The organism is Mesorhizobium sp. AD1-1, from assembly GCF_020164655.1.
GTDB lineage: Bacteria > Pseudomonadota > Alphaproteobacteria > Rhizobiales > Rhizobiaceae > Mesorhizobium > Mesorhizobium ciceri.
On the sequence record NZ_JAIUGP010000004.1, the window covers coordinates 227,638 to 285,039 of the forward strand.

A 57,402-nucleotide genomic window follows, 5' to 3' on the forward strand; every position below is an offset into this window, starting at 1 on the left:
GCGGCTGATCGCCGGCGCCTTCGTCTTTTCGGCTGGCCTGGGGCTGGTCGCCACCAACTGCGTCAATGCCTTCTCCTATGGCTACGACAAGCTCCGCTTCATTAAGCCTGTCTTCATTGGTGACACGATCTATTCGATCCGTTCCAACCTCGACAAGAAGCCCCGCTACAGGGAGATGGGACTGATCCGCGCCAGCTACGAGGTGTTCAAGGGTGAAGGCGAGCTCGTTTTGTATTGCGAGCATCTGCAGACGGTGAAGTACCGCAACCCGGCCGACTTCGTCGGCAAGACGGAGAAATAGCATGCCGGCAGCAGCCGAATTGCCGCTCGCCGGTCTCGTCGTCGTCGACATGAGCCAGTTCCTGTCCGGGCCCTATTGCTCACTCAGGCTGCTCGATCTCGGCGCCCGCGTCATCAAGATCGAGCGTCCGGATGGCGGCGACCTGTCGCGCCGGCTCTATCTCAGCGACACCGAGATCGGCGGCGATTCCACCATCTTCCATGCCATCAACCGGGCCAAGGAAAGTCTTGCCATCGACCTCAAGAACGAGGCCGATCTCGAGGCGTTGCGCGGCCTTCTGGCCAAGGCCGATGTGCTGATCCAGAATTTCCGGCCGGGCGTCATCGAGCGGCTCGGCTTGGACTATGAGGCGGTCCGCAAGATCAATCCGCGGCTGGTCTATGCCTCGATCAGCGGCTATGGCGAAGACGGACCATGGGTCAAGAGACCCGGCCAAGACCTGCTGGCGCAGGCGCGCTCCGGCGTGATGTGGCTGAACGGCGATGAGGACCAAGGGCCGGTGCCGTTCGGTCTTGCCATCGGCGACATGCTGGCCGGTGCCGCCTGCGCGCAAGGCATTCTGGCCGCACTCGTGCGGCGCGGCATCACCGGCAAGGGCAGCCATATCGAAACCAGTCTCCTGGAAGCGCTGGTCGATTTCCAGTTCGAGGTGCTGACGACGCATCTCAATGACGGCCGCCGGCTGCCCAGGCGCTCCAGCTTCCGCAGCGCGCATGCCTATCTGTCGGCGCCTTACGGTGTTTACCCGGCCAAGGACGGATACCTCGCCATCGCCATGACGCCGATCCCCAAGCTGGCCGATCTCCTGTCGCTCAGCGAACTCGCACCCTATCGCGACAAGCCTGCGTCGTGGTTCACCGCGCGCGACGACATCAAGGCGATCATTGCACAGCGGATCGCCACCAAGACGATCGACGAGTGGCTTGATATCCTCGAGCCGGCCGACATCTGGTGCGCCAAAGTGCTGACCTGGCCGGAGATGCTGGCGAGCGAAGGGTTCCATTCCCTCGGCATGCTGCAGACTGTGACGCGCGAGGACGATGTCTCGATCCTCACCACCAGTTCGCCGCTCCGGGTCGATGGCATAAGAGCCAAGGCCGATCGGGCGGCGCCCCGCATCGGCGAGCACAGTGCCGCCATCCGCGCGGAGTTCGGCCTGTGAGTTCGCCCAAGCTCAAAGGCATGACCTGGAGCCATCCGCGTGGCTATGATCCGATGGTCGCCTGCTCGGCGCTGTGGCAGCAGAAGACCGGTATTGCCATCGAATGGGACAAGCGCTCGCTGCAGGACTTCGAATCCTTCCCGGTCGAAGAACTGGCGCGCGCCTATGACCTCATCGTCATCGACCATCCGCATGTCGGCCAGATCACGGCCGAAGGCTGCCTGGAGCCGCTGGATGTCGCCGGACGCGAGGCGGAACGCACGGCCCTTGCCTCAGGCAGCATCGGCCAGTCCTATCCGAGCTACAACTGGCAAGGACGGCAATGGGCTTTCCCGATCGATGCGGCAACCCAGGTCCAGGCATGGCGTCCGGATGCGCTCGCGGCGCCGCCGGCGCGCTGGAGCGAGGTGCTCAATCTCGCCCGGCAAGGCCGCGTGCTGCTGCCGCTGCGGCCGCCTCACGTGTTGATGGTGTTCTACACGCTTGCCGGCAATCTCGGGCATGCCTGCACGACCGATCCGTCCCACGATCTGATCGATGTGGAGATCGGTAGCCAAGTCTTCGAGGCAATGCGCGAGATCGCAGCGCTGGTCGATCCCGCGTGTTTCGAGATGGACCCGATTGCCGTCTCCGAACGTATGGCGGAGGCCGGTTCCAAGTTCGTCTGCGCGCCACTGATCTATGGTTACGTTTCCTATGCGACGGCTGGCTTTCGGGCGAACCGGCTGGCCTTTGCCGATGTTCCGGTCATCGGTTCCGGCGGCCCGGTCGGTTCGGCGCTTGGCGGCACCGGCATAGCCGTATCAGCCTTTTCCAAAGCCAGGGATGCCGCGATCGACTTCGCCTATTGGGTCGCGAGCGGCGATGTCCAGCGTGGCGCCTATGCCGCCGCCGGCGGCCAGCCCGGCCATGCAGCGGCCTGGGAGGACCAGGCTGTCAATGAAGCGACCGGCGACTTCTATCGGGATACGCGCGCGACGCTGGAGGGTGCATGGGTGCGGCCGCGCCACGACGGCTACATGACTTTCCAGCAAGCAGCATCCGAACGCATCCTTTCCGGCATGACCTCCCGGCATCAAGCCCGACAGGTTGTTGCCGATCTCAATCGCCTGTTTCGGGAGAGTTCCCCGGTGCAGGTGTCCGGCGCTGCCGGTGGAGGAGCCTGAACCAAACCGAACGGAGGAGAACGAGATGACAGGAATGATCCGCGGCCTGCTGGCCGCAACCGCGCTTGCCTCGCTTGCAACGACCGCCTTTGCGCAGGATGTGCAAGGCGTCATCGGCGGGCTGCCAACCGAACTCAAGGCGCAATATGACGGCGCGCCGCAGAAGGTGCTGCCTTCGGCCTGGGACAATTTCACAGCGCCGCCGAAACCGTGGAAATGGTGCCACTCGGAATCCTACCAGGGCAATCCGTGGCGGGTCACGGTGACCAAGGAATTGAAGCGTCTCGTCGACGGGCTGATCGCCGACGGAACGGTGTCCAGCTTCGAGGTGTCTGATTCCAACAACGACGCCAGCCAGCAGATCAACCAGATCCGCGCCTTCATCGACAAGAAGTGCTCGATCATCACCTCGATTCCGGGCTCGGCGACGGCACTCGATGATGCGATCGACGCTGCCGCCAAAGCCGGCATTCCGTTCATCACCGCTGCCGGTTCGGTGACCAGCCCGAACGCCATCAATGTCGATTCCAACTATGCGCGCTGGGGCTACGACATGATGGCGGCGATCGGCAAGGCGCAGCCGGACGGCGCCAGCATCCTTCTGGTCGAAGGCATCGCCGGACACCCGATCGTGGTGCAGGAGCGCCAGGGCGCGGACAAGGCGCTGACTGAAAATCCGAAGCTGAAGATCTCGCGCAATGTCAATGGCAACTGGACAGCCAACGTCACCAAGACCGTGGTGCTGCAGGCGATCGCCACCAACCCGGCGCCGATCGATGCAGTGTGGACGACAGGCAGCGAAAGCCGCGTCGTCGCCGAAGCCTTCGCAGAAGCCGGCCGGCCCGCACCATTGATCACCGGCTCGATCACCGGCGATGCGCTGGGCTACTGGAAGGCCAACCCCGACAAGTACCGCTTCGAAGGCCATGCGGTGCTGCCGCACTGGACCGCGCAGACGCTGTTCCGCGTCGGCGAGCGCATGCTCGACGGGCAGAAGCCGAAGCTGAACACGCTGCTGATCCCGATCCCGCCTGTCCACACCGCCGATCTCGGTGCCTGGTACAAGGACTGCATGACGACGGACGCCGTGTCTATCTTCCCGATCCCGCCGAAAGATCCGATGCCGGAGGAATGGCTCGACGCCTATTTCTCGAACCCGGCGCCAACCAAGGGCTGGGACTATTCGAAGGTGCCCGATGCCTGTGCAAAGTGACGCCTGCTAATCTCTCAACAGGCCGGCTCCTTTCGGGGAGCCGGCCTGCCAGCATCGAAATGCGACATGCTTGAAGTCAAAACCATATCCAAACGCTATGGCGAGACGATCGCGCTCGCGGACGCATCGATCGCGTTTCGGGCGGGAACCATCCACACCATCCTGGGCGAGAACGGTTCGGGCAAGAGCACGATGGTCAAGCTGTTGTCCGGCATCGTCCAGCCGGACAGCGGCGCGATCCTCCTGCACGGCAAGCCGTTCTCGGGCGCCAACCCCTCGGCCTTCCAGGCGCAAGGCTTCGCCACGGTGTTCCAGGAGGTGCTGATCGCGCCGGATCGCAGCGTGACCGACAACATCCTGCTCGGCCTCGACGGGCTGGTCCGGCGCGCTGTGCCCCGCAACGAGCGCCGTGACCGGGCGAAAGCTGCGCTTAAGCGCTTCGCGGTCACCGACGTCCCTCTCGACATGCCAGCCGGCCTGCTGCCGCTCGCCGCGCAGCAATTGGTCGTCCTTGCTCGCGCGATCGTGCGCAACCCAAAGATCCTGATCCTCGACGAGGTCACCGCCGCGCTCGACTTCGCCGATCGCGAATCCGTTTTTTCGTTGATGCGTGCGCTTGCCGGCGAGGGCTGCCTGATCCTGTTCATCACCCACCGCATGGACGAGGTGATGTCGCTTTCGGATCGCATCTCGATCCTGCGGGGCGGCAGCGTGGTGCGCACCGAAGAGCGCGGCGCTTCGACGCCGGCTGAGCTTCTCAAGACAATGGCGCCACGTACCGCCGCGGAGCTTGCGCATGGCTGATCGCACCGCTCTCGATTTTGGTGGTCTTGCCGTTCGCGAACTCGTCATCGCGCCCGGCGCCAGCCCGATCACGCAGGCAATCGCTCCGGGTGAGATCGTCGGGCTTGCCGGCCTCGATGGTCATGGCCAGGAGCTGTTTCTCAAGATGCTTGCTGGCCTGGAACCGCCGCATGGCGGCTCGATCGAACTCGGTGCATCGGATGCGTCCCGTAAGATCACCGGGTTTCGCAAGGCTGTCGCCAGCGGCATCGCCTATTTGCCGCGCGACCGACGCGCCAACGGCATTTTCCCGACGCAGTCGGTGCTCGACAATTTCGCCGTTTCGACTCTGTCACGCGACACACGGCTCGGCCTGATCAGCCCGGCGGCGCGCAAGGCGCGCTACGACATCTACCGCGAAAAACTGTCAATCGCCGCACCCCGGCCCGATGCGCCGATCACCACTTTGTCGGGCGGCAACCAGCAGAAGGTGCTGCTGGCGCGGGCCTTGGCGCTGGAGCCCGCGATCCTGCTCCTCAACGATCCGACGCGTGGCGTCGACGTGGCGACGCGGCATGTTCTCTACGACGTGTTTCGCGGGCTGGCGGCCGACGGCATGGGGCTCGCCATCCTGTCCAGCGAAATCGAGGAGATTCTTCTCCTGTGCCAGCGCGTGCTGGTGTTCCGTGAGAATGAGGTCGCGGCCGAGATCGCCGGCAACGCGCTCACCACCGACGGCGTGATATCAGCCATGTTCGGACGTGCGGCATGAGCCCTGTTGCGCGCCTCCTGTCCCTTGGACGAAATTTCGGCTTCGCCGTCGTGCTGCTGGTCGTGCTGCTTGCGGTCAATCTCATCCTCAGCCCGGGACGGTTCCAGCCGGGTTCCTGGGGGGCGCTGGTCGGATTGGCGGCGCCCTTGATCGGTGCTGCCATCGCCTCCACGCCTGTCATCCTCGCCGGGCGTGGCGGAATCGACATCTCGGTCGGGCCATTGATGGGCTTTGTCAACGCTTTGACGATCCAGGTGCTGTTCCTCGGCACCGGCATCTCGTCGCCCTTGGTGCTCGTTCCGGCGGCGTTGCTCGTCGGCGCGCTGGTGGGCGCGGCGAACGGCTTCCTGGCGACAATCGTGCGCATTCAGCCGATCGTCGCCACGCTCGGCACCTATCTGATCCTGACCGGCGTGACGCTGACAATCCTGCCGGCGCCGATCGGCCCAGCGCCGGCCTGGCTCAAGGCGCTGTCCGGTTCGCTGTCGATGCTGCCGCTGGCGGCGATGCTCGTCGCCTGGTGGCTGGTTCGGCGCACGCCATACTACGACCAGCTTATGGCGGTCGGCAGCGACGACCGCGCCGCCTACACCGCCGGTATCGATGTCACGCGCGTGCGCTTCATCGCCTATGTCATGACCGGCATCCTCGGCGGATGCGCCGGGCTGATGCTGACCGCGCTGATCGGCTCCGCCGACCCCAACATAGGGCCGACCTACACGCTGATCGCCATCGCTGCCATAGCGCTCGGCGGCGTCAGCCTGGCCGGCGGCCGTGGTGGCGTGGCGGGTGCCGCCATCGGCGCCATCGACATCTTCTTGCTGCAGAGCGTGCTGACGACGTTCAACGTCTCGACCTTCGTGCTGCAGATCGCCTACGGCGCGATCCTGGTGCTGGCGGTGATGCTGACAGCGCTGCAGGAACGTCTTGCCATGGGGAGACGCTGACATGGTTTTGCGCCAAAACCTCTTCGCGACAACCAACGCCCGTGTCGTCGGCGCCTTCTGCGTCGCCGCCCTTCTGCACCTTGCCGGCACAATTCTCATTCCCGGCTACTCGGCGCCGTTTGCGATACGGGCCATGCTGGTGCTCGCCTCGCTGCTCGCCGTGGCCTCGATTGGCCAGACGCTGGTCGTCGTCATGGGCGGCATTGACCTTTCGATCCCCTTCGTCATCGGCTTTGCCAATGTTGTGGCGGCGCAGCTTTATGGCGATGGCTGGAACTTTTTTCTCGTCTGCGGCCTGGTCGGCGCGCTGGCGCTCGTCATCGGCGGGCTGAACGGGCTGATCTCGCGCAGCCTCGACATCCAGCCGCTCATCGTCACGCTCGGAATCGGCATGGTCGTGCAAGGGCTGGTGCTGCTGTGGACAGCCGGCTTCCCGTCAGGCTCCGCGCCACAAGCGGTTTCCAGCTTCGTCTCGATCGGCGGATCGGCCGGCCCGCTGCCGGTGCCGTGGCTGGTGCCAAGCCTGGTCGTGCTGGCGGCGCTGGTCGTGCTGGTGCTGGAGCGGACGCCCTATGGCCGCCGGCTCTATGCGTTGGGCAGCAATCCGGGAGCGGCGCCGCTGGCGCTGATCGATCCGGTTCGCATGTGGGTCATCACCTATGCAGCAAGCGCCTTCTTCGCCGCTGTCGCGGGCGTGCTGCTGCTCGGCTTCACCGGCTCGGCCTATGGCGATGTCGGCCAGCCCTATCTGTTCCAGACCATCGCAGCGGTCGTTGTCGGCGGCGCAGCACTGGTCGGCGGTCGGGGCAGCTATCTCGGCACGATCGCCGGCGTGCTGGTGCTGACCGAGATCAACACGCTGCTCATCGGCCTCGGCTTCCAGCCCGCGGCGGTGCAGGCCGCGCTCGGCTTCGTCATCGTGCTGCTGGTTTCGCTCTATGGCCGCGAACGGCACGTCTCGGCAACCATCTGAAAGGACTTGTCAGTCGAGCCGCCACAGCTTGCGGGCATTGCCGGACAACAGCCTGTCGCGCTCGTCAATGCTGCAGCCTGACAGCAATGCATGGCTCGCCGCCACCCAGGTCGACAGGCCGCCGCCTAGCGTGCAGACCGGCCAGTCGCTGCCCCAGACGACGCGGTCCCAGCCGAATGAATTGATGGTGTGCTCGACGTACGGCCGCAACGTCTCGACCGTCCAGCTGCCGGCATCGGCATAGGCGACGACACCGGAAATCTTGGCCATGACATTCGGGCGCCGGGCGATCTCGCTCATATGCTCGCGCCATGGATGTTCCCTGTTGCCCTTGATGTCGGGCACGCCGCAATGGTCGAGCACGAACGTCACATCGGGTGCCAGGTCGGCAAGCACGATAGCCTTGGGAATCTGGTGCGGCAGCACGACGAGATCGAAGGTCAGGCCGGTGCCGCCAAGCCGCTTGATGCTGTCGCGGAACACCGCACCTTCCGAGAGCTCGTCGGGCGCGACATGAAGGACGCGGCGAAAGCCCCTTACGAACGGGTTTGCCCGCTGCCGTTCGAGATAGGCCGCGAAGTCTCCTTCCTCAGGACGGCAGGACGCGATCACCCCGGCCAGCATGCTGCCGGGCTGCCGTGACAGTCCTTCCACACGAGCCGTCTCGGCTTCGATGTCGGCCGGATCGACATCGACCTCCATATGCAGCACGCGCTCGACGCCGACACGCTGCGCCTCCGTCGCGTAGTCTTCATAAGAGAAATCGCGGTTGAGCGCCGGCACGCCGGCGAGCCAAGGATAGCGCAGGGCCGAGCGATCGATGAGGTGAAGATGGGTGTCGATGATCATGGCGAGGCTCCTCCCTCTGGTTTTTCAAATCATCTCACGAGAGAATTCTTCATTCAAATAAGAATTCACACCGATGAGCCGACTGCTGATCCAGCAAGGTGCGACAGCTTTTCACACGTTGCCAGCAACAGTTCGATTGTCCTGGTGATATCGGGTGCGGAAGGCGCGTTGACCACCGTGATGTAGGGAATCGACAGCGCGGCGATCGCCTTGCCGTCGGAACTGCGCACCGGGGCCGACAGGTTGAAGACGCCGGCTGTCTGCATCGAAGCCATCATCTCGTAGCCACGGTCGCGGATCTGGTCGAGACGGGTGAAGAACTCGCTCGATTGCGCCGTCTTGTCGGTGCTGCGGACGTGTTCGGAAATCATCATCTGGCGCTCTTCCGGTGAGCGGAAGGCGAGCAGCACATGTCCCGAGCCGGTATCGAATAGACTGATATGGGAGCCGACCCGGATCGATATGCCCCAGTAGTTCGGTGCTTCCTGCTGACCGATGACGACGGCAGAACCACGATCAAAAACAACGAGTTGGTTGGCCTGCTGCGATGTCTCGGCAAGCTCACGCATCAGCGGCGTCGCATAGGAGACCAGCCGCCGTACCGGCGCGTGCAGCTGTGCCAGGCCGAACAGCTTGAGCGTCAGCGAATAGCGGTCGCCGTCGAGGCGCGTGACGTAGCCACGCCGCACCAGCCGGTCCAGCATGCGATAGAATTCGTTGGGACTGCGGTCGAGTTTCTTGGCGATTTCGGCCTGGGTCAGGCCCCCGTCGACGCCCGCCAGCAGTTCAAGGATATCGAGCCCCTTGTCGAGCGCCGGCGCGCGATAGCGCTCGTCTTCGCTGTCGTCCATGGGCTCATCCTCCAGTGAATTTCACCCTTCATATACGCAGGAACGTGCGCAGCGGAAACAAATTTCGCCTTGACGTCTCCATGAATGTTTTGTTTGTATATGAATGTAGCACTTCTTGTCATCAGACGAGTTGCGGTCGCCGGCCAAGGCGCACCCAGGGAGGATACCAATGAACAGACTGCTTTCCGGCGTCTCCGCCGGTGCATTGTTGCTTGCATTTGGTGCAGGCGCAGCCCTTGCCGGCGACCTGCCCGGCAAGTTCGAAGGCGTGACCGTCGACGTGAAGCTGATCGGCGGCCAGCAATATGAAAAGCTCTACGAACGGATCCCGGAATGGGAGAAGGCGACCGGCGCCAAGGTCAACATCCTGACCAAGAAGAACGGCTTCGATATCGACAAGGAGCTCAAGTCCGACATCGCCTCGGGCAGCACCAACTGGTGCGTCGGCTGGAACCATTCCTCCTTCGCGCCGCAATATACCGGCCTCTACACCGACCTCAGCAAGTTGCTGCCGAAGGAAGAGATCGACGCCTTCGTGCCGTCGACGATCAAGGCGGCAACCATCGACGGCAAGCTGGAGATGCTGCCGCGTGCGCAGTTCGACGTTTCGGCGCTCTACTACCAGAAGAGCCTGTACGAGAACGCCGACAACAAGACCAAGTTCAAGGCGAAATACGGCTATGACCTGGTGCCGCCGGACACCTGGAAGGAAGTCACCGACCAGGCCGAGTTCTTCGCCAACCCGCCCAATTTCTACGGCACCCAGTTCGCCGGTAAGGAAGAGGCGATCAACGGCCGCTTCTACGAGATGGTCGTCGCCGAGGGCGGCGAATATCTCGATAAGGACGGCAAGCCGGTCTTCAACTCCGAGGCCGGCATCCGGGCGCTCGACTGGTTCGTCAACCTCTACAAGGCCAAGGCTGTGCCGGCCGGCACCACCAACTATCTCTGGGACGATCTCGGCCAGGGCTTTGCGTCCGGCACTGTCGCCATCAACCTGGATTGGCCGGGCTGGGCCGGCTTCTTCAACGATCCGAAGTCGTCGAAGGTCGCCGGCAATGTCGGCGTCAAAGTCGCGCCGAAGGGTTCGTCCGGCAAGCGCACCGGCTGGTCCGGCTTCCATGGCTTCTCGGTGACCGAGAACTGCCCGAACAAGGAGGCCGCGGCTTCCCTGGTTTGGTGGCTGACCAACGAGGACAGCCAGAAGCTCGAGGCCGCCGCCGGTCCGCTGCCGACCCGCACCGCGGTCTGGGACTGGGACCTGAAGCAGGCCGAAAACGATCCTTACAAGAAGGAGGTTCTTACCGCTTTCCAGGAAGAGGCCAAGCACGCCTTCGCCGTGCCGCAGACGCCTGAATGGATCGAGATCTCGAACGCCGTCTATCCCGAGCTGCAGGCGGCGATCCTCGGCGACAAGACCTCGAAACAGGCACTGGATGAAGCCGCCGCCAAGGCGACACAAATCCTCCAGGACGCCGGCAAGCTCTAGCAACGGCTCCCAGGGCTGCCTCCCCATCAGCAATGGGGGAGGCGATCGCGTTGCGCGGGATGCCAGCGGTTTACGCTAACCCTTCGCGCCCAGCCAACGCACCGCCGTCCAAATACAAACACTCAAGGATTCTGATGAAGGGCTTCAAGCCATCCGCGCCATTCCTGCTGCTGCTTCCGGCCATGATCGTGCTGGCGGCGGTGGTGGTGGTGCCGCTGCTTCTGTCGCTCTATTCGAGCTTCACCCCGTTCCGCCTGACGCGGCCCGAAACGTTCTACGTCTTCATCGGCATCCGGAACTATCTTTCGATCCTGTCCAACACCGACTTCTGGTGGGCCTTCGGTCGCACGGTTCTGCTGCTGACCATCGCGCTCAATCTCGAAATGCTGCTCGGGCTCGGCCTCGCCATGCTCGTCGAGAAGGCGACGCGCGGCCAGCGCATTCTGCGCACGCTGATGATGTTTCCGATGATGTTCTCGCCGATCCTGGTCGGCTTCCAATTCAAGTTCATGTTCAACGACAATATCGGCCTGGTGAACAATGCGCTGCAGTCGCTCGGCATCACGCGAGACGCCATACCGTGGCTGATCGAGGGCCATCTCGCCTTCATCGCCATCTCGATCGCCGAGATCTGGTCGTCGACGGCGATCTTCGCCATCCTGATCCTCGCCGGCCTGCTCGCCATGCCCAAGGAGCCGATCGAGGCGGCGCGGGTCGACGGCTGCACGCCGTGGCAGACATTCCGCTATGTGACGTGGCCATTCGTCATGCCCTTCGCCTACATCGCCATGACCATCCGTTCGCTCGACGTGGCGCGCGCCTATGACATCGTCAAGATCATGACCGATGGCGGACCGGCGGGCCGCACCGAACTGCTATGGACCTTGGTGGCCCGCACCGCCTACAGCGACGGGCGCATGGGCATGGCCAACGCCATGGCCTATTTTTCGATCCTGCTGTCGATCGCCTTCACCGTCTACTTCTTCAACAAGCTCGCCGCGGCGCGCACGCAGATCGGTGCGGAGTGGTGAAGATGGACGAGAATTCTTCCGCCCGCCTGAAGCGCCGGCTGCTCGGCATCGTCTATCGCATCGGCCTGTTCCTGGCGATGCTGACCATCTGCCTGCCGGGCCTGTGGATCGTGCTGTCGTCGCTGCGGCCGACGGTCGAGATCATGGCAAAGCCACCGGTGTGGATCCCACAGGAGATTTCGTTCGACGCCTATGTCGCGATGTTCTCAGGCATCGGCAAGGGCGGCATCCCGGTGATTGAATATTTCCGCAACTCGCTGATCATCTCGGTGACCTCGACGGTGATTGCGGTGGCCATCGGCATGGCAGGCGGCTATGCGTTCGCCCGCTATCGTTTTCGCGGTAAATCGAGCGTCTTCCTCGGCCTGATGCTGACGCGCACCGTGCCGGGCATCGCGCTCTCGCTGCCGCTGTTCTTCCTCTATGTGCGGCTCGGCATCATCGACACCCATTTCGGGCTGATCCTCGCCTATGTCGCGCTCAACGTGCCGTTCACCATCTGGCTGATCGACGGCTTCTTCCGGCAGGTGCCCAAGGACCTCGCGGAAGCGGCGCAGATCGACGGCTGCACGCGCTGGCAGGCGTTCTGGCAGGTCGAGTTTCCGCTCGCCGGACCGGGCATTGCGTCGGCCGCGATCTTCGCCTTCCTGACCTGCTGGAACGAGTTCGCGCTGGCCTCGCAGCTGACCCGCTCGGTGAGCGCCAAGACGCTGCCGGTCGGCCTGCTCGACTACACGGCCGAGTTCACCATCGATTGGCGCGGCATGTGCGCGCTGGCCGTGGTGATGATCATCCCGGCGCTCACCCTCACCTACATAGTCCAGAAACACCTTGTCGGCGGCCTGACCTCCGGCGCGGTGAAAGGTTGATCCCATGGCAACCGTTACCCTCACCAAGCTGACCAAGCGCTACGGCACTATTGGGATCGTGCACGGCATCGATCTCGACATTGCCGACCGCGAGTTCATTGCGCTGGTCGGCCCGTCCGGCTGCGGCAAGTCGACGACGCTGCGCATGATCGCCGGGCTGGAGGAAATCAGCGCCGGCTCGATCGAGATCGGCGGACGCATCGTCAACGATTTGCCGCCACGCTCGCGCAACATCTCGATGGTGTTCCAATCCTACGCGCTCTATCCGCACATGACGGTGCGCGAGAATCTCGGCTTCTCCCTGAAGATCGCCGGCGCCGCCAAAGAAGACATGGACCGCCGCGTCGCCGAGGCCTCGGCCATCCTCGGCCTCGACACGCTGCTCGATCGACGCCCGTCGCAACTGTCCGGCGGCCAACGCCAGCGCGTCGCAATGGGTCGCGCCATCGTGCGCGACCCCGATGTGTTTCTGTTCGACGAACCGCTTTCCAATCTCGACGCCAAATTGCGCACGCAGATGCGCACCGAGATCAAGAAGCTGCATGCCAAGGTGCAGTCGACAGTGATCTACGTCACCCACGACCAGGTCGAGGCGATGACGCTTGCCGATCGCATCGTCATCATGCGCGACGGTCATATCGAACAGGTCGGCACGCCCGACGAGGTGTTCCGGCGGCCGGCGACGCGCTTCGTCGCCGGCTTCATCGGCTCACCGCCGATGAATCTGCACGAGGCGACGATCGATGACGGCCAGATGGTTTTCGCCAGCGGCGAGAAGCTGCCGCTGCCCGGCCAGTTCAAGGCCAATGTCGCGACCGGCGACAAGGTCGTGTTCGGGCTGCGGCCGGACGACATCTACCCGACCGGCCATGGCATCAGTTCCGGTGGCGCGGCCGATGTCCACCAGATCGAGCTGCCGATCACGGTCACCGAACCGCTCGGCAACGAGACGCTGGTGTTCGTTGAATTCAACGGCACGGACTGGGTGTCGCGCATGCTGAACCCGAGGCCACTGCGGCCGGGCGAGCGGGTCGCCATGAGCCTCGACATGTCGCAGGCGCATCTGTTTGCCACTGAGACCGGAAAGACATTGCGGAGCTGATCGGCATGGCCAGAATCGAGAAAGTCGACCTTTGCATGGTGGACCTTGTGCCCAAGGTCAAGCGCACCGACGCGATCCAGAGCTTCGTCAGTCAGGAAACGCCGATCGTCACGATCACCGATTCCGACGGTGCGGTCGGCACCGGTTACAGCTACACGATCGGCACCGGCGGTTCGTCGGTGATGCGGCTGCTCTCGGACCATCTGGTGCCGCGCCTGATCGGCCGCGATCCCGACATGATCGAGGCGATCTGGCACGATCTCGAATTCGCCACCCATGCCACGACCATCGGTGCCATCACCGCCATCGCGATCGCCGCCATCGATACAGCACTCTGGGATCTGCGGGCCAAGAAGCAAAACCTGCCTTTGTGGAAACTGGCCGGCGGCGCCAAGGATCGTTGTCCGCTTTACACCACCGAAGGCGGTTGGCTGCACATCGAGACGCAGGCGCTGGTCGACGATGCGCTGGCCGCCAAGGCGAAGGGATTTCGCGGCTCGAAAGTCAAGATCGGCAGGCCGCACGGGTCGGAGGATCTTGCCCGCCTGTCGGCGGTGCGCAAGGCGGTCGGCGACGGCTACGAGATCATGACCGACGCCAATCAGGGGTTTTCGGTCGACGAGGCGATCCGGCGCGCTGCGAGGCTGCGTGAGCTCGACCTCGCCTGGATCGAGGAACCGCTGCCGGCCGACGACATCGATGGGCATGTGCGATTGTCGAACTCGACGCCGACGCCGATCGCCATCGGCGAGTCGCTCTACTCGATCCGCCATTTCCGCGAATACATGCAGAAAGGCGGCTGTTCGATCGTGCAGGTCGATGTCGGCCGCATCGGCGGCATCACGCCCTGGCTCAAGATCGCGCACGCGGCAGAGGCCTTCGACATTCCGGTCTGCCCGCATTTCCTGATGGAACTGCATGTCAGCCTGACCTGCGCTGTTCAGAACGGTCGATATGTCGAGTACATTCCGCAGCTCGACCAGTTGACCGGCAAGCGCATGCGCATCGAAGATGGCCAGGCGCTGGCGCCCGACGAAGCGGGCATCGGCATCGATTGGGACTGGGACGCGGTCAAGGCCATGAGCATCGCCGAATTCACCACGGCGATCACGAAATAGGAGACTGATATGCAGCGGATGGGGATGATTCTCGGACTGAAGCCGGAAAAGGTCGATGAGTATGTTCGGCTCCATGCCGCCGTCTGGCCCGGCGTGCTGACCATGATCTCGGCCTGCAACATCAAGAACTATTCGATCTACCTGAAGCGGCCGGAGAACCTGCTGTTTTCCTATTTTGAATACCACGGCACCGACTATGCCGCCGACATGGCCAAGATGGCGGCCGACCCGAAGACGCAGGAATGGTGGGCCGTCTGCATGCCCTGCCAGGAGCCGCTGGCGACCCGCAAGGAGGGCGAGTGGTGGGCCGAGATGGATGAGGTCTTCCATCATGACTGAAGGCGGCTTCGACCCTGCCTTGCTCGTTCAATCCTGGCCAAAACCCTCAAGACCCCGGCCGATCGTCACCTTCGGCGCGGGATCGATCGTCGGCGACGCGCATTTCCCAGCCTACCGGAAGGCCGGCTTTCCGGTTGCCGGGCTTTATGATCCTGATCATGTCAGGGCTGAAAAGCTGGCCAGCCAATGGGGCGTGACGGCCTTTGGCTCGGTCGAAGAAGCGACTGCTGTCGAGGGCGCGATCTTCGACCTTGCCACCCCGCCGTCGCATCATGCCGATGTGCTGAAGTCCTTGCCTGACGGCGCGGTGGCGCTGATCCAGAAGCCGATGGGCAGCAATCTTGCCGAGGCGACCGCGATCCTCGAAATCTGCCGCGCCAGGAGGCTGCACGCGGCGGTGAACTTCCAATTGCGTTTCGCGCCAATGATGCTGGCGCTGAAGGATGCCATCGGCAAGGGCTGGCTCGGCGAGATCGTCGACTTCGACGCCTGGCTGGCGCTGGCGACACCATGGGAGCTTTGGGAATTCCTGCTCAAGGCGCCGCGCGTCGAGATCGCCATGCATTCGATCCACTATCTCGACCTGATCCGGCAGTTGCTCGGCGACCCCAGAGGCGTGCACGCCAAGACACTCGGCCATCCCAACCATAAGGTGGCGCAGACGCGCACCAGCGCCATTCTCGACTATGGCGACACCGTGCGTTGCGCGCTGTCGATCAACCACGACCACAAATTCGGTCGCCGGCATCAGGCCTGCGAGTTCCGCATCTGCGGCACAGAGGGTGCCGCCTATCTCAAGCTGGGTCTCAACCTCGATTATCCCACAGGCGAACCGGATGTATTGGAGATCTATCCGAAGGGCGGAACGGGCTGGATCGCCGTGCCCTTGGCCGGCGAGTGGTTTCCCGATGCCTTCGTCGGCCGCATGGCCAATGTCCAGCGCTTTGCGACCGGAGAAGATGATACGCTGATAAGCCCCGTCGAAGATGCCTGGAGCACGATGGCGCTGGTCGAGGCGGCGTATCAGTCGAGCGCGGCACCGGCAACGCCGATTGCGGAAAGACCCTGATGGAACAGATCCAGTATTTCGAGGATTACGAGATTGGCGCGTCGCGCCTAACAAGCGGCCGCACCATCACCGAGACCGACTTCATCGTCCATGCCGGCCACACCGGCGATTTCTTTCCGCACCACATGGACGCCGAGTACATGAAGACGACGCCATTCGGCCAGCGCATCGCGCATGGCACGCTGGTGTTCTCGGTCGGCATCGGGCTGACCGCGAGCGTCGTTAACCCTGTCGCCTTTTCCTACGGCTACGACCGGCTGCGCTTCATCAAGCCGGTGTTCATCGGCGACACAATCCGCACGCGCACCACCATCGCGGTCAAGGAAGACGATCCCAAGCGGCCGGGTTCAGGACGGGTGATCGAGCGGTGCGAGGTGATCAACCAGCGCGGCGACGTGGTGCTGGCGGCAGACCACATCTACATCGTCGAACGCAGGCCGGCGCAGGGCTGAGACTCGGGAAAGTCCTACGAGCCGGTAGCGCGCTTGGTAATGCGCTCCAGCCCGAGCAAGAGAACCAGCGTCGCCACGACCAGGATCATTGTCAGTGCCGCGCCGGCAAAGATGTCGCCGCGATCGGTAAGGCTGAAGATCGAGACCGGCAGCGTCACCCAACCCGGCGGGTAGACCATGACGGTGGCGCCGAGTTCCCCCATCGACAGCGCGAAACTGAGACCGAAGGCGGCGACCAGATAGGGTGCGAGCAAGGGCAGTGTGACGTGCCAAAGCCGGTAGGCCGGGCGAGCGCCGAGGCTCGATGCCACCTGCTCGAAGTCGGGCGAAAGCCGCGCCAGTCCAGCCGAGACATTGCCGAAGGTGAAAGCCGAGATCAGCACGAAATGCGCGATCATGACGATCGCGATCGTGCCGTTGAGCAGCAGCGGCGGATGGCTGAAGGCAACCAGCAGGCCAAGGCCGACAGACACCGAAGGGACCGCGCTTGGGATGAAGAACAAAAGGCCGAGCAGCCGCCGCAAGGCATGGCCCTGGAGGCGCAGCGACAGGGCCGCCCAGGTGCCGCTGACCAGCGCCAGCGCGCTGGCCAGGAAGCCGGTGACCAGGCTCGCCTTGACCGCTCTGCCGGCGGCACCGGAAATGACATCGGTGTAGTGCTCCGTCGTCAGGCCGTTGGGCAGCACGCCGTTCCACTGGTCGGCGAGGCTGGACAGGAGGATGACCGCGAGCGGCGCCAGGAACAGCACGCCGAAGATCAGTGCGAAGAGCACCCACAGGACAAGACGACCGGAGCGTGACCAGACCAGCATGGGCTAGGCTCCCAACCGGCCGGCGGCGAAACGGTAGAGGCCGAACAGGCCGAGCGACAGCGCGATGTTGACGACGGCGATGATACAGGCGACCTGATAGGCCGATTCCTGGATCGCCTTGCCATAGATCAGCAGCGGCAGGGTGATGACGCCCTTGGCGCCGATGAACAGCACGATACCGAATTCGTTGACAGTCAACAGCAGGCACAGGCTGCCGCCGGCGATGAGTGCCGGGATTGCCGCCGGCAGGATCACCTGGCGAACGATGCGAAACGGCCGCGCGCCGAGCACGCTCGCCGCTTCGATCTGGCCACGGTCGACCAGCGAAAAGGCGGCGAGCAGCGGCCGCAGGATGAAGGGTGTGTAGACAGTGACCTCGGCCAGGATCACACCCCACGCGGAATAGAGGAAATCGACGGGCGGCAGCGGCAGCGAAAAGGTCTCCATCAGCCCGGCATTGAGCATGCCGGCGGAGCCGTAGAGGAAGGTGAAGGCAAGCGTCACCAGGAATGTCGGCAGCGCGATGAAGGTATCGATCAGCCGGGCGATGAAGCCGCTGCCGGGGAACGGCACGAAGGCCAGAATCAGCGCCAGCACGAGGCCGACGACCAGGCATCCGGCTGTCGCCGCGACCGAGATCGATACCGTGTTGATCAGCGCGTTGAGGAAGAAGCGCGAATGCAGCACGCGGATGACTTCGGCGACATTGGCGACGCCACTGTCGTCGAGGAAGGCCTGGCGGGCAATCAGTGCCAACGGATAGAAGAACAGCAGCGCCAGCAGGGCCGCCGGTGGCACTATCCAGAGCTTGCCGGGTTCCCTCCGAAACGCCGGCGCGCGAAGTGTGACGGCCTCAGACACCGGCGTCTTCCGGGAGAAGCGAGGTGTCGGCGGGCGCGAAGAACAGCGGCACCTTGGCGCCGGGTTCGGGCAAGGCGATCGGCAGCCTGGTCGCCGAGACACGCACCGGCGTGCCGTCGACGTCGAGCACGAGATGGGTCAGTTCGCCCTGCCAGTGCACTTCCTGGAGCGTGCCCACGATGCGGTTGGTATGGTCGCTGTCGGCGGTCAGGCTGAGATGCTGCGGCCTGATACAGAGCAGGCTCTTGTCGCCGGCCTTCTCGTTGCGGCCGGCGCCGGTCAGCAGCGCGTCACCATGCCTTGCCGTGGCAAATCCCTTCGACCCGACGGCCTCGGCAACCGTTACCGGAAGAAGATTGGCGCGGCCGAGGAACTCGGCCGTAAAACGGTTTGGCGGGCGGCGGTAGAGTTCGGTCGTCGGTCCATGCGAACAGACCCTGCCGTCGCGCATGATGGCGATCTTGTCGGCAAGCGTCAGTGCCTCGGTCTGGTCGTGGGTGACATAGAGGATCGTGAGGCCGGGCAGGCTGCGGTGCAGCCGCGCAATCTCCTCGACCATGTTGCGGCGGATCTGGGCGTCGAGCGCCGAGAGCGGCTCGTCGAGCAGGAGCACGCGCGGCCGCACGGCCAAGGCACGCGCAATCGCCACGCGCTGCTGCTGGCCGCCCGAAAGCTCGCGCGGATAGCGCCGGGCATAGGCCGACATGCCGACAGTGCCCAGCGCATCCTTGATCCGCTCACCGATCAGCGCCTTGTCGGCGCCCTGTGCTCTGAGGCCGAAGGCAACGTTGTCCTCGACCCGCATATGCGGAAACAGCGCGTAGTTCTGCACCACCATGCCAAGGCCGCGCTCGTAGGGCGGCAGATCGGTCACATCGGTGGCGCCGATGCGGATCCGCCCGCTGGCGGGTCGCACGAAGCCCGCCACGGCGCGCAAGGCCGTCGTCTTGCCGGATCCGGATGGGCCGATCATCGCCAGGATCTCGCCAGGTGCGATATCCAGGGTCAGCGGATGCAGGACGACATGCGCGCCATAGGCAACGCTGACCTTGTCGAAATGGACATTGGAGCCGGCGCCGCGAACCTTCGCGGCGTCGATGTCCATGACACTGGTACCAGTAAAGGCTGCGGCCGACATGGCGTGGTCCTCCGGGTTTCCCTTGCGGATCAACTTCCGGTCGCTTCGTTCCAGCGCTTGACATAATCGGGCAGCTTGCTCAGCGCGTCGTCCCAGTTCGGCGACCAGATGGTCACGCCTTTCATCGCCTCCTGCGCCTTGGCGAAGTTGGCGTCATCCGGCTTGACGTCCTTGCGAGCCGGCATGCCGAGCGCAACGGAACTGATGCTCGACTGGGCTTCCTTGGAGAGCAGGAAGTCGATCAGTTTCTTGCCGTTGTCTGCGTTGGGTGCGCCGGTGACCAGGCCGATTTCATAGGGCAGCGCGAAGGTGGAGCGCACACCGTCAGGTCCAGCCGGCCAGAACACCTTGATATTGGGATTGTCGGCCATCTGCGACATGTTCATCTGCAGATCGCCATTGGCGACATGCAGCTCACCCTTGTTGACCAGCGCGGTCAGCTTGCCGGTCGAAGCGGAGGGGCCGACATTGTTGTCCTGCAGCTTCTTCATGAACTCGAAGCCGGCATCCTCGCTGCCGAAGGCGTGGATGATCTGCAGCATGACGGCGGTGCCGTCACCGGCCTGGCCGGGGGTAGAATACTGGATCTTGCCCTTGAACTTCGGGTCAAGCAGGTCGTTGTAGGCCTTTGGCGCTTCAGGCAGGACGGCACTGTTGTAGATGAAGTTCATATAGTTGTTGACCAGCGGCCGGTACTTGTCTGTGCCGCCATCGATCTGGTCGGCGGCTTCCGGCTTGTAGTCCTGCAGCAGGCCGTCAGCCGCGGCCCGCTGCACGAAGGGCGGCAAGGTCACCAGCACGTCGGCCTGCGGATTCGACTTTTCCTTGGCGACACGCTCGACGACGCCGCCGGAACCTGCCTCGATATACTGCACGGTGATGCCGGTGGCCTTGGTGAAGGCGGCGAATTCGGTCTCGAACCAGCTGCCATTGCCGTCATGCAGGCCGTCGGCGGAATAGATGGTGACGACGCCGTCGGCGAGTGCCGGCCCGACAAGAGCCGACGACGCCAACAGCGACGCGGCGAAGGCCATAGCTATGGTTGCCTTTTGCGATTTCATGCTCAGTTCCCCTGTGATTGATGGCACATTCTGCGATGCACTGTGACGATCTCGCCTGTAGGCCGGAGCCTTATGCGGCACCGTTCGATCTCGTCGTTGTGCCGACTTTGGGGACTGACGATCGATAAGTAAAATCTATTTATTTTATGAGAGGCAAATTTTACCTGATAGTTGTCATGGAACTGTCGCAACGCTGGCCTGGCTTCGATTCCGGCCTCGCGGAAGGCCCGCGATTGGCGGCAGAGATGGTGATGGTCAGCCGAATGAAACCCCAGATGTCTGCGCCCGCAGCCGCGGGTCGAACGAACGAACGGTAACCGGCCGGCCTTCGAGAATTTCGAAGCAGCGCGCGAGCGTGTCGTCTTCGAGCCGGCGCATGGCCCCCTGCGTGAAGAAGGTGAGATGCGGAAACAGGATGACGTTGTCGCGGCCGAACAGCGCGCTCATCGGATGGCCCGATTTGGCCAGCGGCTCGACCGAATAGACGTCGAGCCCGGCGCCGCCGATGCGCCCCGAGATGATCGCCTCGACAAGGGCGGCCTCGTCGATCAGCGCGCCGCGCGAGACGTTGACGATGATAGCGGAAGGCTTCAGGCAAGCGAGCTCGGCTTCACCAATCAAGCCGCGCGTCCTGTCGTTCAGCACGCAGTGGAGGGAAACGAAATCGCAGGCGCGCAGCATGACGTGGAGGTCATCGACCTTCTCGATGCCGGCGGCATGCATCGTTGCCGCATCGATACCCGGATCAAAGCCAAGCACCCGCGCGCGAAACCCCTGCCCGGCCATGCGCGCCATGCTGCGGCCGATCTTGCCGCAGCCGACGAGCCCAAGCGTGGCGCCGGACATGTCGCGCCCCAGCCAGCGTTGCTCGGGCCAGATCCAACCATCACGTGACACCGCCGCGGTGATGGAGGGCAGCCGCTTGGCCAGCGCGATCATCAGCGCGAAGGCGCCTTCGGCGACGGTTTCCTCAGCATAATCCGGCACGTTGACAACGGGAATGCCACGCCGCATCGCGGCGGGGATGTCGATGGCATCGACGCCGACGCCATATTTGACGATGCCGTTCAATCTGGGAGCCGCCTCGATCACCCGTGCGGTGATCGGCGTGTAGCACATCAGCAAAAGATCGGCGTCCGCAACGGCCTGCATGAGATCAGCTTCGGGGATGCCGTCCGGCAGCGTCACCAGTTCGACCCCCCTCGCCCGCAAGCCGGCGTCGATGCCGGGACATTCGAGTTCGCGGTCGGTGCGCACGGCCTTCACGGTCAGGCCGCCAGCACCGTGCGCTCGACGATGTCGAGCGCGCCGTCGAGGTCGGTTTTCGAAATGACCAGCGGCGGCGACAGCGTCAACACGTTGCCTTGGCTGATCTTGAAGCTCAGCCCCTGTTCAAGGCAAGCATAGAAGACGCGCTCGGCGAGATCGCGTGCCGGCTGGCGCGTATCGCGATCCTCGACGAGCTCGACGCCGACCATCAGTCCCCTGCCCCTGACGTCGCCGACATGGGGCGAGCGCGCCATCAGGTGCTGCATGCGCCCTAGCATGTGCCGACCGAGTTCGGCCGCGCGCTCGACCAGCCCTTCCTCCAGGATGATGTCGATCGTCGTCAATGCGGCGCGGGTCGTCACCGGGTTCTTCTCGTGGGTGTAGTGGCCGATCGCGAAGCCACCGGTGACGTCGAGATCGCGGCGCGCGATGATGGCGGCGATCGGCAGGACGCCGCCGCCGAGCGACTTGCCGAGGACGACGATGTCAGGCGTCACATCATCATGCTCGTGCGCGAAGAATTTGCCGGTCTTGCCAAGGCCGGTCGGGATCTCGTCGAAGATCAAGAGCGTGCCGTGCCGGTCGCAGGCCTCGCGCACCCGCTTCCAGAAGCCTGGCGGCGGCGGGTTTGGCGTCGCCCGCATCGGCTCGGCGACGACCGCCGCCACGTCCTGCTCGCGGCCAAGGACGTAGGCAATCATGTTGGCGCAGGCGAGGCCCGAAGCTTCCAGGGAATCGTGGCCATAGGGGCAGCGATAGCCGTCCCAAGGCGCGACGTGCTCGGTGCCGGTCATCATCGGGCCTGATATGTGCGAGCGGAAGGTCGCCTCGCCACCAACGCTTGCTGCGCCGAAGCCGGCGCCATGGAACGCATCCCAGAACGACACCGTCTTGAAGCGGCCGGTCGCGGCGCGGGCGATCTTCAGCGCGACCTCGATGGCGTCCGAGCCGCCGGTGGTGAACAGCACTTTGCCGAGATTGCCGGGCGCCAATGCCGCCAGCTTCTCGGCCAGTTCGACGGCGGGCTCACAGGTGAAGCGGCGCGGCGCAAAGCAGAGCTCATCGAGCTGCTTCTTGATGGCGGCCACAAGCCTCGGGTGGCCATAGCCGAGGTGATGGACGCTGTTGCCGTGGAAATCCATGAAGCGGCGACCGGCAGTGTCCTCGATCCAGATGCCTTGCGCCTTGGCGATCGTCGACAAACAGGGGCTGGACAGGCTCTGGTGCATGAAGGCGGCCGCGTCGCGATCGAGCAGGCCGCGGATCCGCGGATCGCCCTGCCCGGCATCCCAGCGACCGCGAGCCGCTGTGGTGTTGGAATCGCCTTCGGTGTGCACAAGTTCAGATATCGCGGCCATCATGGTCTCCGAAATGCGAATGAGGGAGCGGCGAACGCTCCCTCGATTGTTCTATCCGTCAATGCCGTCCGGTCAGGACCAGGGCAGCGAAAATGTCTTCACATTGGTGTAGCTCTTCATCGCTTCGATGACGCCTTCCTTGTAGCCATTGCCCGAATCCTTGATGCCGCCGAAGGGCGACATCTCGATGCGATAGCCCGGCACTTCCCAGATGTTGACGGTGCCGACCTGAAGGCCGGCGATGTATTTCTGCATGCGGGGAAAAGAGTTGGTGCAGACGCCCGACGACAGGCCGAAGGCGGTCGAGTTGGAGAGCGCAATCAACGCCTCGTCATCGTCCGGCGCACGCACGATCGGGATGATCGGCCCGAAGGTTTCTTCCATGACCAGCTCGGATGTATGCGGCACGCGATCGACGACGATTGGCGGCAGCAACGCGCCCTGGCGGCCCGGATTGTAGAGGATTTCGGCGCCTTGCTCGGCAGCCATGTGGACGCGGGCTTCGAAGAGCGCCGCCGCCTTCTCGTGCACGACGGTGCCAAGGTCGGTCGCGCGGTCCATCGGATCGCCGAAGCGGATCTTCTTCGCCCGCTCCAGCACCAGTGGCACGAAGCGGTCGGCGACGCTTTCCTGGACCAGGATGCGCTTGACCGCGGTGCAGCGCTGGCCGGAGTTTTTTGTCGCTCCGGCCACTGCTAGGTCCGCCGCCTTTGCCAGATCCTCGTCCGACAAATCGTTGAGGATGATCAGCGGGTCGTTGCCGCCGAGCTCCAGCACCTGGCGCTTGTAGCCGGCGGTGCGGGCGATCATCTTGCCGACCGGCACGCCGCCGGTGAAGGTGATCAGGTCGATGTTGTCGTTGGTGATCATCTCGTTGCCGATATCGGCCGGCCAGCCGGTCACCACCGACAGCATTTCAGGCGGCAAACCGGCTTCATAGAGAATGTCGGCCAAGAGAAGCGCCGTCATCGGCGTTAGTTCGGTCGGCTTGACCACCACGCAATTGTTGGTGGCGATCGCCGGCGCCACCTTGTGCGAGACCATGTTGAGCGGATGATTGAACGGCGTGATCGCCGAGATCGCCTTCAACGGCTCGCGGGTGGTGAAGATCTTGCGCGCCTTGCCGTGCGGGGTGAGGTCGCAGGAGAAGATCTGGCCGTCATCCTGGATGCACATCTGCGCCGACAGCGTGAACACGTCATAGGCGCGGCCGACCTCATAGAGCGAGTCCGTCTTGGAGATGCCGAGCTCGAGCGTGATGAGATCGGAGATTTCTTCACGGCGCGAGGCCAATGCCTCGGCGGTGCGGAACAGGATCTGCTGACGCTCGTAGCGGGTCAGCCTCGATTTGTAGCCGGCGGCGATCTCGAACGCCTGGCGGGCGTGATCGGCGCGGCCGGCCGGAACGGTGCCGATGACGGTGTCGTTCCAGGGGTAGCGCACCTCGACGACGCCGTCGGCATCGACTCGTCTGCCGGCGATGCGCATCGGCTCGTGGCGAACTTTGATGGCGGGGTCGAGCTTGGTCATGGGTTCTGCTCCAGCAGATTCTTGTTGCGCGGAGGATTCGGCCCCCACTCCGGCCCTTCGGGCCACCTCTCCCCCGATCGACGGGGGAGAGGAAATCAGGCGAGGTCAGTGCCTCAACGTTTCCAGGCTAAGCCGCGGCTAACCCTGGCGTCTTTCCTCTCCCCCGTCCATCGGTGGAGAGGTGCCGAGCGAAGCTCGGCGGAGTGGGGGTCGACAATCACGCTCGACTCAAGCCAGCGCCGCCGCCATGGTGGCGTAGTAGAAGGCGTCGAAGTTTCTCAACACAGGTTCGTTCGGCAATTCTGGCAGCACACGATTGACGATGAACGGCACCTCCTGCTCGGTCAGCCCGCCATGCGACCGTAGCGGTTCGTTCAGAGCCGCCAGGTCATGGCGATGTTCTGAGGTGCCGATCGTCTTGTTCTCGGTCGAGATCAGCACGATGTCGCCGATGCGGTCAGCCGGAAGCTCGAAGCGCTCGCAGGCGGTCGGGCTGTCGACGACCAGCATGATGCCGTCGATCTTGGCCAGCCGCGCCATGATGCCGGCCTGGTCTGTGCCATCAGGCAGATAGGCGGTGGCAAACGAGCCGAGCGCGCCGTGATGCACGACATAGGGGTCGGTGATCGGCAGGATGACGCGGGCGGCGTCCTTGCCCAGCCAGTCGTCGAGAATATCCTGGACATAGACCACGTCGGGCGAGCCGTCGGCCTTGTGCTTCGGTTTCATGCCATGGTCGGCGGTGACGACGATGGCAGCACCCAGCGCATCGAGGTCGGTCAGGTACTTGTCGAACATTTCGTAGAAGGCATTGGCCTGCGGCACGCCGGGCGCATATTTGTGCTGCACATAGTCGGTGGTCGTCAGATACATGATGTCGGGGCGGAATTCCTTCAGCAGCTGGACGCCGGCGGCGAAGACGAACTCCGACAGCTCTGCCGAATAGACCTCCGGCACCGGCAGCCCGAAGTGCTTCGAGGCATTGTCGATGCCGTGCTCGGCTATAGTCGTGGTGTCGGACTTTTCCGCAGAGAAGCACAGCGCGCGGCCTTCATCGAAGGCGAGGCCCTTGCCAAGCAAGGCACGCAGCTTGTCCTTGGCGGTGACCACGGCGACCTTGGCGCCGGCATCGTAGAAGGCCTGGAAGATGGTCGGCGCGCGCAGGAAGCGCGGGTCGTTCATCATCACTTCCTTGCCGGTCTCGCGCTCATAGAGATAATTACCGCAAATGCCGTGCACCGACGGCGGTCGGCCGGTGGCGATCGACAGATTGTTGGGGTTGGTGAAGCTCGGGATGACCGAATGCGCAAAGCGCACCGTGCCCTTCTCTTTGATCCTGACCAGAGCCGGCATCAGCCCGGCCTCGATCGCCTCGTCGAGATAGGCCGGCTCGCAGCCGTCAAGGCAGATGGCGATCGCCGGCACGCGCGGCCAGGCATAGGTGCGGCCGTTGACCGCGACGTTGATGGGAGACATCTGGTTCATCTGATATCCTCGAAGTCGGCCGCTTCAGGCGGCGAGTTTGGCGCGTTCGGCAAGTGCCGCGGCGGGTGGGGCGGCGGTGTCGACGCCCATTTCATGAAGCGAGAACGCTGCCGCCTCGACGACGCGGCGCATGACATGTTCGTCCATCTGGCCGATGCAGCCGACGCGGAACGAATCTACGGCGGTCAGCTTGCCCGGATAGATGATGAAGCCCTTGTCCTTCATCAGATCGTAGAAGCGGTCGAACGCGAAACTGGCATGAGCCGGATTGAAGAAGGTGACGATGATCGGCGACAGCCAGCGATCCCCGAGCAGTGTCTCGAAACCGAGGTCGCGCATGCCGGCCACCATGACGTCGCGGTTCCTCGTATAGCGGGCGCCACGGCCGGCGACGCCGCCTTCGGCCTCATGCTGGCGCAGTGCTTCGAGGAAGGCGGCCACGACATGCGTCGGCGGCGTGTAGCGCCACTGGCCGGTCTTGTTCAGGTGCGCCCACTGGGCGTGGACATCGAGCGACAGCGAATGGCTCCTGCCTTTGGCGGCCTCCAGTTCGCTCTTGCGGGCGATGATGAAGCCAAAACCCGGAACGCCTTCGATGCACTTGTTGGCGGACGAGACCATCGCCTCATAGCGGATTTCGTTGACGTCGAGCGCCACGGCGCCGAACGCACTCATGGAATCGACCAGCAGCTTGCGACCCTTGGCATGGACGGCTTCGGCAATTTCAGCGACCGGGTTGAGGATGCCGGAACTGGTCTCGCAATGGATGGCGATGACATGGGTGATATCAGGGTCGGCCGCGAGGGCCGCTGCCACCTCGTCGCCGCGCGGGGGCAGATAGTCACCCTTGTCGATCAGCGTATAGGCGCGGCCGAGATACTGCATGGTCTGCGCGGCGCGCAGGCCGTAGGCGCCGTTGGCCAGCACAAGAACCTTGCCGTCCCTGGGCACGAACGACCCCAGCATCGCTTCGACGCAGAAAGAACCGCTGCCTTGCATCGGCACGCAGTCGAACTCATCGTTCGTGTCCCCGGTCAGCGCCAGCAGGCGGCGACGCATATCCGATGTCATGGCGCGGAAGTCGCCGTCCCACGATCCCCAGTCGCGCAACATCGCCTGCTTGACCGAATAGGCCGTGGTGAGCGGCCCCGGGGTCAGAAGATACGGCTCGCCCAGCGCCGGGCTGGCCAGCGGCTCCGCGGCAAATTTCGTCTCGGCGAGCATGTTGTCCTCCGCTCGATCTGCGTTCGATGTGGCCTTATTCTTGGCCTGAATGATCTATTTGTAAAATCGTTATTTTGTATCGATGTATAGATTTTAGTGATGGCCTGCCGGGCGGGAATCCGTCCTCAGGCCATTGCAGGAGCCCTCACTTCCGCAGCCCCTCTCGCCAGCCGGCTTTCGAGCAGATCACCGCTCTGCGTCAGCAAGGGATAAGCGACCGAGGCCATCAGCGAGTTGATCTCCTTCAGCGCCCGCACGGCCTCCAGGTGGATGTCGCTGGTGTCGATGCTCTGCGGCATTCCCGATTGCAGGCGCTTGAGGTGACGGTCGTGGCTCGTGCGTTCCAGTCTGCGCATCCGCTCCTTCTCGACGACGAGTTGCCGCGCCGAATCGAGATCGCTCGACACCAGCACATTGAGTGCAAGCTGCATGTTGGCCATGACACGGTTGTGAAGCCCGGCCAGTTCGCTCCAGCCGTCGCGTGAGAAGCGCAGGTTCTTGTCACGCAGCTCCTGGGTGAGCACGAGCAGGTTCTTGGCGACGATGTCGCCGGCGCGTTCGAGATTGATGGCGAAGTCTGTGAGCTCGATGCCGCGCTGCGCTTCGGCTACGCTCATGCTGCCACGGTTGACTTCGGCAATGTAGAGCTTGATTTCGGTATGAGCGCGGTTGACCTCCTCATCGAGTTTTTGGGCCTGGCGTATCTGGTCGCCGGTGCCGGCGTCGAAGAAATCCATCACTGGGCGCAGCATCACCTCGACGACTTCGCCCATGCGCAGCAGCTCGCGGGTGGCACTGGCTAGCGCAAGACCGGGTGTGCGCATGACGGTGCGGTCGAGCGCGCTGGTGCGGCGCGACATCAGGTCTCCACCCTCTCCGGCCTTTGCCACCGGCCTGTCTGCGATCAACAAGGCGACCAGCCGCTCCATCATGCCGGTGAACGGCAAGCAGCAGATGACCAGCACCAGATTGAAGGCAAGGTGCAGGTTGACCAGCTGGCGGCCTTCGGTTGCGCCGAACAGAGGCGCCGGGAAGGTCACGGCCTGAAGCGCGAACAAAGCCGCCAGCGCCGCCGTGCCGCGAAAGATCAGATTGCCGAGCGGGATACGGCGCGCCTCGACGGCTTCGCCGCGCGTCAGCCAAACCGCGATAAGCGCGCCGCCGCAATTGGCGCCGAGGATGAAGAACAGACCGACCTCGACCGGCAAGACGCCTTGTGCGGCAAGCGTGACGAACAGCAGGATCGCCGCGACGCTGGAGTGGATCAGCCATGTGAACAGGGCAGCGGCGGCAAAGGCGGTGAAATAGTCCGCGCGCAGATAGGAGATCACCAGTGGCAGCAAGGTGCTCTGCCGCATCGGTGCGGTCGCCTCACCGATCATATGCAGCGACAACAGGACGAAGGCGACCCCCATCAGGATTCGCCCGCTATGCCTGATGCCAGCCACTTCGAACTTCAGGGCCATCGCGCCGCCGACGAGGATCAGCGCCGGCACAAGCCAGCTGAGGTCGAACGACAGCACCTGCACGACCAGGGCGGAACCGAGATCGGCGCCCAGCAGGATCGCCAGCCCGGCCGACACCGAAACCATGCCGCTGGCGGCAAACCCGGCCGCCAGGATAGCGACGGCGGTCGAGCTCTGCAGCAGCACGGCAAGCACGGTGCCGACGCCGGCCGATTTGATCCGCTCACCCCGTGCTTGCCTCAAGGCATCACGCAAAGCGGGCCCGCAGGCCCGCTCGACACCCGTGCGCACCATATGCACGGCCCAGAGCAGCAGCATGACCGCACCCGCCAGATGCAGCAGGATGATGGAAAATTGCATGGCGACGCCTCCGGTGCCAACGGCCGGCAGGGATGTCGACCCATGCTCAGGCTGAGGGTCGGCAAAACATAAGTCAAATCGTTCCTTTCGATATTTTCCTAAGCAATCCTTATGATAAGATGTCGGTGATTTCAGAAGTGTCGGAGGCACGGGAGATGCGCTACGTCCAGTTGCGAGCCTTTCACCAGGTGGCCATCTGCGGTGGCTTTTCTCGCGCCGCCGAGGCGCTCTTCCTGACCCAGCCGGCGATCTCGGACCAGGTGCGCAAGCTCGAGGAAGAGTATGATGTGCTGCTGTTCAATCGGAACAAGAAGCAGGTCACGCTGACCCATTCGGGCCAGAAATTGCTCGAAATAACCCACCGCATGTTCGATACCGAGCAACAGGCGCTCGAACTCCTGACGGAGTCCCGCGCCCTGCGTTCCGGCACGCTGCGCATCGTCGCCGATGCCGCACATCATCTGCTTCACATTCTCGGCAGCTTCCGGGCCCGCTATCCCGGCGTGCAGGTTTCGGTGCGCGCCGGCAACACCGAGACGGTGATCAGCAGCCTCTACAGCTACGATGCCGATATCGGCGTGCTGGGCGAGGTGCCGACGGGGCGCGATTTCGAGGTGCTGAAACTCAACTCGACGCCGATCATCGCGTTTGCATCCGTCGACCACCCGCTGGCCGCGAAAAAGTCGCTCACCCTCAAGCAGCTCGCGCAGGAATCACTGGTCATGCGCGAGCGTGGATCGAAGACGCGTCAGAAACTCGAAGATCTCGCAGCCGCCTCGAAAATCGAATTGAGGCCGGCGATCGAAGCCGAGGGCCGCGAAGCCGTCCGCGAGATCGTCGCCTCGGGCGCCGGCATCGGCTTTGTCTCGGCGGCCGAATTCGGCCAGGATTCGCGGCTGGTGCCGATCACCATCGATGCTCCCGAGACCCTGATGGACGAGGCGTTGATCTGCCTGCGTGAACGCAGCGGCGGCAAACTGGTGCGGGCTTTCCTGGATATGGCGCGCTCGATGTCGGCGGATTAAGCGGCGGCCCTGATCTCCACCGCATCAGCCTTCACCCGCTCCGACTTCGGATCGTAGGGGCTGCGCAGATGTGCTGTCGCGGCATGGCGAACGCCGGCAAGGTCGATCTCGAAACGACCACCGGTGAGAAATGCAGCGTCGACGCCCGCCTCGTTCTCGATCAGGCCGAGCGCCACCGAGCGGCCAAGCGTGTGGCCGTAGGCGGCCGAGCGGACTTCGCCGACCGGCTTGCCGTCGCGCAGGATCAGTTCGCCGCCCCACAGCATCGGCTCGGCATCATCGAGCGTGAACAGCACGATGCGTCTTGCCGGTGCTGCCGATGGCTTCGTCTCAACCAGCGCGTCGCGGCCGATAAAGTCACCTGGCTTGTCCATCGCCACGGCGAAGCCAAGCCCGGCCTGCCAGGGGTCGATATCAGGCGTCAACTCCCTGCCCCAGGCGCGAAAACCCTTTTCGATGCGCAAGGCACCGAGCGCGTAGTAACCGGCGTCCAGCAGACCGAATTCACGGCCCGCCTCATGCAACGCCTCATAGACGCCGACGGCGAATTCTGTCGGCACGATCAGTTCCCAGCCCAGTTCGCCGACATAGGTCATACGGTTGGCATAGGCGGTGGCATAGCCGATATCGATCTCGCGGATGGTGGCGAAGGGAAAGCCGGCGTTGGAAAGATCGGCCGAGGAGAGTTTGCCCAGCAGATCGCGTGATCGCGGTCCCATCAACGCCAGCACCGCGTAGGACGAGGTGACGTCGGTCACGATTGCATGCGCGTCGGACGGAATGTTTTTGACGATCCAGTCGGCATCGTGGACAGCTTGTGCGGACCCGGTGACGATGAGGAATTTCTCCGCGCCGAGCCGCATAACGGTGAGATCGCTCTCATAGCCACCGCGTGCATTGAGCACGCCCGTGTAAACAGACGTACCGTCCGGTACGTCAATATTTCCGGCGCAGATCCAGTTGAGAACGGCGCAGGCATCGCGGCCCTGCACGAGGAGCTTGGCGAAAGAGGTCTGGTCGAAGATGGCGACGGCTTCGCGTGTCGCCTTCATTTCGCGCTTGACCGCCTCGTGCCAGTTCTGGCGGCCGAAGGCATAGTCGTTCTCGGTCTTCTCTCCCGGTGCCGCGAACCAGTTGGCCCGCTCCCAGCCCATCTTGGAACCGAAGCAGGCGCCCTTGGCGGCGAGCCGGTCGTAGAGCGGCGAGCGGCGGAACGGCCGCGCCGTGTCCAGTTCACGGTTCGGCCACGGCATGGCGTAATGCAAGCCGAGCGTTTCCTTGACACGGTCATGCAGCCAGCGCGGATTGTTGTTGAAGGAGGCGAAACGCCTGATGTCGACCGGCCACAAATCCATGGTCGGCGCGCTGTTGACGATCCATTCCGCCAGCGCCCTGCCCGCGCCGCCGGCGCTGGCGATGCCCATGGAGTTGAAGCCGGCGCCGACATAGAAATTCTTCAGTTCCGGCGCCTCGCCGAGGAGAAAATTGTTGTCCGGCGTGAAGCTTTCGGGACCGTTGTAGAATTTCTTGACCTCGGCCTCGGCCAATTGCGGCACGCGGACCAGCGCGTTTTCCATCAAAATCTCGAACTGATCCCAATCGTCCGGCAACAGCGCGAACTCGAAATTTTCGGGAATGCCATTCATGCCCCACGGCTTGGCGTGCGGCTCAAAGCCACCCATGACCAGGCCGCCGACCTCTTCCTTGAAATAGATGAACCCGTCGGGGTCGCGCATGACCGGCAGGTCCGGATGCACGCCCTCGATCCTGCCGGTAACGATGTACATGTGCTCGGCCGAATGCAGCGGCACCGAGACGCCGCACATCAGCCCGACCTTGCGCGCCCACTGGCCGGCGCAATTGACGACGATCTCGGCGGCAATGTTGCCGCGGTCCGTCTCGACACCGCAGGCGACGCCGTTCTTCACGCTGATGCCGGTGACCTTGACCCGCTCGAAAATTTTCGCGCCGCGATTGCGCGCACCCTTGGCCAGCGATTGCGTGAGATCGGTCGGATTGGCCTTGCCGTCGCCCGGCAGCCAGACGGCTCCGACCAGATCGTCGGTCGCCATGACCGGCCATAGATCGGCCGCCTCCTTCGGCGAAATCACGTCGATCTCGACGCCTTGGGCGCGAGCCGATGCGGCCGTGCGCTTCAGCACCGTCATGCGGTCGGCGGTCCGCGCCACCGACAGCGAGCCACAATTCTTCCAACCGGTGGCGAGCCCGGTCTCGGCCTCCAGCTCGCCATAGAGCTGCGTGGAGTATTTGATCAGGCTGGTCATGTTGGAATGACTGCGCAACTGGCCGACAAGCCCTGCGGCGTGCCAGGTGGTGCCACCGCTGAGTTGCCCCTGTTCGAGCAGCACGACATCGGTCCAACCGAGCTTCGTCAGATGATACGCGACCGAGCAGCCAATGATACCGCCGCCGACGATGACGACGCGCGCTTGCGTGGGGAATTCGTTTGCCATGGGACATCCTGCCGTTTTGACACCGGTTGGATCATAGCAGCCGAATTCCAAATATCAACACAAAATACCACAAAATATCACATCAAAGAGGCAACCATCAGCTCGGGCCCTTTGCGCGCAAGCGCTTCAGCGATGTCAGCCTGCGGTTTCGCGTCGACGATCACGCCGGCGGCGCGTTGAAAATTCGGAATCCTGAGCGGCGTCAGCTTTGCGAACTTGCTGCTGTCGAGAACGAAGTAGGTTTTGGCGGCAAGCGCGATCATGCGGCTGCGCTGTTCGGCGCCGGCGCGGGTGAAATCGGTCACCTCGCCGTCGGGCGACAGCGCGCCACCACCGAGGAACGCGATGTCGACGCGAAAGCGCGACATGGCTTCGAGCATGTCGATTCCCGAGGCCGCTTCCTCGCCCGGATCGACTTCGCCACCCAGCACATGCACGCGCATGCCTGAGACGTGGCACAGCAGAAGCGCGATCTTCAGGCTCGCCGTGCAGATGGTGAGATCGCGCAGGTCGGCCATGGCTTGTGCGACGGCCAATGTGGTGGTGCCGGAATCGAGGAACACCACCATGCCGTCCTTTACAAGACCGGCGGCCAGCCTGCCGATCGCGGCCTTGCCTCCGGCATTTTCGTGGCTGCGCAAGCTCATTGCCGGTTCGCTCGGCTCGAAGCGGGCGGCGCCGCCATGGACGATGCCGAGCCGTCCCTTATCCGACAGCAGCTTCAAATCACGGCGGATGGTTTCGCGCGAGACATCGAAGAACCCGGCCAGTTCGGCGACACTGACAGACCCCTGGGCGCCCAGCCGCCGCAGGATCTCTTCGTGGCGACGTGGAGCAAGGGCGCGCGCCGGCAGGCTGCTGTCGGGGGACATGATGATCCTCGGATCGAGTAGCGATGTTGCAATATGTGGCAGTGATCGTGCGCAGAGGCAACTCAAGCCATGTCGTCAGGATTTTCGCGACAGGCCATCTTCCCTGATCGCGCTGACCAGCGTCTCGCTTCCCTCGCGAAGATGCTGCCTCAGAATGCCTATGGCCCTGTCGCCGTCGCGCCGCCGGCAGGCGGCCAGCAGATCGCGGTGCTCCGTCTGCGAGCGGCTGCGATAGTCCAGGTTCGACAGCAGGATGCGGACGTAGCGATCGGCGGCATTGTGGTGCGCCTCGATTAAGGCCAGCAATCGATTGTTGCCGCAGGCATCGTAGAGAGCCAGATGAAAGGCACGGTTCAGCGCGCCCCATCGGCCGACATTGCGCTCCGCGTCGATCTGATCGAGAACCTGTTCCGCCTCGTCGAGCCTGTCACCGGCGAGATTGGGAAGCGAAAGCCGCAACGCCTCGCATTCGAGCAATTCGCGCAGTGCATAGATTTCACTGATCTCGGCGCTGTCCATCCGGGCGACCTGCGCGCCTTTTGTCGGATGGATGGAAACAATGCCTTCGGCTTCCAATTGGCGAAGGGCGTCACGAATTGGCATGCGGCTGAAGCCAAACTGCTCGGCCAATTCGTCCTGGCGCAGCGAAGTGCCCGCCTTGATGGTGCCACTGGCAATCGCTTCGCGCAGGACATTGGCGACCTGTTCGGCCACGGTTCGCGGCCCCTGCATCACGCTTTCCGCAAATCCTGGCAATCGATGCTCCCGTTTGACGCGGGGCGCTCAGCCTAACGGAAACCCCTCTGCATGGATATATGTATGCCTGTATATGCACACGTTCGGCATCAATTGCCAGACTTGCCCGAATTCCTGCGCCAAGGCCTGATCTGCGTATTTTACCGGCGCTTCGCTTGCCTGGCGTCAGCCGCCGAAGCGCGGTTCCGCGACGCCCCTAACGCCAAGGCCTGATATGGCGAACAGGCTGCCGCGCAAAACGCCGTCGCCGGGAAAACGCGGCAGCGGTGGCTTGGCCATCGAGGTGACGTAGAGGGTGTCGAGCTTCGGTCCGCCGAACATGACGCTGGTGATCTTCTTGACCGGCATGTCGATGATGCGATCGATGCTGCCATCGGGCGCGTAGCGCACCAGCCTTCCGTCATAGACCAGCGCATTCCAGAGATAGCCCTCGGCATCGACGGTCGAGCCGTCCGCCGCACCGCCTCGGCTGGTGTCGACGCGCACGAAGGTACGCCTGTTGGTGGCGGCACCGGTGGCGATATCGTAGTCGTAGGCCCATATCTCGCCGGTCCAGGTATCGGCGAAATAGAAGGTGCGGTCGTCGGGGCTCCAGCATGGACCGTTGGAGCAGATGATGCCGGAATCGATCCGGGTGACGGAGAAATCCGGATCGAGCCTGTAGAGACCGCCGGACGGCCCCTCTTCCATCGTATCCATGGAGCCGGCGAAGAAACGGCCGCGCCGGTCGACCTTGCCGTCGTTGAGCCGGTTCATCGGCTTGTCCGGCTCGGGATCGTGGATCAGCGTCACCTCGCCCGTGGCGAAATCGAGCAGATGGAAGCCGCGCTGCAGCGAGACGACAGCGCCGTCGCCATCCTTGCGCAGCGCCATTGAGCCGATCTTCATCGGAACGTCCCATGACCGGATCTCGCGCCCGTCGGCGGTCGCCCGAAACACGCGCCCGTCGAAGCTGTCGATCCAGTAGAGTCGTTCCTGTTCGACGTCCCACAGCGGTCCTTCGCCCAGTGTGGTCTTCACGTCCACCACGACTTCGATCTTCATGCCGTCCTCCTCCGTTTTGCGTCTCGCGGCGATTGCTCGGGCCGCCTCAGAAAGCGACCTTGTCCCCGCCTTTCAATGATAGGATTTCGCGTGCGTCGTCGGGCGTCGCCACCTCCATGCCGAGCCCTTCGATGATCTTGCGGGCCAGCAAGACCTGCTCGGCGTTCGACTTGGCAAGCTTGCCCTTGCCCGCCCACAGACTGTCCTCCAGCCCGACGCGGATGTTGCCGCCAAGGGCCGCCGATTGCGCGGCGATGCGCAGTTGGCTGGCGCCGGCGCCCAGCACCGACCACCGGAACTGGTCGCCAAACAGCCGGTCGGCAGTGCGCTTCATATGGGCGACGTCTTCTGGATGCGTGCCGATGCCGCCGAGCAGCCCGAACACCGACTGCACGAAGAAAGGCGGCTTCACCAGCCCACGGTCGGCGAAGTGGGAAAGGTTGTACAGATGGGCGATGTCGTAGCACTCGAACTCGAAGCGCGTGCCGTTGTCGTAGCAGGTCGCCAGAATGTACTCGATGTCCTTGAATGAGTTGCGGAAGACGAGGTCGCGCGTCGCTTCCAGATGCGGCTTTTCCCAATCGAACTTGAAGGTCTCGTATTTGTCGGCCAAGTGATAGAGCCCGAAATTGATCGAGCCCATGTTGAGCGAGGCGACTTCCGGCTTGAACTGGGCGGCCGGGCGCACGCGCTCCTCGACCTTCATGTAGGGGCTGCCACCGGTGGTGATGTTGATGGCGGCGTTGGTGCCTTGCTTGACGCGCGGCAGGAAGCGGGCGAAGGCCTCCGGCGTCTGGTCGGGCTTGCCGGTTTCCGTATCGCGGGCATGCAGATGCAGGATCGCGGCACCGGCTTCCGCCGCCGCGATCGCCTCCGAAGCGATCTGGTCGGGCGTGATCGGCAGATAGGGCGACATGGTCGGCGTGTGGATGGCGCCCGTCACCGCGCAGGTGATGATGACCTTGCCCCTGGTCCGTGCAGGTCCCGGCTTGCGACTGGTTTGCGTCATTCTCCAAACTCCTGATCCGATTTTCTCTTGTGGGCGGCGAGCGCCATGAGCCGGCGGTCACGCCACACCTGCCGGTCGCCTAGGCTTTGCTGTGGCAGTCGCTTGCGGCGATCAGCCTCGACCGTGTCGATGACCTTGCCGGCCCAGTCGACGCGCCGCTGCGTCTGGGGAAAGATGTTGGAATAGATGCCCTGATAGCGCTCGACATAGTCGCGCACGCCGCCGGGTGCATTGAGATCGATGGTCTCGAACGGCCCCATGAACGACCAGCGCAGCGCCAGCCCGTCGCGGATGCCGATGTCGACATCCTCGACACTGGCGTAGCCATCGGCGACAAGCCGGAAAGCTTCCTCAAGCAATGCGCCTTGCAGGCGATTCATGATGAAGCCGTCAAGCTCGTGCTGCATGACCAGTGGCGCGTGGCCGGCGTCGACGAGGAAGGCGCGGGTTCTCTCGACCGTCTCGGCCGAGGTCCACGGCGCCGGCACGATTTCGGCCGCCGGAATGAGATAGGGCGGGTTGATCGGATGCACGACCAGGCAGCGCTGCCGCCCTTGCAGATGGTCGGTGAATTTCGACGGCAACAGCGCCGAGGTGGAACTGGCGATGACTGTTTGCGGATCGGCAAGCGTGTCGATCAAGGAGAACACCTTGCGCTTCACCTCGAGATTCTCGGGCGTGTTCTCCTGGATATGCACGGCACCTGCCAACGCCTCTTCAAGCTCGGCGACAACGGAGATACGGTCAAGAACCTCACCGGCTTGCTGTCCCCGCAGAAGATCGTTCGCGGCGAGATCGCCGAGCACGCCGGCAATGTAGTCGCGGGCTCCACCTGTGGCAGTGGGCGACTGGTCCCACATCCGCACGTCATGGCCGGCGCGGGCGAAGCTGATCGCCCAGGCCCGCCCGATGAACCCGCTTCCGACGATCGCGACATTGGCCATGGTTTGTTCCTCAAAGTGTTTCGACGTTGCCGTCGACGCCGAGCGATTGGCCGGAAATGTTGATCCCCGCATCGGAGAGCAGGAAGGCGACCATCGACGCGACATCATAAGGGCTGGTCATGCGGCGCAGCGAGATGTTCTGCAGATAGCGTCCGGTCATCTCCTCGTGGCTGATACCGACCTGCTTGGCGCGCGCCGAGATAACACCTTCGATGCGGGGGCCCTCGATGATGCCGGGCAGGATGGCGTTGACCCTGATGGCGTGCGGCCCGAGCTCTTTGGCCAAGCTTTGCGTGAAACCGATGACACCGAACTTGGCCGCCGAATAGGGTGTGCGGAAGGCGTAGCCATGGCGGCCGGCGGCCGACGACATCGAGACGATCGAACCGCCGCCCGCCGCCTTGATCAGCGGCACCGCGCGCCGGGCGCACAGGAACTGGCCAGTCAGGCAGATGTCGATGCAGCGCCGCCAGTCCGCCGGATCGATCTCGTCGACACCGCCGGTCGGCCCGGCAATGCCGGCATTGTTGATCAGCGCATCGAGCCCGCCGAGTTTTTTCTCGACCGCCTCGAACAGACGGTCGACGTCCTCGTCGCGCGAGACGTCGGCCTTGACCGCCGCGACCAGGTCGATCTTGCTGGGAGCAGCGGCCAGCGCCTCGTCGGAAACGTCGCAGACGACGATGCGGGCGCCGAGGCGTGACAGCGTGTCGGCTATGGCAAACCCGATGCCGCCTGCGCCCGCCGTCACCAGCACGCGCTGGCCTTTCAGTCCGATCAAAAATTCGTCCGCCGATGCCGGCGCCCTTGTGCTCATGGTCCTGTCCTTCTCATTGCAGCCGCCGTTCGCGCAGCGCCATGACGGCGCCCAGAACGACCAGTCCGTAAAGAATTGCCCTCGTGGCATAGGGAAGCGTGGTGCCGGCGAGCAGCATCTGCAGTGCCGTCAGCAACAACACGCCGCCGAGCATGCCGAGATAGTGGCCGCGCCCGCCGGTGATCAGCGCGCCGCCGACCACCACCACGGCGATCGACGGCAATAGATAGTCGTCGCCCATGCCGAGGCTCGCCTGACCCGAAAAGCCGGTCAGCATGACGCCGACAACAGCCGCGCAGACGGCCGAAAGCATGTAGACCAGGATCAGCGTGCGCTCGACGCCGATGCCCGACAAGCGCGCCGCGCGCAGCCCGTTGCCGATGCCGTAGACGCGCCTTCCGAACGGGGTGCGGCCAAGCAGGAGTACCGCTGCGACGACAAAGACGACCATCAGCAGCACGATTGGAGTCAGCAGGCCGGCGAGCTTGGCCGTCATGACCCAGCGCAGCATCGGCGAGGAAAACCCGGCCGGCGTTCCCTGCGAATAGAGCAGCGCACAGCCTTGCAGAATGCCGTTGGTGGCGAGCGTCATGACGATCGGCGAGATGCCGAGATAGACGATGCCGAAACCATTGGCGAAGCCGATGGCGCAGGCCATCACCAAGACGACCGGCAAGGCGTAGACAAGGGCGGCGTCGGAGCCGTTGACCATGCCCGCCAGGATGATGCCGGAGATGCCGATCGTCCACGGCACGGAGAGATCGAGGCCTCCGGTCAGGATGACGGTTCCCTGCCCGAGCGCCAGGACGGCTAGGAAGGACGATAGCACCAGCAGCGAATTCCAGTACCCCGGATTGAGGATGGCGCGGCCGAGCCAGATCTGGGTGACAAGCACGATGAGCAGCAGGCAGACATAGGCCGGCAGCGCATAGCGCAGCGTTTCCGCATTGCGCAGATGGAAGGCAGGGCGCGGCGATGCCGGACTGCGCTGGGCATGGGCTGGCTCGGCGATCTTGAGACGCCGGTCCACGCGCTCGAGCTGCGAGGGCAATATGCCGGCGCGCCAGGCGGCGAGCCGGGCACGCGCGGCGCGCAGTTGCACGGCAAGCACCGATGCATGCGAGATCGAGCCGGCAAGTGCTGCCAGCACCAGAATGGTGCCTTCGGCGATGGTCGCATAATAGGCCGATACGTTGAGCACCAGCAGGATGTTCACCACGATCATCAGGATGTAGGCGCCGAAGACAGAGCCCACCGGACCGCCCTGCCCGCCACCGAGGCGCGTGCCGCCGACGACGACCGCCGCGAACATCGACAAGAGCAGCGGATTGCCGACCAGCGGATCGCCGCTGCCGGTCTGGGCGCTGATGAACACGCCGGCAAGGCCATAGCAGCCGCCGGCGATGACATAGACGGCAAAGCGCACCAGAACGACATTGATGCCGACGGAAGCGGCCGACTCCGGATCGCTGCCAAGCGCGTAGAGTGCTGTGCCGAAGCGGGTTCCCTTCAGCCAGAACCAGGCGAGCAGGACGACACCGATCACCACCAGCGGCATCGGCAGCCAGCCGGCGATCGCGTCGCCGAGATAGAAGGTGCCGAGATCGGGCGACACGAAGCCGCCGGGCTTGTCCATCACCAGCAGCGTGACGCCTTGCAGGATGAACATGGTCGACAGCGTCACCACGATCGGCTGCATGCGCAGCACCGCGATGAAGAAGCCGTTGAAGGCGCCCACCGCCATGCCGACGCCGATGCCGACGGTGGTCCACAGAAGGATGCTTGCGCCTGGCGCCATCGGATCCATGCTCGATGCCAGCACGGCATTGACCAGCGATATCACCGCGCCGGCGGACAGGTCGAAGCCGCCCGACAGGATCACGATCGTCTGGCCGATCGCCGCGAGCGCCGAGGTGGCGCCGCCGCTCGACAGGAACGACACATCGAAATAGGTCAGCGGCCCGGCGCTGATCCAGTCGACGACGAAGAGCAGGATCGCCAGGACGGCCGCGGCGATCAGCGCGCCGCGATTGCGCACCAGCGCACGGCGCAGTCCGAAGCCGCCGGGAACAGGGGATGAGGCTGCTGCGCTGCTCATGCGGCGGCTTCCCCGGCATGGCCGAGCGCCGGGCGCATGATGGCCGGTTCGGTGATGGCGTCGCCTTCGAGTTCGGCGGCGATGCGCCCGTCATAGAGGACCAGCACCCTGTCGCATTGGTGAACGAGTTCGGGGATCTCCGTCGAGTGCAGCAGGATCGAACCGCCCGAAGCCACGTAGTTTCGCATCATCACATAAAGCTCGTGCTTGGTGCCGACGTCGATGCCTCGGGTGGGATCGAACAACAGCAGGATGCGGCTCTGCGCCACCAGCCACTTGGCGATGGCGATCTTCTGCTGGTTGCCGCCGGAAAACGCACCGGCCCGCGTCCACAGCGCTCGGCGGTCGACCTCGACAGTGGCGAATGCCGCCTCGACGGAGCGGGTCTCGGCTTGCGCGTCGACAAGGCCTAGCCGTGTGAAGCGCGATATCACCGGCAGCGTGGCGTTCTGGCTGCCCGACAATTTCAGGAACAGGCCTTCGGATTTGCGGTCTTCCGGCACCAGGCCGATGGCCATGTTGGGGCGCAAGGCATCGGCCGGCGAACCGAGCCAGACCTTGCGGCCGTCGACGAGGATGTGGCCGCGCTCGATCTCGGCCATGCCAAAGCAGGCCAGGAACAGGTCCTGCTGGCCCATGCCTTGCAACCCGGCGACGCCGAGGATTTCGCCCTTGCGCAGATCGAAGCCCGCGCCGTCGAGCTTGCGTCCGACCTTGAGGTCGCGCACGCCCAGAACCGGCGGACCGAAGGCCTGGGCGCTGTCCGGCTTGGGCGGAAAGGTCTGCTCGATGCTGCGGCCGATGATCTTTTCGATGACGTCGGCATCCGAGACATCGGCGACCGGCGCGGTGACGATGTGGCGGCCGTTTCTCAGGATCGTCAGCGTGTCGCAAAAAGCGCGGACCTCGCGCATGCGGTGGGTGATGAAGACGATGGTGGTACCCGCGGTCTTCAGCCTGGCGATGATGTCGCCCAGCCAGTCGACGTCGCGTCCGGCGAGCGTCGAGGTCGGTTCGTCGAGCAAAAGGATGCGCGGCTTGCGGTAGACGGCGCGCGCGATCTCGATCTTCTGGCGCACCGAAAGCTCGAGCTCGCTCACCTCGGCATCGAGATCGACGGAAAAACCGAGATCTTCGATATGGCGGCGGACGGCCTTGCGGGCGGCACCGCGGCGGATCAGGCCGGAGATGCCGACGGGGGCGTAAGGCAGCAGCATGTTGTCGAGCACGGAGAGATCGCGCACCAGGGTCATCTCCTGGAATGCTGTCTGCATGCCGAGCGCATGTGCTGCGCGCGGTGCGCCGTAAGCGATCTCCTTGCCGAAGACACGGACATGGCCTTGGCTCGGCCGGACCAGCCCGGACAGCAGCTTCACCAGTGTCGACTTGCCGGCTCCGTTTTCACCGAGCAGGGCATGGACGCTGCCGGGCGCGATCGCAAACGACACGCCGTCCAGCGCGACGGTCGGGCCGAACGCCTTGCTGATGCCGTCGATCTCGACGGCGGGGAGCTCGGAGTGTTCTGTCATTGTCCTCGATCGCCGGCTTGGCATGGATTGACGACGCACGGACAGTTGTCCGTGCATCGTCACACGGGCCTTGGGAGGCTTAGTTCTCCGGTTGTCCGACGAGGGCAGCATTAAGGCCGACCTCGGGTGTCTGGTCCGAGAAGATCGAGGCAAACCAGCCCGGATTGGAGACCAGCGACGGCTTGAAGGCGTTGCAGCCGGCCTTCATCTCCGCCCATGTGCCTTCGTCGCACAGCTTGATCGTCTCATTGGTAACGACCGGCAGCGGCAGGATGGTGGTCTTCGGCACGTCCTTGCCTTCGATCGCCTCGACGGCAAGCTTCAGCGCCAGCGCACCCGAATAAGGCGGCGAGGCATAGGAAATGCGTTGTGCGCCCGCCGGTGCATAAGGAGGAGCGGCACCTTCGACTTCGGTGCCCTCCGGCAGCATCTGGATGCGGCCGCCATTGGAACCTTCGCCGGCGCAAGGCAGGAGTTCGCTGGTCTTCTTGCCAGCCTCGAGCTGCATCGAGTTGGCGGTGAAGCAGCCGACCTGCATCCACAGTCCGTTGATGTCGTCCCAATTGCGGGTGGCCAGGATTTTCGAAAGTTCGGTGCGGGCGACCGCCTGGCTCCACATGCCGACAGCCTCGCCGACGATCTTGATATCAGGATACTTGGCGAAGACTTCCTTGGCGGCCTTTGTCCGCTGATCGTCAACGGATGTTCCCGGGACGCCCGTGATGGCGATGATGTTGCCCTTGCCGTTGAGCTTCTTGACCAGCCATTCGGCGGTCACCCTGCCCGCTTCCAGCTGGTCTATGTGGACGTTGTAGGCGCAAGGCTCGGTGATCTCGGCGTCGTACGCAAAGACCTTCACGCCCTTGTCGCAGGCATTCTTGACGACCTGGTTGAGCGCGGTCGGCGAGATCGGATACACGACGATAGCTTCGGCGCCGCTTTGCACCATTGCGTTGATCTGCTGAATCTGGCGTTGCGCGTTGGGGCCAGCGACCTGGACCTGCAGGTCGACCTTGTCGGCCAGGCTCTTATGAGCGGCCATGGCCTTGACCATGTTGGCCGCCTCCGCCTGCCAATCGTTGCCGATGTAGCTCATGCTGAGAAAGATCTTGTGCTTCTCGGCGGCCTGCGCGGCGGACAGGCCGAAGGCGCACGCAGCCATGCCGGCCAGCAGCGCGAGCCGCCGGACTTTCGATCCGATACCCATGTGGAACTCCTCCCAAACAGAACGACCGAATGCCTCCCAAGGGCACAAAACGTAAACCCTTGTCATTCGATGCCAGCGACCGTATCATGATTTGATCAAATATCAATGATGGAATCGTTTATATCAAAACGGGCTATGTCGGCCGCTTGACGTGGCACCACGAACCTTGCATTCCGGCACAAGCAATAGTGTCGCCCATGGGCGGGAAGGTTGACCGGAGATGGCTGGATCGGCGTTCAGGAAGCCTGGTGTCGAGATCATTCCATTGTCCAAGGAAACTCTGCAGGACCGGGTCTACAACCAGGTCACCGAGTTGATCCTCGACGGCAGCATCGTGCCGGGCGAGATGGTCACGGTTCAGAGCCTCGCCGACGCCTTTGGCGTCAGTCCGATGCCGGTCAGGGAAGCGCTGCGGCGCCTGACGGCAGCCAACGCGCTGACAGTAGTATCCGGGCGCTCCATCGGTATTCCGGCGCTCAGCCGCGAGCGGCTCACCGATTTGCGCAATGTACGTTTTGAGATAGAGGCCATCGCAGCCGGCTGGGCCTCACAGAACCGCAGCGAGGCGGACCTTGCGATTTTCGCGCGCGATCTGGACTCACTGGAACGCGCGAATGGCGCGGACGACGTAAAGGCCTATCTCAGGGCGAATTATACCTTCCACTTCGCAATCTACCGAGCAGCGGGATCCGAAACCCTGCTCAAGATCATCAAGGATCTATGGCTGCAGATCAGCCCCTATTTCAATATGCTGCATGGATCCTACTCGACCGCGAACACATACCATCAACAGATGTTTGCGGCCCTGCGCGACCGGGACGAGCAGGCAGTTCAGGCGGCGGTTCGCGGCGATATCGATGCGGCTTTCGACATGCTGGTCGATCTTTTGAAGTAGCGCCCGGCCCGACCTCCGACCCTTATCACATGCCTCCTATTTCTGGGGATGGCATAGCAGCGCTCATGCGCACTCAGCGGGCAAGCGCGGGCTTCTTCTGGTGATCTAGAGGTCATATCCCGAGCGCGCCATCCATTGTTCTCGTGCTGGAGCTTGCCGGCGGCAGCCGATGACGCGGCGAACGTCGCATGGTCATTATCGGATTGCCAAAATCTGGTAGCGTGATTATACCAGTTACGATACCGTCCGCTGAGATCAGGAGTAGTGACCAAATGACAACGATTGCGCTGTTCGGTGCCGGTGGGAAAATGGGCTACCGCCTGTCGACCAATTTTCGCGGGTCGCCCTACACAATACGCCATGTCGAGGTCAGCGATGCCGGCCGCGAACGACTGAAGACCGGGCTGGGTTTCGATACTGTCAGCGCCGACGAAGCGCTCAAGGGCGCCGATGTGGTGATCCTGGCCGTTCCCGACACGCATATCGGCAAGGTGGCGAGCAGCATCGAGAGCAAGCTGGCGCCGGGCACCATGGTGGTGGTGCTCGACGCGGCGGCACCCTTCGCCGGCCACCTGCCGAATCGACCGGACCTCACCTATTTCGTCACCCACCCCTGCCATCCGCCGATCTTCAACGACGAAACAGACATGGCGGCAAAGAAGGACTATTTCGGCGGCGTCAAGGCCAAGCAGCATATGGTCAGCGCCTTGATGCAGGGGCCGGAAGAGGATTACGCCAAGGGCGAGGCGATCGCGAAGATCATCTGGGCGCCGGTCATGCGTTCGCACCGCGTCAGCGTCGAACAGATGGCGCTGCTGGAACCCGGGCTTTCGGAGACGGTGTGCGCCTCGTTGCTGGTGGTCATGAAGGAAGCCGTCGACGAGGTCGTGGCACGCGGCGTCGACCAGCAGGCGGCGCTCGACTTCCTGCTCGGCCATATGAACGTGCTGGGCGCCGTCATTTTCGGCGAGACCAAGGGCGTTTTCTCGGATGCCTGCAACAAGGCGATCGAGTTCGGCAAGCCGGTGCTGATGCGGGACGACTGGAAGCGCGTGTTCGAGCCGGAAGAGATCGCCGCCAGCATTCAGCGTATCACCTGAAGAGGAGAGGCGCTGCCGCAGCGCCGCGACGTCGCCGTACCGTTGCGACGCTCGGCATCGTAGCTCATCAGGTACATATCACCTGAATTCGTGGTTGACTCATCATACCAGTTGGCTTAGCTGTTCATGGCTCGGATCGACAGGGTTTTCGCAGGAGTACGATGCCTGGGCGAGTGGAGGATGGCTGGGGAGCAACGATCCGTGGAGGGGAAGCCGGCAAACGGCTCTTTAGCCCGGAAGCGATCCGCCGCCCGCGCCGCCTGACGAATTCGGATGCCGACAGATGCTTTGGGTAACCAAGGCAATTTTTCAAACGGGAGGACTTCATGAAACTTACACGCAGAATGACGCTTGCGGCTTTCGCCGGCATGCTGGCGCTTGGCACGGCCGTGCCCGCCTACGCGGCGGATCTCATCGCCATCATCACGCCCTCGCACGACAATCCGTTCTTCAAGGCGGAAGCCGTCGGCGCCGAAGCCAAGGCCAAGGAACTCGGCTACGAGGCGCTGGTGCTGGTCCATGACGACGACGCCAACAAGCAGTCCGAGCTGATCGACACCGCGATCGGCCGCGGCGCCAAGGCGATCATCCTCGACAATGCCGGCGCCGACGCCACCGTCGCCGCGGTACAGAAAGCCAAGGATGCAGGCATTCCGTCCTTCCTGATCGACCGCGAGATCAACGCCACCGGCGTCGCCGTCGCGCAGATCGTCTCCAACAACTACCAGGGCGCCCAGCTCGGCGCGCAGGAATTCGTCAAGCTGATGGGCGAGAAGGGCAATTTCGTCGAGCTGGTCGGCAAGGAATCCGACACCAATGCCGGCATTCGTTCCAAGGGCTATCACGACGTCATCGACGACTATCCGGACCTGAAGATGGTCGCCCAGCAGTCGGCCAACTGGAGCCAGACGGAAGCCTATTCCAAGATGGAATCGATCCTGCAGGCCAACCCCGACATCAAGGGCGTGATCTCCGGCAACGATACGATGGCGATGGGCGCCTATGCGGCACTTGCCGCGGCGAACCGCAAGGATGTCATCGTCGTCGGCTTCGACGGATCGAACGATGTTCGCGACTCCATCACCTCGGGCGGCATCAAGGCAACGGTGCTGCAGCCCGCCTTCGCGCAGGCGCAGATGGCGGTCGAGCAGGCCAACGACTTCATCAAGAACAAGAAGTCGCCGGCCAAGGAAAAGCAATTGATGGACTGCGTTCTGGTCAATGGCGACAATGCCGCCAAGCTGGAGACCTTCGCGCTGACGAACTGAGCCAGCGTGATTTGAATAGCGAGGGGCGAACCCAGGATCGCCCCTCGCCGCCATTTTCCGTGGGCCGCCCACGATGCTGAACGACAGGCCGCCATGCTGAACACCAAGCCGAACTGGCCGATCCTTACCGTGATGGTCGGCATCAGCCTGACCGCCTGCAAGATCCTGCCGACGAAATCGGACGACGGCAACAACGCTGCCACCTTCAATCCAGACAAGATGGTCGAAGAGATATGGGCGGCAAAGGTCGTGCCCTATCTCCAGCAGAAAGCCGGACCGTTTGCGCAGGTTCACACCCTGGCGACAACCGACCCAGCGGCTGCCGGCGCCAAATACGGCAATCCGAACAAGCAGGCGAATTCGCCTTGGACTTTCGCGGTTCGGCTGGAAGGCAAGATTATCGCGGCCAACACACAGTCGCGTGCGGCAACGGTCGACGTCGATGTCGACGGCGACGGCAAAGCCGATGCACGGGTGCAGATCGGACCGGCGGTGCGCGGTACCGCGCTGCGCGACAGCCTGGACTTCATCCAGTTCAACGACTTCACCAACCAGATCGACTTCGCCCAGTTCGGCAAGGCTTTCAACGCTTATGCCGACAAGACGGTGCTGTCGAAGCTGCCGCGCGAGGCGCTGGAAGGCCGCAGCGCCAAGGTGCTCGGCGCCTACACGCTGGGCAGCGGCCAGGACCTGCCGCTGGTGACGCCGGCGGAGGCAGAGATCGGGCCGAAGCCATGAGCGCGATCGCGGAGCGCGAAATCATTCTGAAGCTCGAGGACGTCTCCAAGGTCTATTCCGGCACCGTTGCGGTCAAGCGCGCCAATTTCGAGGTGCGCAAGGGCGCGGTCAACGTGCTGGTCGGCGAAAACGGCGCCGGCAAGTCGACGCTGATGAAGATCATCGCCGGCGTCGAACGGCCGACCGCCGGCCGCATCCTGCTGGAAGGCGAAGAGGTTTCCTTCTCGTCATCCGGTGATGCGGTGAACCGTGGCATCGGCATGGTGTTCCAGGAGCTGAACCTGTTCGGCAATATGAGCGTCGCCGAGAATATTTTCGCCACCCGAGAAATCACCAACCGCTTCGGCAAAATCGACCACGCGCAACAGGAAAACCGCGCTGCGGAATTTCTGGAACGCCTACAGGCCGGCATCCGGCCCGACATGCTGGTCGAGGATCTGCGCATCGGCCAGCAGCAGCTGGTCGAGATCGCCAAGGCGGTTTCGCTCGATGCACGCATCCTGATCATGGACGAGCCGACCTCGGCGCTGAGTGCAGCGGAAGTCGAGATCCTGTTCAAGGTGATCGCCGACCTCAAGGCGCGCGGCGTGGCCATCGTCTACATTTCGCACCGGCTCGAAGAGCTGATCCGCATCGGCGACTACATCACCGTGCTGCGTGACGGCCGCATCACCGGCCAGGAAGAGATGAAGAACGTCGACACGCAGTGGATCGTTCGCCAGATGATCGGCTCCGACGCCAAGGACTTCGCCAAGGCCGACGGCCATCTTCCGGGCGAAGAGATTTTTCGTGCCGAGGAGATCTGCCTGCCTCGTGCCACCGGCGGACTTGCCGTCGACCATGTCTCGTTGTCGCTGCGTGCCGGCGAGATCCTCGGCATATACGGCTTGATGGGCGCCGGGCGCAGCGAACTGTTCGACTGCATCATGGGCCGCCACGGCCATTCGACCGGCGACATCTTCATTGGCGGTAGAAAGGTCAAGGAGCGCGATACGACGCGGCGCATCCGGCGCGGGCTGGCGCTGATCCCCGAGGATCGCCAGCGCGAAGGGCTTGTCTCGATCCTTTCGGTCGCCAGCAATTTGACGCTGGCCAGCCTGTCGCGCTTTGCCCGCCTGTTCCACATCCGTGGCGCCGACGAAAGGCAGGCGGTGACGCAGGTGGTGCGGGAGTTGGCGATCAGGGTCGCCGACCCGGCGCAAGAGGTGTCGTCGCTGTCGGGCGGCAACCAGCAGAAGGTGGTGATCGGCAAGGCGCTGCTCACCGGGCCCAAGGTGCTGCTGATGGACGAGCCCAGCCGAGGCATCGATGTCGGCGCCAAGGCCGACGTCTTCCGCACCATGCGCAAACTGTCGCGCGATGGATTGGGCATTCTCTTCGCCACCTCGGATCTCGATGAGGTGATGGCGCTGTCGGACCGCATCGCAGTGATGAGCAACGGAAAACTGACCGGCATGTTCGACCGCACTGAGGCGACGGAGGCGGCACTCGTCGCCGCATCGGCGCTTGGCCACGGACCAGCCCCACATACGGAGAGCACCGCCCATGACTGACATCCCAGCCAAAGCGGCCGCTCCCTCCGCTTCCAGCGGCTCGGTGCTGCTGACAGTTATGAAGCTCAGGACCTTCATTGCGCTGATCGCCGTGCTGATCTTCTTCTCGATCGCGGCGCCGAATTTCCTGTCGACCGCCAATCTGATCCTGATGTCGAAGCACGTGGCGCTGAATGCGTTCCTGGCGATGGGCATGACCTTCGTCATCATCACCGGCGGCATCGACCTTTCGGTCGGTTCGATCGTCGGCTTGTGCGGTATGGTGGCCGGGTATCTCGTGCTCAACGGCATCGATCTGCAGATCGGCTACACCATCTATTTCAACGTCTTTGAGATCGCGCTGATCACGCTTGCCGTCGGCATATTGATCGGCGCCGTCAACGGCTTGCTGATCACCAGGCTAAACGTCGCGCCGTTCATCGCCACGCTCGGCGTGCTCTATGTCGCGCGCGGCCTGGCGCTGCTGTCGTCGGATGGCCGCACCTTTCCCAACCTCGTCGGCAAGCCGGAGCTTGGCACCACCGGCTTCGGCTTCCTCGGTGCAGGCCGGCTGCTCGGCTTGCCGGTGGCGATCTGGATCCTCATCGTCGTTGCACTGGGAGCCGCCTATCTCGCCAAGTACACGCCACTCGGTCGCCATATCTTCGCCGTCGGCGGCAATGAACGGGCGTCGCGGATTTCGGGCGTCCGGGTCAACATGGTCAAGATGTTCGTCTATATGTTCTCCGGTTTCTGCGCGGCGATCGTCGGCCTGATCATCTCGTCCGAGCTGATGGCCTCGCATCCGGCGACGGGCGAAAGCTTCGAGCTCAACGCCATTGCGGCGGCAGTGCTCGGCGGCACCTCGATGTCGGGCGGCCGCGGCACGATCGGCGGCACCATCGTCGGCGCCTTCGTCATCGGCATTCTTTCGGACGGGTTGGTGATGATGGGCGTGAGTTCGTTCTGGCAGATGGTGATCAAGGGCCTCGTCATCATCGTCGCTGTCGTCGTCGACCAGGCACAGCGCCGGCTTCAGCAACGTGTCACCTTGATGCAGATGGCAAAGGCAGGCTGAGCATGGTGGAACTGCGGGGAGCGCTGATCGGCTGCGGCTTCTTTGCCGTCAACCAGATGCATGCCTGGCGCGACATAGCGGGCGCCTCGATCATCGCCATCTGCGACCGTGACCCGGAACGGTTGCGGATCGTCGGTGACCAGTTCGGCATTGCGAAGCGCTATACCGATGCGGCGGAACTATTTGCCGGCGAAAGCCTGGACTTCGTCGATATCGCCACCACCGCGCCCAGCCATCGTCCGCTTGTCGAAATGGCGGCCGCCCACCGCGTTCCGGTGATCTGCCAAAAGCCGTTCGCGCCGACGCTTGCCGACGCAAAGGCGATGGTCAAGGCATGCGCGGAAGCCGGCGTTCCGCTGATGGTGCATGAGAATTTTCGCTGGCAGTCACCTATCCAGGCGGTGCGGACCGTGCTCGATAGCGGCGAGATCGGCACGCCCTTCTTCGGGCGTATCTCCTTCCGCTCGGCCTATGACGTGTTTTCCGGTCAGCCCTATCTGGCAACGGGAAAGCGCTTCATCATCGAGGACCTCGGTATCCATATCCTCGATATCGCCCGTTTCCTGCTCGGCGACGTCTCGACCATCACGACACGAATCGCCCGCATCAATCCCGCCATTGCGGGCGAGGATGTGGCGACCATGCTGATGGACCACAAGAGCGGCGCAACCTCCGTGGTCGACTGCAGCTACGCGACGAAGCTCGCCACCGAGCCGTTTCCCGAAACGCTGATCGAGATCGATGGCAGCGACGGCACGATCCGGCTGGCGCAGGGATACCGGCTGACCGTCACCGGCAAGAGCGGCACGGCCGTCACCGACGTCTCGCCGCCGCTGCTGGCCTGGGCGTCGCGGCCCTGGCACAACATCCAGGAAAGCGTCGTAGCCATCCAGCAGCACTGGGTCGACTGCCTGGCAAAGGGGACCGAGCCGGCGACCTCGGGCGCCGACAATCTTAGGACATTCGCGCTGGTCGAGGCCGCCTATGCTGGGGCCGCGAGCCGGCAACCGGTGCAACTCGACGCCTTGCCGAAATGACCGCCGGCACTTTCCTGCTCTACGGCACGCGCGTGGTCGAGGCCGAGCCGGTCAGGCTCAGCGCAGGCTCGCTCAGCGCCGACTTCGTCAACGGCAATCTGCGCACCATCCGTCACGGCGGCACCGAAGTGCTGCGCGCCATCGCCTATATCGTGCGTGACCGCGACTGGGGCACCTATGAGCCAAATTTGACGGACCTGATCATCGACCAGGCTGCCGACGCTTTTTCGGTCAGCTATTCGGCAAGCTGCCTGGCCCCCGATGGAAACCGGCTCGGCTTCCGCGCCACCATCAAAGGCTCTGCCGACGGCCGTCTGGTCTTCGACGTCAGCGCCCTTCCCGAAAACGATTTCGAAACCAACCGCTGCGGTTTCTGCATCCTGCACCCGATCGCCGACCTCGCCGGTAGCCCGGTCATGGTCGAGCACACAGACGGCAGCGTGGTGGCGACGAAACTTCCCCAGCTGATCGACCCCTGGCAGCCTTTCAAGGATATCCGCGCCATCTCCCATCAGGTTCGGCCTGGTGTCACCGCTGAGTGCCGGATGGAAGGCGATACTTTCGAAATGGAGGACCAGCGCAACTGGTCGGACGCCTCCTACAAGACCTATGTGCGGCCGCTGGTGCTGCCGTGGCCGTATGTGCTGCCTGCCGGCCAGCCCCTGAGCCAGACGATCAGCCTGCGCATCGCAGGTGAAGGCAAAGCGCCGGCTGCCGCAGTGGCCAGCGAACCGGTCAGGGTCGAACTCGGCGAGGCGGGAGCAAGGCTGCCCGATGTCGGCGTGGTCATCTATCCCGAGGATGTCGAGACGGCGCTGGCGAACCTCTCCACGCTGGCGGAACTTGGCCCACAACAGCTGCTGTTTCACTACGATCCGACGCGCGGCCACGGGCTCGATGCCTTGCGCGCTTTCGCCCGGCTCGCAACTGCCTACGCAGCCGAAACAACCCTCGAATGCGTCGTTGCCTGCGCTGGCGATCTTGACGCCGAGCTGTCCGGCGTCGCCGACCTGGTTCGCCGGGCCGGGCTAAAACTCTCGGCCATTGCCGTGTCGCCGTCGGTCGACCGGCAGTCGACGCCGCCGGGCAGCGCGTGGCCGGAATGCCCGCCGCTCGACGTCATTTATGCCGCAGCGCGGCGGGCATTCCCCGATATCCGCCTCGGCGGCGGCATGTTCAGCTATTTCACCGAACTCAACCGCAAGCGCGTTCCGGCAGACCAGCTCGATTTCGTCACCCACTGCACTTGCCCGATCGTGCACGCCGCCGACGATCTCAGCGTCATGCAGTCGCTGGAGGCGCTGCCTTTCATCACCCAATCGGCACGGGCTATCTTCGGGGCAAAGCCCTACCGGATCGGACCGTCGACGATTGCCATGCGCCAGAACCCTTATGGCGGAGCGACCAAACCCAATCCCGGGGGACAGCGCATTGCCATGGCCGACAGCGATCCCCGCCATGCCGGCCAGTTCGCGGCGGCTTGGACGGTCGGCTATGCCGCGCGCGTCGCAGCCGCTGGGCTGGAACAGCTCACGCTCTCCAGCTTCACCGGACCGTTCGGCGTGCTGGCGTCATCCGGAGAACCCGTCGCGGAAGGATCGCCCCGGCCGCTCTTCAGAGCCATCAAGGGGCTTTGCGAACTGGCCGGCCTTGCGCATGTGGCGGCAGGGACGAGCGATGAGACCAAGGTGCTGGCGCTGGCTGGACGCTCGGCCTCGGGCGACACTGTCGTGTGGCTGGCGAACCTGACGGCGGACGACGTGCAGGTCGACATTTCAGCTTTTGGCCGAGGCCATCTCGTGATGACGCCTTACGAGATCCTCCGGATCGACTGACGTTATTTTTCGGAGTTCATCACGTAGAGCGCGCGCGAGCGTTCTAGATGCTTGATCATCGCCTTCTCGGCGCCGTCTGCATCCTTCAGTTCAATGCGGCCTATGATCTCTTCGTGCTCGGTGAGCGTGAACTTTTCCTTGCCGGTCCAGATCAGCATTTCGGTGTGGTATTCCTTCAGCCAGCCGAGCATCGCCTCGCTGACGGCGACATAGATCGGGTTGCCGGAGATCGCGGCGATCTGTGTATGGAACTTCATGTCGGCGGAGATGAAGGCTTCGGAAGCGCCGCGAAAGCCGCGCTGTTCGGCAACGGTGGCCCGCAGCCGCAGCACATCCTCGGCGGTGGCCTTTTCGGCGGCTTCCCTGACCATACCACGCTCGAAGAAGATGCGCGCGGTCTTCAGGTGCTCCAGCGTGTCTTTCGATGACGACAGGATGATCTTGGCGGCGCCGTCGACCTGCTTGATGATCGACTTGGCGGTGAGTTGCAGCACCTTGGCGCGTTCGCCATGCGAGATCGCAACCAGCCCCATATTGCTCAGCGCCTGCATCGCCTCGCGGATCGCGGGGCGGCCGACCTCGAAGCGCTCCATCAGCTCGCGCTCCGAGGGCATGTCGTCGCCTGGCATCAGCTCGCCGCTGGTGATCAGGCGCTTCAGCCGCAAGAAGACCTCATCGGAAAGCTTGCGCCGGACAATCGGTTCCGAACGGTTCATCGCCGCGAATCACTCCCTTGACCCGGCCCTATCTAACACTGCCGCCACAATTCCCGGAATTGCCGTCTGTCGATCCCGCTGCCGGATATGACTTGCAATACTTATGTACTCATTATACCAGATTTGAAACACCAGTGAACCTTTTTCGAACGCCTCGGCTTGAGACAGCGGACCATGATCACGCTCACCTACCGCATCGAAACGCCTGGAAGCATCGAAGCGCTGGCGGCCAAGATCGCCAGCGATCAGTCGACCGGCACCTTCGTAGCGCTGCCCGGCGAGACCGAGGAACTGAAGGCCCGGGTGGCGGCACGTGTGCTGGCGATTCGGCCTCTGCCCGATGCCGAGCGGCCGTCGCTTCCCAATGACGGTAAGGGGCCGTTCAGGCGCGCCGATGTCGACATCGCCTTTCCGTTCGATGCCATCGGCACCGACCTTTCGGCGCTGATGACGATCGCCATCGGCGGCACCTATTCGATCAAGGGCCTTACCGGGATTCGCGTCGTCGACATGAAATTGCCGGAGGAGTATCGCGGGGCACATCCCGGCCCACAGTTCGGTGTCGCCGGCAGCCGCCGGCTGACCAAGGTGACTGACCGCCCGATCATCGGCACGATCGTCAAGCCGGCGCTAGGATTGCGGCCGCACGAGACGGCGGCAATGGTGGCGGAACTGATCGCCGCCGGCGTCGACTTCATCAAGGATGACGAGAAGCTGATGAGCCCGGCCTATTCGCCCCTGTCGGAACGGGTGAAGGCAATCATGCCGCTGATCCTCGATCACGAGCAGAAGACCGGCAAGAAGGTGATGTATGCCTTCGGCATTTCGCACGCCGATCCCGACGAGATGATGCGCAACCACGATCTGGTGGCGAAGGCCGGCGGCAATTGTGCTGTTATCAACATCAATTCGATCGGCTTTGGCGGCATGGCATTCCTGAGAAAACGCTCCGGCCTGGTGCTGCATGCTCATCGCAACGGCTGGGACATCCTCACCCGTCACCCCGGCCTCGGCATGGACTTCAAGGTCTGGCAGCAATTCTGGCGGCTGCTCGGCGTCGACCAGTTCCAGATCAACGGCATCGCCTCGAAATACTGGGAGCCGGATGACTCTTTCGTCGAATCCTTCAAGGCGGTGACGACGCCGATCTTTTCGCCTGGGGACTGCGCATTACCGGTGGCAGGTTCCGGCCAGTGGGGCGGTCAGGCGCCCGAGACATATGCACGGACCGGCCGGACCGTGGATCTTCTCTATCTCTGCGGCGGCGGCATCGTCAGCCATCCGGACGGACCGGGCGCCGGCGTACGTGCCGTGCAGCAAGCCTGGCAAGCGGCGGTCGACGGCATTCCGCTGGCCGACTTCGCCTTGAACCATCCCGAACTGGCGCGGTCGATCGAAAAATTCGGCGACGGCAAGGCAGCCTGAGACGATGCAGGACCTGCTTCTCAGCTATTATGGCGACGACCTGACCGGCTCGACCGATGTCATGGAGGCGCTCGAGCTCGGTGGCGTGCCGACCGTGCTGTTCATGCGCCAGCCGGACGCGGCCCTGCTGTCCCGGTTTGGCCATTGCCGGGCGATAGGGCTGGCCGGCACCAGCCGCAGTGAGACGCCGCAATGGATGGACACGCATCTGCGCGATGCCTTCGCCTGGCTGAAGACGCTTAACGCCGAGATTTGCCACTACAAGGTCTGCTCGACCTTCGATTCCAGCCCGACGATCGGCAGCATCGGCCGAGCCATCGAGGTCGGCCGCTCGGTGTTCGCGCAGGATAGCGTGCCGCTGCTGGTCGGCGCGCCGCAGCTCAAGCGCTATACCGCTTTCGGCCATCTGTTCGCGGCCTATCGCGACCAATATTTCCGCATTGATCGCCACCCGGTGATGAGCCGTCACCCGACGACGCCGATGGATGAGTCCGATCTGCTGATCCATCTGTCGCGGCAGACGGCGCTGAACTCCGGACTGGTCGACCTTGCGACGCTGCAGTCGGCATCGCGGTCGGCGGCGTTCGATCGCCTGACCGGAAACGGCACCCCCATCGTGCTTGTCGATGTCGACAATCTGGAAACGCAGGCTCTGGCCGGCAAGGAGATCTGGCGCGTTCGCGAGCCCGGCGGCTCTTTTGTCGTCGGCTCATCCGGGATCGAGTATGCATTGCTGGCCGAATGGGCGTCGAATGGCATCGTCAGCGCCGGACATGGCTTCACGCTACCGGGCGCAGCCGAGCGGATAGCCGTCGTGTCGGGCAGTTGCTCGCCGACCACCGAACGACAGATCCGGCATGCCCTGACCGACGGTTTCGACGGCATCGAGGTCGATCCGGTCGAACTGGTTTCGGAGGCCTCGCAGCAGGCGATCACGCGCGCAACGGCAAGCGGCCGTGCCAGTCTGCAAGCCGGGCGCAGCGTCATCCTCTACACCGCGCTTGGCCCCACTGCCGACAGGGGCGCCGAAATCGACCGGGAGGAAGGCGCCCGCCACAGGCTTGGCCGCGGCCTCGGAGAAATCCTTCGCAACCTGACGGTGGAACAGAGCCTGCGTCGCGTGGTCATTGCAGGCGGCGACACGTCGAGCCACGCACTCGGCGAGACGGGCGTCGATGCCCTGACAATTCGCATGCCGCTGCCCGCTTCGCCGGGTTCCCCGCTTTGCGTTGCCCACTCGCGCGTCAAGGCGATCGACGGACTGGAGGTCGCACTCAAGGGCGGCCAGGTCGGGACCGATCGCTATTTCTCAGCCATCCGCGACGGCCTCGGCGGTTGAAACAGCCAGCGCCTGCGTCCAGGTGTTGGCCGTGGGAACATCTCAGCGCGCGAAATACGCCTTGCCGGGTGGAAATCCCGGTAACACCCGGTATTATCTGCGAAAATGCCGAAGTCGGGAGGATGCCGGGTGCAGACCAAGAAGATCATCAACGATGGCAACCGCGCCGTCGACGAGATGCTGGAAGGCATCCTGGCAGCGCATCCCCGCCATCTCAAAAGCGTGGACGGCAGTCCACGCTCCATCGTCGCCCGCGACGGGCCGCGCCAGGGCAAGGTGGGCCTGGTCATCGGCGGCGGCTCGGGCCACGAGCCGAGCTTTCTCGGCTTTGTCGGCAAGGGCTTGGCTGACGCTGCGGCCATCGGCAATGTCTTTGCCTCGCCGCCGCCGGACCCGATCCTCGAATGTGCCAAGGCGGTCAGCGGCGGCGCCGGCGTGCTGTTCATGTACGGCAATTATGCCGGCGACGTGATGAATTTCGACATGGCGGCCGAGATGGCGGCGATGGACGACATCGAGGTGCGCACGGTGCTGAGCACCGACGACGTCGCCTCGGCACCGCGCGACCAGCGGCACAAGAGGCGCGGCGTCGCCGGCAATTTCTTCATCTTCAAGGCGGCCGGCGCCGCCTGCGACCGGATGTTGTCGTTCGACGAATGCGAGCGCATCGCCGGCAAGGCCAACGACCACACCTTCACCATGGGCGTGGCGCTGTCGCCCTGTTCGCTGCCGCAGACCCGCCGGCCAAATTTCGAGATCGGGCCGGACGAGATGGAGATCGGCATGGGCATCCACGGCGAGCCCGGCATCGCACGCCAAAAGTTGAAAACAGCCGATGAGATCACCGACGAGATGCTGGACAGGATCCTCGACGAGATGGCGCCGGCGCGCGGCGACAAGGTCGCGGTGCTCGTCAATTCGCTGGGCTCAACGCCGCTGATGGAACTCTACATCATGAACCGGCGCGTGAAGCAGAGGCTTGATGAGATCGGTGTGTCCATCCACGCAAGCTGGGTCGGCAATTACTGCACCTCGCTCGAAATGGCCGGGGCCTCGATCACGCTGCATCGGCTGGACGGCGAGTTGCAGACGATGCTGGACCACCCCTGCGACTGCGCCATGTTTCGCGCCGGCTAAACCCACTCTGTGGCAAGGACTAAGACATGACGACAATCGATACTGCCCGCCTTGTCACGATGTTCGCGGCGATCGCAAACTCCATGTCAGCAGACAGGGACAGGCTGTGCGCGCTTGACGGGGTTATCGGTGACGCCGACCACGGCATCGCGATGGAGCTTGGATTTTCCGCTGCGCGCGATGCGGTGGCCGGACTGGACACCGCGGCGACCGATCCGACCACCTTGCTGAACACGGCGGCAAAGTCGTTCCTGAATGCGGTCGGCGCCTCCTCCGGTCCGCTCTATGCGACCGCGCTCATGCGCGCCGCGGCAGCCGTCAAGGGCAAGACGGCGCTCGACGACGCGGACGTGGTCGCCCTGTTCCAGGCCATGGCCAAGGGCATTCAGGATCGCGGCAAGGCAGAGCTTGGCGAAAAGACGATGATCGATGCATGGGCGCCGGCGGGGCAAGCGGCGGGCGAAGCGCTGGCCTCAG

At 63.7% G+C, this 57,402-nt stretch carries 52 protein-coding genes (2 of these 52 cut by a window edge); 29 read left to right on the forward strand and 23 right to left on the reverse strand.

Going from position 1 to position 57,402, the window contains the following annotated elements:
• The 8 genes from LB519_RS10760 to LB519_RS10795 form a co-directional block, all read left to right on the forward strand.
• A protein-coding gene (locus LB519_RS10760; RefSeq protein ID WP_224619888.1) for a MaoC family dehydratase crosses the window boundary here: on the forward strand, positions 1-301 show its 3' portion. It extends 251 nt beyond the left edge of the window; only the last 301 of its 552 coding nucleotides appear in the window; its start codon lies beyond the left edge, outside the window; it ends in the stop codon at positions 299-301.
• A 1-nt stretch (position 302) separates the two neighbouring features.
• The gene (locus LB519_RS10765; RefSeq protein WP_224619889.1) at positions 303-1,463 is read left to right on the forward strand and encodes a CaiB/BaiF CoA transferase family protein; all 1,161 of its coding nucleotides are present in this window, start codon (positions 303-305) and stop codon (positions 1,461-1,463) included.
• A complete protein-coding gene (locus tag LB519_RS10770) occupies positions 1,460-2,629 on the forward strand; it encodes an extracellular solute-binding protein (RefSeq protein ID WP_224619891.1) in 1,170 nt (389 codons plus the stop codon). Before LB519_RS10765 ends, LB519_RS10770 begins: the two co-directional genes overlap by 4 nt.
• A gap of 25 nt (positions 2,630-2,654) precedes the next feature.
• A complete protein-coding gene (locus tag LB519_RS10775) occupies positions 2,655-3,842 on the forward strand; it encodes an ABC transporter substrate-binding protein (RefSeq protein WP_024502499.1) in 1,188 nt (395 codons plus the stop codon).
• A gap of 66 nt (positions 3,843-3,908) precedes the next feature.
• Positions 3,909-4,646 carry an ATP-binding cassette domain-containing protein gene (locus LB519_RS10780; RefSeq protein ID WP_013533018.1) on the forward strand — a complete coding sequence of 246 codons (738 nt, stop codon included), beginning with the start codon at positions 3,909-3,911 and terminating at the stop codon, positions 4,644-4,646.
• The gene (locus LB519_RS10785; RefSeq protein WP_224619894.1) at positions 4,639-5,397 is read left to right on the forward strand and encodes an ATP-binding cassette domain-containing protein; all 759 of its coding nucleotides are present in this window, start codon (positions 4,639-4,641) and stop codon (positions 5,395-5,397) included. Before LB519_RS10780 ends, LB519_RS10785 begins: the two co-directional genes overlap by 8 nt.
• Positions 5,394-6,344: an ABC transporter permease gene (locus LB519_RS10790; protein ID WP_224619896.1), complete on the forward strand. Its 951-nt coding sequence runs from the start codon at positions 5,394-5,396 to the stop codon at positions 6,342-6,344. The genes LB519_RS10785 and LB519_RS10790 overlap by 4 nt, the downstream gene beginning before the upstream one ends.
• Position 6,345: 1 nt before the next feature.
• A complete protein-coding gene (locus tag LB519_RS10795; RefSeq protein ID WP_027163924.1) occupies positions 6,346-7,317 on the forward strand; it encodes an ABC transporter permease in 972 nt (323 codons plus the stop codon).
• Between the two features lie 9 nt (positions 7,318-7,326).
• On the opposite strand, the gene LB519_RS10800 is transcribed toward LB519_RS10795, so the two are convergent.
• Together LB519_RS10800 and LB519_RS10805 are read right to left on the reverse strand one after the other, a co-directional pair.
• Entirely contained in the window at positions 7,327-8,166 is an 840-nt protein-coding gene (locus LB519_RS10800; protein WP_024502496.1) for an amidohydrolase family protein, read from the reverse strand.
• A 65-nt stretch (positions 8,167-8,231) separates the two neighbouring features.
• Complete coding sequence (locus tag LB519_RS10805; protein ID WP_013533023.1) at positions 8,232-9,017, reverse strand: IclR family transcriptional regulator; 786 nt, start codon at positions 9,015-9,017, stop codon at positions 8,232-8,234.
• A gap of 169 nt (positions 9,018-9,186) precedes the next feature.
• Between LB519_RS10805 and LB519_RS10810 the strand changes: the two genes are divergently transcribed.
• The 8 genes from LB519_RS10810 (at position 9,187) to LB519_RS10845 (ending at position 16,486) form a co-directional block, all read left to right on the forward strand.
• On the forward strand, positions 9,187-10,506 hold the full coding sequence (locus LB519_RS10810; protein ID WP_127369284.1) for an ABC transporter substrate-binding protein: 1,320 nt from the start codon (positions 9,187-9,189) through the stop codon (positions 10,504-10,506).
• Positions 10,507-10,640: 134 nt separating this feature from the next.
• Entirely contained in the window at positions 10,641-11,537 is an 897-nt protein-coding gene (locus LB519_RS10815; RefSeq protein WP_013533025.1) for a carbohydrate ABC transporter permease, read from the forward strand.
• 2 nt (positions 11,538-11,539) lie between these two features.
• Complete coding sequence (locus LB519_RS10820) at positions 11,540-12,406, forward strand: carbohydrate ABC transporter permease (protein ID WP_063171551.1); 867 nt, start codon at positions 11,540-11,542, stop codon at positions 12,404-12,406.
• A gap of 4 nt (positions 12,407-12,410) precedes the next feature.
• Entirely contained in the window at positions 12,411-13,508 is a 1,098-nt protein-coding gene (locus tag LB519_RS10825; RefSeq protein WP_013533027.1) for an ABC transporter ATP-binding protein, read from the forward strand.
• A gap of 5 nt (positions 13,509-13,513) precedes the next feature.
• Complete coding sequence (locus LB519_RS10830) at positions 13,514-14,626, forward strand: mandelate racemase/muconate lactonizing enzyme family protein (protein WP_224619898.1); 1,113 nt, start codon at positions 13,514-13,516, stop codon at positions 14,624-14,626.
• Between the two features lie 9 nt (positions 14,627-14,635).
• A complete protein-coding gene (locus LB519_RS10835) occupies positions 14,636-14,965 on the forward strand; it encodes an L-rhamnose mutarotase (RefSeq protein ID WP_063167540.1) in 330 nt (109 codons plus the stop codon).
• A complete protein-coding gene (locus LB519_RS10840) occupies positions 14,958-16,034 on the forward strand; it encodes a Gfo/Idh/MocA family protein (RefSeq protein WP_063171548.1) in 1,077 nt (358 codons plus the stop codon). The genes LB519_RS10835 and LB519_RS10840 overlap by 8 nt, the downstream gene beginning before the upstream one ends.
• Complete coding sequence (locus LB519_RS10845; protein ID WP_027163926.1) at positions 16,031-16,486, forward strand: MaoC/PaaZ C-terminal domain-containing protein; 456 nt, start codon at positions 16,031-16,033, stop codon at positions 16,484-16,486. The genes LB519_RS10840 and LB519_RS10845 overlap by 4 nt, the downstream gene beginning before the upstream one ends.
• A gap of 14 nt (positions 16,487-16,500) precedes the next feature.
• On the opposite strand, the gene LB519_RS10850 is transcribed toward LB519_RS10845, so the two are convergent.
• The 10 genes from LB519_RS10850 to LB519_RS10895 form a co-directional block, all read right to left on the reverse strand.
• Positions 16,501-17,298, reverse strand: a complete 798-nt coding sequence (locus LB519_RS10850) for an ABC transporter permease subunit (protein ID WP_013533032.1) — start codon at positions 17,296-17,298, stop codon at positions 16,501-16,503.
• Positions 17,299-17,301: 3 nt separating this feature from the next.
• Positions 17,302-18,159: a 2-aminoethylphosphonate ABC transporter permease subunit gene (locus LB519_RS10855; protein ID WP_127368840.1), complete on the reverse strand. Its 858-nt coding sequence runs from the start codon at positions 18,157-18,159 to the stop codon at positions 17,302-17,304.
• Positions 18,152-19,297, reverse strand: coding sequence for an ABC transporter ATP-binding protein (locus LB519_RS10860; RefSeq protein WP_024502486.1), 1,146 nt, complete (start codon positions 19,295-19,297; stop codon positions 18,152-18,154). The genes LB519_RS10855 and LB519_RS10860 overlap by 8 nt, the downstream gene beginning before the upstream one ends.
• A 29-nt stretch (positions 19,298-19,326) precedes the next feature.
• A complete protein-coding gene (locus LB519_RS10865; protein WP_013533035.1) occupies positions 19,327-20,358 on the reverse strand; it encodes a 2-aminoethylphosphonate ABC transporter substrate-binding protein in 1,032 nt (343 codons plus the stop codon).
• A 255-nt stretch (positions 20,359-20,613) separates the two neighbouring features.
• Positions 20,614-21,624 carry a C-terminal binding protein gene (locus LB519_RS10870; protein WP_224619900.1) on the reverse strand — a complete coding sequence of 337 codons (1,011 nt, stop codon included), beginning with the start codon at positions 21,622-21,624 and terminating at the stop codon, positions 20,614-20,616.
• 2 nt (positions 21,625-21,626) lie between these two features.
• The gene (locus tag LB519_RS10875; protein WP_027163929.1) at positions 21,627-22,985 is read right to left on the reverse strand and encodes an aspartate aminotransferase family protein; all 1,359 of its coding nucleotides are present in this window, start codon (positions 22,983-22,985) and stop codon (positions 21,627-21,629) included.
• Between the two features lie 72 nt (positions 22,986-23,057).
• On the reverse strand, positions 23,058-24,515 hold the full coding sequence (phnY, locus tag LB519_RS10880) for a phosphonoacetaldehyde dehydrogenase (protein ID WP_224619902.1): 1,458 nt from the start codon (positions 24,513-24,515) through the stop codon (positions 23,058-23,060).
• Between the two features lie 228 nt (positions 24,516-24,743).
• Positions 24,744-26,000, reverse strand: coding sequence for a phosphonoacetate hydrolase (gene phnA / locus LB519_RS10885; RefSeq protein ID WP_224619904.1), 1,257 nt, complete (start codon positions 25,998-26,000; stop codon positions 24,744-24,746).
• A gap of 24 nt (positions 26,001-26,024) precedes the next feature.
• A complete protein-coding gene (locus LB519_RS10890) occupies positions 26,025-27,224 on the reverse strand; it encodes a 2-aminoethylphosphonate--pyruvate transaminase (protein ID WP_224619906.1) in 1,200 nt (399 codons plus the stop codon).
• Between the two features lie 125 nt (positions 27,225-27,349).
• Positions 27,350-29,050 carry a Na/Pi cotransporter family protein gene (locus LB519_RS10895; RefSeq protein WP_224619908.1) on the reverse strand — a complete coding sequence of 567 codons (1,701 nt, stop codon included), beginning with the start codon at positions 29,048-29,050 and terminating at the stop codon, positions 27,350-27,352.
• A 155-nt stretch (positions 29,051-29,205) separates the two neighbouring features.
• Between LB519_RS10895 and LB519_RS10900 the strand changes: the two genes are divergently transcribed.
• Positions 29,206-30,075: a LysR substrate-binding domain-containing protein gene (locus LB519_RS10900; RefSeq protein WP_013533042.1), complete on the forward strand. Its 870-nt coding sequence runs from the start codon at positions 29,206-29,208 to the stop codon at positions 30,073-30,075.
• Here LB519_RS10900 and LB519_RS10905 read toward each other — a convergent pair.
• The 10 genes from LB519_RS10905 to LB519_RS10950 form a co-directional block, all read right to left on the reverse strand.
• On the reverse strand, positions 30,072-32,549 hold the full coding sequence (locus LB519_RS10905; protein ID WP_224619909.1) for an FAD-dependent oxidoreductase: 2,478 nt from the start codon (positions 32,547-32,549) through the stop codon (positions 30,072-30,074). The genes LB519_RS10900 and LB519_RS10905 overlap by 4 nt on opposite strands.
• 77 nt (positions 32,550-32,626) lie before the next feature.
• Positions 32,627-33,421, reverse strand: coding sequence for a DeoR/GlpR family DNA-binding transcription regulator (locus LB519_RS10910; RefSeq protein ID WP_063171545.1), 795 nt, complete (start codon positions 33,419-33,421; stop codon positions 32,627-32,629).
• A 75-nt stretch (positions 33,422-33,496) separates the two neighbouring features.
• A complete protein-coding gene (locus LB519_RS10915) occupies positions 33,497-34,153 on the reverse strand; it encodes a GntR family transcriptional regulator (protein ID WP_063167528.1) in 657 nt (218 codons plus the stop codon).
• Between the two features lie 189 nt (positions 34,154-34,342).
• Positions 34,343-35,221 (reverse strand): SMP-30/gluconolactonase/LRE family protein, encoded by an 879-nt coding sequence (locus LB519_RS10920; protein WP_127367283.1) that lies wholly within the window; start codon positions 35,219-35,221, stop codon positions 34,343-34,345.
• A 46-nt stretch (positions 35,222-35,267) separates the two neighbouring features.
• A complete protein-coding gene (locus LB519_RS10925) occupies positions 35,268-36,230 on the reverse strand; it encodes a 3-keto-5-aminohexanoate cleavage protein (RefSeq protein ID WP_224619911.1) in 963 nt (320 codons plus the stop codon).
• Positions 36,227-37,174, reverse strand: a complete 948-nt coding sequence (locus LB519_RS10930; RefSeq protein ID WP_224619913.1) for a 3-hydroxyacyl-CoA dehydrogenase — start codon at positions 37,172-37,174, stop codon at positions 36,227-36,229. The genes LB519_RS10925 and LB519_RS10930 overlap by 4 nt, the downstream gene beginning before the upstream one ends.
• A gap of 10 nt (positions 37,175-37,184) precedes the next feature.
• Positions 37,185-37,991: an SDR family oxidoreductase gene (locus tag LB519_RS10935; RefSeq protein WP_224619915.1), complete on the reverse strand. Its 807-nt coding sequence runs from the start codon at positions 37,989-37,991 to the stop codon at positions 37,185-37,187.
• Between the two features lie 13 nt (positions 37,992-38,004).
• A complete protein-coding gene (locus tag LB519_RS10940) occupies positions 38,005-40,089 on the reverse strand; it encodes an ABC transporter permease subunit (protein WP_024502462.1) in 2,085 nt (694 codons plus the stop codon).
• Entirely contained in the window at positions 40,086-41,618 is a 1,533-nt protein-coding gene (locus tag LB519_RS10945; RefSeq protein WP_063167524.1) for a sugar ABC transporter ATP-binding protein, read from the reverse strand. The genes LB519_RS10940 and LB519_RS10945 overlap by 4 nt, the downstream gene beginning before the upstream one ends.
• A gap of 79 nt (positions 41,619-41,697) precedes the next feature.
• Entirely contained in the window at positions 41,698-42,825 is a 1,128-nt protein-coding gene (locus LB519_RS10950; RefSeq protein ID WP_013533052.1) for a sugar ABC transporter substrate-binding protein, read from the reverse strand.
• A gap of 220 nt (positions 42,826-43,045) precedes the next feature.
• Here LB519_RS10950 and LB519_RS10955 point away from each other — a divergent pair, with 220 nt between their 5' ends.
• The 8 genes from LB519_RS10955 to LB519_RS10990 all read left to right on the forward strand — a co-directional run bounded on the left by LB519_RS10955 (position 43,046) and on the right by LB519_RS10990 (position 52,308).
• Positions 43,046-43,720, forward strand: a complete 675-nt coding sequence (locus LB519_RS10955) for a GntR family transcriptional regulator (RefSeq protein ID WP_063171539.1) — start codon at positions 43,046-43,048, stop codon at positions 43,718-43,720.
• Positions 43,721-43,992: 272 nt separating this feature from the next.
• A complete protein-coding gene (locus tag LB519_RS10960; RefSeq protein ID WP_064995024.1) occupies positions 43,993-44,820 on the forward strand; it encodes a phosphogluconate dehydrogenase C-terminal domain-containing protein in 828 nt (275 codons plus the stop codon).
• A gap of 326 nt (positions 44,821-45,146) precedes the next feature.
• Positions 45,147-46,088, forward strand: coding sequence for a D-ribose ABC transporter substrate-binding protein (locus LB519_RS10965; RefSeq protein WP_024502459.1), 942 nt, complete (start codon positions 45,147-45,149; stop codon positions 46,086-46,088).
• Positions 46,089-46,181: 93 nt separating this feature from the next.
• Positions 46,182-46,826, forward strand: a complete 645-nt coding sequence (locus LB519_RS10970) for a DUF2291 family protein (RefSeq protein ID WP_027163941.1) — start codon at positions 46,182-46,184, stop codon at positions 46,824-46,826.
• Positions 46,823-48,379 (forward strand): sugar ABC transporter ATP-binding protein, encoded by a 1,557-nt coding sequence (locus LB519_RS10975; protein WP_224619917.1) that lies wholly within the window; start codon positions 46,823-46,825, stop codon positions 48,377-48,379. The genes LB519_RS10970 and LB519_RS10975 overlap by 4 nt, the downstream gene beginning before the upstream one ends.
• Positions 48,372-49,436 (forward strand): ABC transporter permease, encoded by a 1,065-nt coding sequence (locus LB519_RS10980; protein WP_024502456.1) that lies wholly within the window; start codon positions 48,372-48,374, stop codon positions 49,434-49,436. The genes LB519_RS10975 and LB519_RS10980 overlap by 8 nt, the downstream gene beginning before the upstream one ends.
• A gap of 2 nt (positions 49,437-49,438) precedes the next feature.
• On the forward strand, positions 49,439-50,473 hold the full coding sequence (locus tag LB519_RS10985; RefSeq protein ID WP_224619919.1) for a Gfo/Idh/MocA family protein: 1,035 nt from the start codon (positions 49,439-49,441) through the stop codon (positions 50,471-50,473).
• A complete protein-coding gene (locus tag LB519_RS10990; RefSeq protein WP_224619921.1) occupies positions 50,470-52,308 on the forward strand; it encodes a hypothetical protein in 1,839 nt (612 codons plus the stop codon). Before LB519_RS10985 ends, LB519_RS10990 begins: the two co-directional genes overlap by 4 nt.
• A 2-nt stretch (positions 52,309-52,310) precedes the next feature.
• Here the strand turns inward: LB519_RS10990 and LB519_RS10995 are convergent, their stop codons facing one another.
• Entirely contained in the window at positions 52,311-53,024 is a 714-nt protein-coding gene (locus LB519_RS10995; RefSeq protein WP_013533062.1) for a transcriptional regulator NanR, read from the reverse strand.
• A gap of 174 nt (positions 53,025-53,198) precedes the next feature.
• Between LB519_RS10995 and oiaX the strand changes: the two genes are divergently transcribed.
• The 4 genes from oiaX to dhaL all read left to right on the forward strand — a co-directional run.
• Positions 53,199-54,449 (forward strand): 3-oxo-isoapionate-4-phosphate decarboxylase OiaX, encoded by a 1,251-nt coding sequence (gene oiaX, locus LB519_RS11000; RefSeq protein WP_224619923.1) that lies wholly within the window; start codon positions 53,199-53,201, stop codon positions 54,447-54,449.
• Between the two features lie 4 nt (positions 54,450-54,453).
• Positions 54,454-55,788, forward strand: coding sequence for a four-carbon acid sugar kinase family protein (locus tag LB519_RS11005; RefSeq protein ID WP_224619925.1), 1,335 nt, complete (start codon positions 54,454-54,456; stop codon positions 55,786-55,788).
• A 129-nt stretch (positions 55,789-55,917) separates the two neighbouring features.
• Entirely contained in the window at positions 55,918-56,925 is a 1,008-nt protein-coding gene (locus tag LB519_RS11010; RefSeq protein WP_224619927.1) for a dihydroxyacetone kinase subunit DhaK, read from the forward strand.
• Positions 56,926-56,951: 26 nt separating this feature from the next.
• A protein-coding gene (gene dhaL / locus LB519_RS11015; protein ID WP_027163948.1) for a dihydroxyacetone kinase subunit DhaL crosses the window boundary here: on the forward strand, positions 56,952-57,402 show its 5' portion. 191 nt of this gene lie beyond the right edge of the window; only the first 451 of its 642 coding nucleotides appear in the window; the start codon lies at positions 56,952-56,954; its stop codon lies off the right edge, out of view.

Coding starts and splice junctions, on each gene's coding strand:
- LB519_RS10935 (WP_224619915.1), bottom strand. CDS start 37,991: ATGAGCACAAGGGCGCCGGCATCGGCGGACGAATTTTTGATCGGACTG.
- LB519_RS10790 (WP_224619896.1), top strand. CDS start 5,394: ATGAGCCCTGTTGCGCGCCTCCTGTCCCTTGGACGAAATTTCGGCTTC.
- LB519_RS10905 (WP_224619909.1), bottom strand. CDS start 32,549: ATGGCAAACGAATTCCCCACGCAAGCGCGCGTCGTCATCGTCGGCGGC.
- LB519_RS10785 (WP_224619894.1), top strand. CDS start 4,639: ATGGCTGATCGCACCGCTCTCGATTTTGGTGGTCTTGCCGTTCGCGAA.
- LB519_RS10820 (WP_063171551.1), top strand. CDS start 11,540: ATGGACGAGAATTCTTCCGCCCGCCTGAAGCGCCGGCTGCTCGGCATC.
- LB519_RS10990 (WP_224619921.1), top strand. CDS start 50,470: ATGACCGCCGGCACTTTCCTGCTCTACGGCACGCGCGTGGTCGAGGCC.
- phnY (WP_224619902.1), bottom strand. CDS start 24,515: ATGACCAAGCTCGACCCCGCCATCAAAGTTCGCCACGAGCCGATGCGC.
- LB519_RS10900 (WP_013533042.1), top strand. CDS start 29,206: ATGCGCTACGTCCAGTTGCGAGCCTTTCACCAGGTGGCCATCTGCGGT.
- LB519_RS10860 (WP_024502486.1), bottom strand. CDS start 19,297: ATGTCGGCCGCAGCCTTTACTGGTACCAGTGTCATGGACATCGACGCC.
- LB519_RS10940 (WP_024502462.1), bottom strand. CDS start 40,089: ATGAGCAGCGCAGCAGCCTCATCCCCTGTTCCCGGCGGCTTCGGACTG.
- LB519_RS10815 (WP_013533025.1), top strand. CDS start 10,641: ATGAAGGGCTTCAAGCCATCCGCGCCATTCCTGCTGCTGCTTCCGGCC.
- LB519_RS10985 (WP_224619919.1), top strand. CDS start 49,439: ATGGTGGAACTGCGGGGAGCGCTGATCGGCTGCGGCTTCTTTGCCGTC.
- LB519_RS10835 (WP_063167540.1), top strand. CDS start 14,636: ATGCAGCGGATGGGGATGATTCTCGGACTGAAGCCGGAAAAGGTCGAT.
- LB519_RS10970 (WP_027163941.1), top strand. CDS start 46,182: ATGCTGAACACCAAGCCGAACTGGCCGATCCTTACCGTGATGGTCGGC.
- LB519_RS10910 (WP_063171545.1), bottom strand. CDS start 33,421: ATGTCCCCCGACAGCAGCCTGCCGGCGCGCGCCCTTGCTCCACGTCGC.
- LB519_RS10965 (WP_024502459.1), top strand. CDS start 45,147: ATGAAACTTACACGCAGAATGACGCTTGCGGCTTTCGCCGGCATGCTG.
- LB519_RS10765 (WP_224619889.1), top strand. CDS start 303: ATGCCGGCAGCAGCCGAATTGCCGCTCGCCGGTCTCGTCGTCGTCGAC.
- LB519_RS10865 (WP_013533035.1), bottom strand. CDS start 20,358: ATGAAATCGCAAAAGGCAACCATAGCTATGGCCTTCGCCGCGTCGCTG.
- phnA (WP_224619904.1), bottom strand. CDS start 26,000: ATGAACCAGATGTCTCCCATCAACGTCGCGGTCAACGGCCGCACCTAT.
- LB519_RS10920 (WP_127367283.1), bottom strand. CDS start 35,221: ATGAAGATCGAAGTCGTGGTGGACGTGAAGACCACACTGGGCGAAGGA.
- LB519_RS10975 (WP_224619917.1), top strand. CDS start 46,823: ATGAGCGCGATCGCGGAGCGCGAAATCATTCTGAAGCTCGAGGACGTC.
- LB519_RS10930 (WP_224619913.1), bottom strand. CDS start 37,174: ATGGCCAATGTCGCGATCGTCGGAAGCGGGTTCATCGGGCGGGCCTGG.
- LB519_RS10800 (WP_024502496.1), bottom strand. CDS start 8,166: ATGATCATCGACACCCATCTTCACCTCATCGATCGCTCGGCCCTGCGC.
- LB519_RS10775 (WP_024502499.1), top strand. CDS start 2,655: ATGACAGGAATGATCCGCGGCCTGCTGGCCGCAACCGCGCTTGCCTCG.
- LB519_RS10850 (WP_013533032.1), bottom strand. CDS start 17,298: ATGCTGGTCTGGTCACGCTCCGGTCGTCTTGTCCTGTGGGTGCTCTTC.
- LB519_RS10980 (WP_024502456.1), top strand. CDS start 48,372: ATGACTGACATCCCAGCCAAAGCGGCCGCTCCCTCCGCTTCCAGCGGC.
- LB519_RS10810 (WP_127369284.1), top strand. CDS start 9,187: ATGAACAGACTGCTTTCCGGCGTCTCCGCCGGTGCATTGTTGCTTGCA.
- LB519_RS10955 (WP_063171539.1), top strand. CDS start 43,046: ATGGCTGGATCGGCGTTCAGGAAGCCTGGTGTCGAGATCATTCCATTG.
- LB519_RS10925 (WP_224619911.1), bottom strand. CDS start 36,230: ATGACGCAAACCAGTCGCAAGCCGGGACCTGCACGGACCAGGGGCAAG.
- LB519_RS10830 (WP_224619898.1), top strand. CDS start 13,514: ATGGCCAGAATCGAGAAAGTCGACCTTTGCATGGTGGACCTTGTGCCC.
- LB519_RS10945 (WP_063167524.1), bottom strand. CDS start 41,618: ATGACAGAACACTCCGAGCTCCCCGCCGTCGAGATCGACGGCATCAGC.
- oiaX (WP_224619923.1), top strand. CDS start 53,199: ATGATCACGCTCACCTACCGCATCGAAACGCCTGGAAGCATCGAAGCG.
- LB519_RS10805 (WP_013533023.1), bottom strand. CDS start 9,017: ATGGACGACAGCGAAGACGAGCGCTATCGCGCGCCGGCGCTCGACAAG.
- LB519_RS10895 (WP_224619908.1), bottom strand. CDS start 29,050: ATGCAATTTTCCATCATCCTGCTGCATCTGGCGGGTGCGGTCATGCTG.
- LB519_RS10825 (WP_013533027.1), top strand. CDS start 12,411: ATGGCAACCGTTACCCTCACCAAGCTGACCAAGCGCTACGGCACTATT.
- LB519_RS10995 (WP_013533062.1), bottom strand. CDS start 53,024: ATGAACCGTTCGGAACCGATTGTCCGGCGCAAGCTTTCCGATGAGGTC.
- LB519_RS10875 (WP_027163929.1), bottom strand. CDS start 22,985: ATGGCCGCGATATCTGAACTTGTGCACACCGAAGGCGATTCCAACACC.
- LB519_RS10915 (WP_063167528.1), bottom strand. CDS start 34,153: ATGCAGGGGCCGCGAACCGTGGCCGAACAGGTCGCCAATGTCCTGCGC.
- LB519_RS11005 (WP_224619925.1), top strand. CDS start 54,454: ATGCAGGACCTGCTTCTCAGCTATTATGGCGACGACCTGACCGGCTCG.
- LB519_RS10795 (WP_027163924.1), top strand. CDS start 6,346: ATGGTTTTGCGCCAAAACCTCTTCGCGACAACCAACGCCCGTGTCGTC.
- LB519_RS10780 (WP_013533018.1), top strand. CDS start 3,909: ATGCTTGAAGTCAAAACCATATCCAAACGCTATGGCGAGACGATCGCG.
- LB519_RS10840 (WP_063171548.1), top strand. CDS start 14,958: ATGACTGAAGGCGGCTTCGACCCTGCCTTGCTCGTTCAATCCTGGCCA.
- LB519_RS10890 (WP_224619906.1), bottom strand. CDS start 27,224: ATGCTCGCCGAGACGAAATTTGCCGCGGAGCCGCTGGCCAGCCCGGCG.
- LB519_RS10950 (WP_013533052.1), bottom strand. CDS start 42,825: ATGGGTATCGGATCGAAAGTCCGGCGGCTCGCGCTGCTGGCCGGCATG.
- LB519_RS10960 (WP_064995024.1), top strand. CDS start 43,993: ATGACAACGATTGCGCTGTTCGGTGCCGGTGGGAAAATGGGCTACCGC.